The 56,197-nt window shown below is 69.0% G+C and carries 53 protein-coding genes, 1 tRNA gene and 1 pseudogene (1 of these 55 cut by a window edge); 30 read left to right on the top strand and 25 right to left on the bottom strand.

Annotated elements, in window-relative coordinates; genetic code table 11:
• Positions 1-913, bottom strand: partial view of a steroid 3-ketoacyl-CoA thiolase gene (locus ACZ3H8_RS34570; RefSeq protein ID WP_398993575.1) — the 5' portion only. It extends 257 nt beyond the left edge of the window; the window shows 913 of its 1,170 coding nt (coding positions 1-913); it begins with the start codon at positions 911-913; its stop codon lies beyond the left edge, outside the window.
• 264 nt (positions 914-1,177) lie between these two features.
• Between ACZ3H8_RS34570 and ACZ3H8_RS34565 the strand changes: the two genes are divergently transcribed.
• Positions 1,178-2,422 (top strand): cytochrome P450, encoded by a 1,245-nt coding sequence (locus tag ACZ3H8_RS34565; protein ID WP_467408511.1) that lies wholly within the window; start codon positions 1,178-1,180, stop codon positions 2,420-2,422.
• A 649-nt stretch (positions 2,423-3,071) separates the two neighbouring features.
• On the top strand, positions 3,072-3,938 hold the full coding sequence (locus tag ACZ3H8_RS34560; RefSeq protein ID WP_467408611.1) for a helix-turn-helix domain-containing protein: 867 nt from the start codon (positions 3,072-3,074) through the stop codon (positions 3,936-3,938).
• Between the two features lie 64 nt (positions 3,939-4,002).
• Here the strand turns inward: ACZ3H8_RS34560 and ACZ3H8_RS34555 are convergent, their stop codons facing one another.
• The 3 genes from ACZ3H8_RS34555 to ACZ3H8_RS34545 all read right to left on the bottom strand — a co-directional run bounded on the left by ACZ3H8_RS34555 (position 4,003) and on the right by ACZ3H8_RS34545 (position 5,790).
• Positions 4,003-4,212, bottom strand: a complete 210-nt coding sequence (locus tag ACZ3H8_RS34555) for a DUF397 domain-containing protein (RefSeq protein WP_467408509.1) — start codon at positions 4,210-4,212, stop codon at positions 4,003-4,005.
• A gap of 509 nt (positions 4,213-4,721) precedes the next feature.
• Complete coding sequence (locus tag ACZ3H8_RS34550) at positions 4,722-4,982, bottom strand: DUF397 domain-containing protein (protein WP_467408507.1); 261 nt, start codon at positions 4,980-4,982, stop codon at positions 4,722-4,724.
• Positions 4,957-5,790, bottom strand: coding sequence for a helix-turn-helix domain-containing protein (locus tag ACZ3H8_RS34545; protein WP_467408505.1), 834 nt, complete (start codon positions 5,788-5,790; stop codon positions 4,957-4,959). Before ACZ3H8_RS34545 ends, ACZ3H8_RS34550 begins: the two co-directional genes overlap by 26 nt.
• Positions 5,791-5,909: 119 nt before the next feature.
• On the opposite strand from ACZ3H8_RS34545, the gene ACZ3H8_RS34540 reads away from it, so the two are divergent.
• On the top strand, positions 5,910-6,269 hold the full coding sequence (locus tag ACZ3H8_RS34540; protein ID WP_467408610.1) for an ATP-binding protein: 360 nt from the start codon (positions 5,910-5,912) through the stop codon (positions 6,267-6,269).
• A 9-nt stretch (positions 6,270-6,278) separates the two neighbouring features.
• Here ACZ3H8_RS34540 and ACZ3H8_RS34535 read toward each other — a convergent pair whose 3' ends face one another.
• Positions 6,279-7,133 carry a helix-turn-helix domain-containing protein gene (locus tag ACZ3H8_RS34535; protein ID WP_467408502.1) on the bottom strand — a complete coding sequence of 285 codons (855 nt, stop codon included), beginning with the start codon at positions 7,131-7,133 and terminating at the stop codon, positions 6,279-6,281.
• A gap of 154 nt (positions 7,134-7,287) precedes the next feature.
• Between ACZ3H8_RS34535 and ACZ3H8_RS34530 the strand changes: the two genes are divergently transcribed.
• Entirely contained in the window at positions 7,288-7,893 is a 606-nt protein-coding gene (locus ACZ3H8_RS34530; protein WP_467408501.1) for an NADPH-dependent FMN reductase, read from the top strand.
• A 124-nt stretch (positions 7,894-8,017) separates the two neighbouring features.
• On the opposite strand, the gene ACZ3H8_RS34525 is transcribed toward ACZ3H8_RS34530, so the two are convergent.
• Complete coding sequence (locus ACZ3H8_RS34525; RefSeq protein WP_467408607.1) at positions 8,018-9,982, bottom strand: bifunctional glycosyltransferase 87/phosphatase PAP2 family protein; 1,965 nt, start codon at positions 9,980-9,982, stop codon at positions 8,018-8,020.
• Between the two features lie 327 nt (positions 9,983-10,309).
• Between ACZ3H8_RS34525 and ACZ3H8_RS34520 the strand changes: the two genes are divergently transcribed.
• The 3 genes from ACZ3H8_RS34520 to ACZ3H8_RS34510 all read left to right on the top strand — a co-directional run bounded on the left by ACZ3H8_RS34520 (position 10,310) and on the right by ACZ3H8_RS34510 (position 11,924).
• Positions 10,310-10,993, top strand: coding sequence for an O-methyltransferase (locus tag ACZ3H8_RS34520; protein WP_467408499.1), 684 nt, complete (start codon positions 10,310-10,312; stop codon positions 10,991-10,993).
• A gap of 42 nt (positions 10,994-11,035) precedes the next feature.
• Positions 11,036-11,368 carry an antibiotic biosynthesis monooxygenase family protein gene (locus tag ACZ3H8_RS34515; RefSeq protein WP_398993599.1) on the top strand — a complete coding sequence of 111 codons (333 nt, stop codon included), beginning with the start codon at positions 11,036-11,038 and terminating at the stop codon, positions 11,366-11,368.
• Between the two features lie 76 nt (positions 11,369-11,444).
• Positions 11,445-11,924, top strand: a complete 480-nt coding sequence (locus tag ACZ3H8_RS34510) for a GNAT family N-acetyltransferase (protein WP_467408497.1) — start codon at positions 11,445-11,447, stop codon at positions 11,922-11,924.
• Between the two features lie 16 nt (positions 11,925-11,940).
• On the opposite strand, the gene ACZ3H8_RS34505 is transcribed toward ACZ3H8_RS34510, so the two are convergent.
• Positions 11,941-13,989, bottom strand: a complete 2,049-nt coding sequence (locus tag ACZ3H8_RS34505; RefSeq protein ID WP_467408605.1) for an MDR family MFS transporter — start codon at positions 13,987-13,989, stop codon at positions 11,941-11,943.
• Positions 13,990-14,159: 170 nt separating this feature from the next.
• Here ACZ3H8_RS34505 and ACZ3H8_RS34500 point away from each other — a divergent pair, with 170 nt between their 5' ends.
• Together ACZ3H8_RS34500 and ACZ3H8_RS34495 are read left to right on the top strand one after the other, a co-directional pair.
• The gene (locus tag ACZ3H8_RS34500; protein ID WP_467408495.1) at positions 14,160-15,056 is read left to right on the top strand and encodes a peptidoglycan-binding domain-containing protein; all 897 of its coding nucleotides are present in this window, start codon (positions 14,160-14,162) and stop codon (positions 15,054-15,056) included.
• Between the two features lie 129 nt (positions 15,057-15,185).
• Complete coding sequence (locus tag ACZ3H8_RS34495; RefSeq protein WP_467408493.1) at positions 15,186-15,857, top strand: HAD-IA family hydrolase; 672 nt, start codon at positions 15,186-15,188, stop codon at positions 15,855-15,857.
• A gap of 175 nt (positions 15,858-16,032) precedes the next feature.
• Here the strand turns inward: ACZ3H8_RS34495 and ACZ3H8_RS34490 are convergent, their stop codons facing one another.
• Entirely contained in the window at positions 16,033-16,617 is a 585-nt protein-coding gene (locus ACZ3H8_RS34490; RefSeq protein WP_467408491.1) for a TMEM165/GDT1 family protein, read from the bottom strand.
• A 302-nt stretch (positions 16,618-16,919) separates the two neighbouring features.
• Positions 16,920-17,660 carry an ABC transporter permease gene (locus ACZ3H8_RS34485; protein ID WP_307663748.1) on the bottom strand — a complete coding sequence of 247 codons (741 nt, stop codon included), beginning with the start codon at positions 17,658-17,660 and terminating at the stop codon, positions 16,920-16,922.
• Positions 17,661-17,900: 240 nt separating this feature from the next.
• Between ACZ3H8_RS34485 and ACZ3H8_RS34480 the strand changes: the two genes are divergently transcribed.
• The 5 genes from ACZ3H8_RS34480 (at position 17,901) to ACZ3H8_RS34460 (ending at position 24,159) form a co-directional block, all read left to right on the top strand.
• Positions 17,901-18,554 carry an HNH endonuclease family protein gene (locus ACZ3H8_RS34480; RefSeq protein ID WP_467408489.1) on the top strand — a complete coding sequence of 218 codons (654 nt, stop codon included), beginning with the start codon at positions 17,901-17,903 and terminating at the stop codon, positions 18,552-18,554.
• A gap of 97 nt (positions 18,555-18,651) precedes the next feature.
• Entirely contained in the window at positions 18,652-20,340 is a 1,689-nt protein-coding gene (locus tag ACZ3H8_RS34475) for an alkaline phosphatase D family protein (RefSeq protein WP_467408486.1), read from the top strand.
• 97 nt (positions 20,341-20,437) lie between these two features.
• The gene (locus tag ACZ3H8_RS34470) at positions 20,438-22,693 is read left to right on the top strand and encodes an FAD/NAD(P)-binding protein (RefSeq protein WP_467408484.1); all 2,256 of its coding nucleotides are present in this window, start codon (positions 20,438-20,440) and stop codon (positions 22,691-22,693) included.
• 85 nt (positions 22,694-22,778) lie between these two features.
• A complete protein-coding gene (locus ACZ3H8_RS34465) occupies positions 22,779-23,240 on the top strand; it encodes a DoxX family protein (RefSeq protein ID WP_467408603.1) in 462 nt (153 codons plus the stop codon).
• 256 nt (positions 23,241-23,496) lie between these two features.
• Entirely contained in the window at positions 23,497-24,159 is a 663-nt protein-coding gene (locus ACZ3H8_RS34460; RefSeq protein WP_467408483.1) for a DedA family protein, read from the top strand.
• On the opposite strand, the gene ACZ3H8_RS34455 is transcribed toward ACZ3H8_RS34460, so the two are convergent.
• Positions 24,113-24,388 (bottom strand): DUF2277 domain-containing protein, encoded by a 276-nt coding sequence (locus ACZ3H8_RS34455; RefSeq protein ID WP_467408481.1) that lies wholly within the window; start codon positions 24,386-24,388, stop codon positions 24,113-24,115. The two genes, ACZ3H8_RS34460 and ACZ3H8_RS34455, sit on opposite strands and share 47 nt — an antisense overlap.
• A gap of 159 nt (positions 24,389-24,547) precedes the next feature.
• Positions 24,548-25,708, bottom strand: a complete 1,161-nt coding sequence (locus tag ACZ3H8_RS34450) for a serine hydrolase domain-containing protein (protein ID WP_467408601.1) — start codon at positions 25,706-25,708, stop codon at positions 24,548-24,550.
• 312 nt (positions 25,709-26,020) lie between these two features.
• On the opposite strand from ACZ3H8_RS34450, the gene ACZ3H8_RS34445 reads away from it, so the two are divergent.
• From ACZ3H8_RS34445 to ACZ3H8_RS34420, 6 genes are all read left to right on the top strand, one after another.
• Positions 26,021-26,584, top strand: a complete 564-nt coding sequence (locus tag ACZ3H8_RS34445; RefSeq protein ID WP_467408478.1) for a peptidase inhibitor family I36 protein — start codon at positions 26,021-26,023, stop codon at positions 26,582-26,584.
• Between the two features lie 707 nt (positions 26,585-27,291).
• Positions 27,292-27,492 carry a hypothetical protein gene (locus tag ACZ3H8_RS34440; RefSeq protein WP_467408476.1) on the top strand — a complete coding sequence of 67 codons (201 nt, stop codon included), beginning with the start codon at positions 27,292-27,294 and terminating at the stop codon, positions 27,490-27,492.
• Positions 27,489-28,100 carry an RNA polymerase sigma factor gene (locus ACZ3H8_RS34435; RefSeq protein WP_467408475.1) on the top strand — a complete coding sequence of 204 codons (612 nt, stop codon included), beginning with the start codon at positions 27,489-27,491 and terminating at the stop codon, positions 28,098-28,100. Before ACZ3H8_RS34440 ends, ACZ3H8_RS34435 begins: the two co-directional genes overlap by 4 nt.
• A gap of 7 nt (positions 28,101-28,107) precedes the next feature.
• Positions 28,108-28,815: a hypothetical protein gene (locus ACZ3H8_RS34430; protein ID WP_467408472.1), complete on the top strand. Its 708-nt coding sequence runs from the start codon at positions 28,108-28,110 to the stop codon at positions 28,813-28,815.
• Between the two features lie 137 nt (positions 28,816-28,952).
• The gene (locus ACZ3H8_RS34425) at positions 28,953-29,261 is read left to right on the top strand and encodes a hypothetical protein (protein ID WP_467408470.1); all 309 of its coding nucleotides are present in this window, start codon (positions 28,953-28,955) and stop codon (positions 29,259-29,261) included.
• Complete coding sequence (locus tag ACZ3H8_RS34420; protein ID WP_467408468.1) at positions 29,258-31,231, top strand: tetratricopeptide repeat protein; 1,974 nt, start codon at positions 29,258-29,260, stop codon at positions 31,229-31,231. The genes ACZ3H8_RS34425 and ACZ3H8_RS34420 overlap by 4 nt, the downstream gene beginning before the upstream one ends.
• 161 nt (positions 31,232-31,392) lie before the next feature.
• Here the strand turns inward: ACZ3H8_RS34420 and ACZ3H8_RS34415 are convergent, their stop codons facing one another.
• Together ACZ3H8_RS34415 and ACZ3H8_RS34410 are read right to left on the bottom strand one after the other, a co-directional pair.
• Entirely contained in the window at positions 31,393-32,367 is a 975-nt protein-coding gene (locus tag ACZ3H8_RS34415; protein ID WP_467408466.1) for an NAD(P)-dependent alcohol dehydrogenase, read from the bottom strand.
• Positions 32,368-32,785: 418 nt separating this feature from the next.
• Positions 32,786-33,799 carry a serine hydrolase gene (locus ACZ3H8_RS34410; protein WP_467408465.1) on the bottom strand — a complete coding sequence of 338 codons (1,014 nt, stop codon included), beginning with the start codon at positions 33,797-33,799 and terminating at the stop codon, positions 32,786-32,788.
• 515 nt (positions 33,800-34,314) lie between these two features.
• Between ACZ3H8_RS34410 and ACZ3H8_RS34405 the strand changes: the two genes are divergently transcribed.
• On the top strand, positions 34,315-35,244 hold the full coding sequence (locus ACZ3H8_RS34405; RefSeq protein ID WP_467408463.1) for a hypothetical protein: 930 nt from the start codon (positions 34,315-34,317) through the stop codon (positions 35,242-35,244).
• Between the two features lie 155 nt (positions 35,245-35,399).
• On the opposite strand, the gene ACZ3H8_RS34400 is transcribed toward ACZ3H8_RS34405, so the two are convergent.
• Positions 35,400-36,818 carry an ATP-binding protein gene (locus ACZ3H8_RS34400; RefSeq protein WP_467408462.1) on the bottom strand — a complete coding sequence of 473 codons (1,419 nt, stop codon included), beginning with the start codon at positions 36,816-36,818 and terminating at the stop codon, positions 35,400-35,402.
• A gap of 280 nt (positions 36,819-37,098) precedes the next feature.
• Here ACZ3H8_RS34400 and ACZ3H8_RS34395 point away from each other — a divergent pair.
• Positions 37,099-37,212: pseudogene (locus tag ACZ3H8_RS34395) on the top strand (tyrosine-type recombinase/integrase); the annotation flags it as partial.
• A 55-nt stretch (positions 37,213-37,267) separates the two neighbouring features.
• Here ACZ3H8_RS34395 and ACZ3H8_RS34390 read toward each other — a convergent pair.
• A tRNA-Val gene (locus tag ACZ3H8_RS34390) sits at positions 37,268-37,342 on the bottom strand.
• A gap of 203 nt (positions 37,343-37,545) precedes the next feature.
• Here ACZ3H8_RS34390 and ACZ3H8_RS34385 point away from each other — a divergent pair.
• From ACZ3H8_RS34385 to ACZ3H8_RS34365, 5 genes are all read left to right on the top strand, one after another.
• Entirely contained in the window at positions 37,546-38,343 is a 798-nt protein-coding gene (locus ACZ3H8_RS34385; protein WP_467408460.1) for a DUF4097 family beta strand repeat-containing protein, read from the top strand.
• Positions 38,344-38,414: 71 nt separating this feature from the next.
• Positions 38,415-39,791 (top strand): hypothetical protein, encoded by a 1,377-nt coding sequence (locus tag ACZ3H8_RS34380; protein ID WP_467408459.1) that lies wholly within the window; start codon positions 38,415-38,417, stop codon positions 39,789-39,791.
• Between the two features lie 200 nt (positions 39,792-39,991).
• Complete coding sequence (locus tag ACZ3H8_RS34375) at positions 39,992-40,561, top strand: DUF4383 domain-containing protein (protein ID WP_467408456.1); 570 nt, start codon at positions 39,992-39,994, stop codon at positions 40,559-40,561.
• A gap of 62 nt (positions 40,562-40,623) precedes the next feature.
• Positions 40,624-41,268 carry a FadR/GntR family transcriptional regulator gene (locus ACZ3H8_RS34370; RefSeq protein WP_467408455.1) on the top strand — a complete coding sequence of 215 codons (645 nt, stop codon included), beginning with the start codon at positions 40,624-40,626 and terminating at the stop codon, positions 41,266-41,268.
• 71 nt (positions 41,269-41,339) lie between these two features.
• Positions 41,340-41,561 carry an FmdB family zinc ribbon protein gene (locus tag ACZ3H8_RS34365; protein WP_467408452.1) on the top strand — a complete coding sequence of 74 codons (222 nt, stop codon included), beginning with the start codon at positions 41,340-41,342 and terminating at the stop codon, positions 41,559-41,561.
• A 21-nt stretch (positions 41,562-41,582) separates the two neighbouring features.
• Here the strand turns inward: ACZ3H8_RS34365 and ACZ3H8_RS34360 are convergent, their stop codons facing one another.
• Genes ACZ3H8_RS34360 through ACZ3H8_RS34350 form a run of 3 tightly spaced genes read right to left on the bottom strand, consistent with a single transcriptional unit; the run spans position 41,583 to position 46,098 of the window.
• On the bottom strand, positions 41,583-42,407 hold the full coding sequence (locus ACZ3H8_RS34360) for an HAD family hydrolase (RefSeq protein WP_467408450.1): 825 nt from the start codon (positions 42,405-42,407) through the stop codon (positions 41,583-41,585).
• Complete coding sequence (locus ACZ3H8_RS34355; protein ID WP_467408448.1) at positions 42,404-44,935, bottom strand: phosphoribosyltransferase; 2,532 nt, start codon at positions 44,933-44,935, stop codon at positions 42,404-42,406. The genes ACZ3H8_RS34360 and ACZ3H8_RS34355 overlap by 4 nt, the downstream gene beginning before the upstream one ends.
• Positions 44,932-46,098, bottom strand: a complete 1,167-nt coding sequence (locus ACZ3H8_RS34350; protein ID WP_467408446.1) for an HpcH/HpaI aldolase/citrate lyase family protein — start codon at positions 46,096-46,098, stop codon at positions 44,932-44,934. Before ACZ3H8_RS34350 ends, ACZ3H8_RS34355 begins: the two co-directional genes overlap by 4 nt.
• A 177-nt stretch (positions 46,099-46,275) precedes the next feature.
• Here ACZ3H8_RS34350 and ACZ3H8_RS34345 point away from each other — a divergent pair, with 177 nt between their 5' ends.
• On the top strand, positions 46,276-47,082 hold the full coding sequence (locus tag ACZ3H8_RS34345; RefSeq protein WP_467408444.1) for a TerD family protein: 807 nt from the start codon (positions 46,276-46,278) through the stop codon (positions 47,080-47,082).
• A gap of 6 nt (positions 47,083-47,088) precedes the next feature.
• Here the strand turns inward: ACZ3H8_RS34345 and ACZ3H8_RS34340 are convergent, their stop codons facing one another.
• The 6 genes from ACZ3H8_RS34340 to ACZ3H8_RS34315 form a co-directional block, all read right to left on the bottom strand.
• Entirely contained in the window at positions 47,089-47,826 is a 738-nt protein-coding gene (locus ACZ3H8_RS34340; RefSeq protein WP_398988996.1) for a Tellurium resistance, read from the bottom strand.
• A gap of 108 nt (positions 47,827-47,934) precedes the next feature.
• Positions 47,935-49,071 (bottom strand): DUF475 domain-containing protein, encoded by a 1,137-nt coding sequence (locus ACZ3H8_RS34335; protein ID WP_467408441.1) that lies wholly within the window; start codon positions 49,069-49,071, stop codon positions 47,935-47,937.
• A 75-nt stretch (positions 49,072-49,146) separates the two neighbouring features.
• Positions 49,147-49,722, bottom strand: coding sequence for a TerD family protein (locus tag ACZ3H8_RS34330; protein WP_467408439.1), 576 nt, complete (start codon positions 49,720-49,722; stop codon positions 49,147-49,149).
• A 104-nt stretch (positions 49,723-49,826) separates the two neighbouring features.
• A complete protein-coding gene (locus ACZ3H8_RS34325; RefSeq protein ID WP_467408437.1) occupies positions 49,827-50,402 on the bottom strand; it encodes a TerD family protein in 576 nt (191 codons plus the stop codon).
• A 122-nt stretch (positions 50,403-50,524) separates the two neighbouring features.
• Entirely contained in the window at positions 50,525-50,983 is a 459-nt protein-coding gene (locus ACZ3H8_RS34320; protein WP_467408435.1) for a peroxiredoxin, read from the bottom strand.
• A 107-nt stretch (positions 50,984-51,090) separates the two neighbouring features.
• Positions 51,091-51,528 (bottom strand): DUF3052 domain-containing protein, encoded by a 438-nt coding sequence (locus tag ACZ3H8_RS34315; protein WP_266544289.1) that lies wholly within the window; start codon positions 51,526-51,528, stop codon positions 51,091-51,093.
• 459 nt (positions 51,529-51,987) lie between these two features.
• Between ACZ3H8_RS34315 and aceE the strand changes: the two genes are divergently transcribed.
• Positions 51,988-54,720 carry a pyruvate dehydrogenase (acetyl-transferring), homodimeric type gene (gene aceE / locus ACZ3H8_RS34310; protein WP_467408432.1) on the top strand — a complete coding sequence of 911 codons (2,733 nt, stop codon included), beginning with the start codon at positions 51,988-51,990 and terminating at the stop codon, positions 54,718-54,720.
• Between the two features lie 88 nt (positions 54,721-54,808).
• A complete protein-coding gene (locus ACZ3H8_RS34305) occupies positions 54,809-55,594 on the top strand; it encodes a potassium channel family protein (RefSeq protein WP_467408431.1) in 786 nt (261 codons plus the stop codon).
• A 40-nt stretch (positions 55,595-55,634) separates the two neighbouring features.
• Here the strand turns inward: ACZ3H8_RS34305 and ACZ3H8_RS34300 are convergent, their stop codons facing one another.
• Positions 55,635-55,994: a peptidase inhibitor family I36 protein gene (locus ACZ3H8_RS34300; RefSeq protein ID WP_467408428.1), complete on the bottom strand. Its 360-nt coding sequence runs from the start codon at positions 55,992-55,994 to the stop codon at positions 55,635-55,637.
• Positions 55,995-56,197: the final 203 nt, after the last annotated feature.

Raw genomic sequence — 56,197 nt, 5'->3', positions numbered from 1 at the left:
TCAGCGACATCCCCGCCTTGCCCAGCACCGCGCGCGTCGCGTCGATCGGCCCGTCCAGGTGGTAGTGCGGGTCCGCTCCGACCAGCGCCTGCGCGACGATCCGCGCCCGCGGTTTCAGCTTCAGCGCCCGCGCCATCCGCTTCGACGCCCACATGATCGCCGCCGAACCGTCCGAGATCTGCGACGAGTTCCCGGCCGTGTGCACCGCCGTCGGCATGACCGGTTTCAGTTTCGCCAGCGCCTCCATGCTCGTGTCCCGCAGCCCTTCGTCCCGGTCGACGAGCCGCCACATGCCCTGCCCCGCCGCCTGCTCCTCCTCCGTCGTCGGCACCTGCACCGCGAACGTCTCGCGTTTGAAGCGCTCCTCCGCCCACGCCACCGCCGCCCGCTCCTGCGACAGCAGTCCCAGCGAGTCGACCCGTTCCCGCGAAAGACCGCGGTTGCGCGCGATGCGCTCCGCCGCCTCGAACTGGTTCGGCAGGTCCACATTCCACTCGTCGGGGAACGGCTTCCCCGGCCCGTGCTTGGACCCGCTCCCCAGCGGCACCCGCGACATCGCCTCCACCCCGCAGCTGATCCCGATGTCGATGACCCCGGCCGAGATCATGTTCGCGACCATATGGCTCGCCTGCTGCGACGACCCGCACTGGCAGTCCACCGTCGTCGCCGCCGTCTCGTACGGCAGCCCCATCGCCAGCCACGCGTTCCGCGCGGGGTTCATGGACTGTTCGCCGGCGTGGGTGACCGTGCCACCCACCACCTGCTCGACGCAGTCGGCGTGGATGCCGGTGCGGCCGAGGAGTTCACGGTAGGTCTCACCCAGCAGATAGGCGGGATGCAGATTGGCGAGCGCGCCTCCGCGCTTGCCGATGGGGGTGCGTACGGCTTCGACGATGACGGGTTCCGCGGCCATGAGCTCGTCCTCTCCTCACACAGCCGCTGAGCGTCCCGGCGCCCCACGGCCGAACTAGTACGCGTTCTAGTTCTCTGTGCAGTCTGATAAGTGCTACCCCCGGTACGCAAGGGTCTTGCACGCCCCTACTGCAGCCCTTACCCGCAACAGATCCCGCCGTGACCCTTGCCACTTGTAGAACTCGTTACTACCTTTCGGTCAACTTCTGATGGGTCGTCAGACAAGCCGCTGTCACCGACACCACCGCCAGACCTGGAGTTGCCGATGTCCTGCCCCCATCTGCCAAAAGGGTTCGACTTCACCGATCCCGATCTGCTCCAAGCCCGCATCCCCCACCCTGAGTTCGCCCAGATGCGGCAGACCGCCCCGGTCTGGTGGTGCGCGCAGCCCGCCGGCATCTCCGGCTTCCAGGACGAGGGCTACTGGGTCGTTTCCCGTCACGCCGACGTCAAGCACGTCTCCACACACCCCGAACTCTTCTCCTCCAACACCAACACCGCCGTCATTCGCTTCAATGAGTCCATCAGCCGTGACCAGATCGAGGTCCAGAAGCTGATCATGCTCAACATGGACCCGCCCGAGCACACCCGCGTCCGCCAGATCGTGCAGCGCGGCTTCACCCCGCGGGCAGTCCGGTCATTGGAGGACGCACTCCGCTCCCGCGCCCGCACCATCGTCGAGACCGCGCTCGCCGGCGCGAAGGACGACGGCAGCTTCGACTTCGTCACCAACATCGCCGTCGAGCTCCCCCTCCAGGCCATCGCCGAACTCATCGGCGTACCGCAGGAGGACCGCACCAAGATCTTCGACTGGTCCAACAAGATGGCGGCGTACGACGACCCCGAGTACGCCATCACCGAAGAGATCGGCGCCGAGGCGGCGATGGAGATCGTCTCGTACTCGATGAACCTCGCCGCCGCCCGCAAGGAGTGTCCGGCCAAGGACATCGTCAGCCAGCTCGTCGCCGCCGAGAACGAAGGCAACCTCTCCAACGACGAGTTCGGCTTCTTCGTGATCCTGCTGGCGGTCGCGGGCAATGAGACAACGAGAAACGCCATCAGCCACGGCATGCACGCGCTTCTCACGCACCCCGAGCAGTGGGAGATCTACAAGCGGGACCGGCCGGAGACCGCGGCGGAGGAGATCGTGCGCTGGGCGACGCCCGTCGTCTCCTTCCAGCGCACGGCAACCCAGGACCTGGAACTGGGCGGTCAGCAGATCAAGAAGGGCGACCGGGTCGGCCTCTTCTACTCATCCGCCAACAACGACCCCGAAGTCTTCGACGCGCCCGAGCAGTTCAACGTCACCCGCGACCCGAACCCCCACCTCGGCTTCGGCGGCGGAGGCCCGCACTTCTGCCTCGGCAAGTCCCTTGCCGTGATGGAGATCAACCTGATCTTCAACGCGATAGCCGACGTCCTGCCCGACCTGCGCCTCGCGGGCGACCCGCGGCGGCTGCGTTCGGCCTGGCTGAACGGCATCAAGGAACTCCAGGTCACACACGGCTGACCTGCGATGCCGTGGGAGGCAGGGGCCATCCACCCACGCCAGGCCTCTGCCTCCCGCCGGGACCCCGGAGTCCCCACAGCCCTCACATGGCGATTTCGAGCGCCATGGTCAGGGCCCACAAGCATGTCTGCGGTCCGGGATCTCCGTTGCTCCCGCGCTCTCGCCCCCGGCCTCGCCAGCCTCCCGTGCCGATCAGCTGGCGCCTGCTACAGCAGGCTCTCGAGCGCGACGACGGCCTTCGGCGCCGGCTCGTACTCGACCGGCGCGACCAATTCGCCTCGCCGCTCGGCCGGAGGCCCCTTCCTGAAGGCACTCCCTACGTCCGAACGGCCCATTCGGTGAAATTTTTTTCGTCACTTGAGCCTCAGAGGTCGCTCCGCCTGTTACGCCTTCTCTCATGCCCCACGGGCGAGGCGGAGGGGGGTTGCCTACTCGGACATGAGTCTGGATGCTTTCTGCTATGTGGCACTTCCCGTCATGCAGTATTGAGAGAAGTCATACGAGTAGGAACCCATCAGCGGACCACCACGGAGCGCTATGGCCGTCCGTAAGCAAGCCGGGTGCCTAGGCGGCCCGGGACGTAACGCAGAGAGCCCGATGGCCGATGACCCCACCGCCATCTCTGCTACCGAAGGGACCCCTGTTGTCTGTGACCGAAAATCCACTCTTCCAGCGCCAGCGTCTCCGTGACCGGCTGAAGAAGGCCAGGGAATCGGCCGGCCTCACACAGCGGCAGGTGGCAGAGGAGCTTGACTGGTCCCCATCGAAGGTGATCAGGATCGAAAACGGAAAGATCGGCGTCAGTGTCACCGATGCCATGGCTCTCCTGACGACCTATGGCATCACCGAAGATGGGCAGGCTCAAGAACTCATCAGTCTGGCGCGGTCAGCTCGCCAACTTCCGTGGTATTCCCCCTATCGCTCGGTCATGTCAGCCGATTTCCAGGCGTACCTGGCATACGAGGGATCGGCCTCGATCGTCCGGAACTACGAGCGAAATGTGACACCCGGCCTCCTTCAGACTGAGGCCTACACACGGGCACTGATGACAGGCTTCGCGGCGGGCGGGGAGGGCGCAGGCGGCGATGACCTGGAGTTGAGGGTCCAGCTCCGGATGGAACGACAAGACCGCGTCCTGCAAGCCGATACCGGAGAGTTCTACTTCATCCTGGACGAAGCAGCCCTACGTCGCACCATCGGCAGCGAAGCAATCATGCGTCAACAGCACGAGCGGCTGCTGACAGTCAATGAAATGCCCAACGCGAAGGTCATGTACGTGCCCTTCACGGCCGGGATCTATCCATTCTTCAGGACCCCGTACGTCATCTTCGAATTCTTCAGCGACGACGATGACATCGTCGCATACCTTGAAACGCCCGAGGGTGAGGTGCTCTTGAGCGAAAAGACACCGGGTGGCAGCAGGAGGAAACAGCCGGCGGACTACCTGGACGCCTTCTGGAAGGTAGAGAAGGGCGTCGCACAAGAAGTCAGCGAAGAGGTCCTGTTCTCCGGCTAGACAGGATGGGGGGTACGTGAAATGCAAGAAAACGCCGACAAGAAATCGATGGATTGCAGCGCGGTTACGGCGCTGTACGGAACGTTCCTGCAGGATCTTTCACATGTCGGACGAACCTTTGCCATGCCCCACGTCCGAACGTCAGAATGCCAGGCCCTGGGCACTGTGAATGGCGGACGAAGACGCCGTCGACTTCAGCGATCTCCACGCAGTTGCCATTCGGCTCGCTATGGGAGCTTTTCCGCCATGTCAGAACAGGGTGGGCGGCTTCCACTACGCCTCCACGGCTCAATTTGATGCAATCAAATTGATTATGGATGAGCCTCCGCCGCCTGCCAAGGGCGCGCCCTTGGCAGGCGGCGGCAGACCCGAGCAACCAACAATACGGGGGAAATGAGGGCAAACAGGGAGACAACAGTGCAAGAAGTCAGCTGCTAAGAGTCGACTCTCCGGAGCGACTGCGGGCAGCAAAGAGGGAGCCCTCTAGGCCTCGCTGGCAGGCATCCGGCCCGGGAGCTCCCCCTTCCGAGCATCCTCGCCGGTTGATCTTGGGAAAGGACACTCCACCCGTGAAGTCTAGCGACTCAGGCCCGGGAGTCATCCGTGCCGCCGCAAGTAAACAGTGGAAGGGATGGGGGCGTACGGCAGCGGCACACGCTGCGAAAGGCGCCAGTACAGCCTTAGGCACAGCAGCCATTTCGATCATCGTCTGGTGGCTGCAAGGCAAGTGAGGTCGATGCGTCAGCCTGCGAGCAGGCTGACGCATCCAAGGGCCGACCCTGGCTAGAGGTCGCCCCGCGCGGCGGCCGAGACAAAGGCTGTGAAGGCGGCCGGGGCGAGGGTGAGGGCGGGGCCGGTGGGGTTCTTGGAGTCGCGTACGGCGACGGTGTGCGGGGTTTCGGCGACCTCGACACACGAGCCGCCCGTGTCGCCGCTGTAGCTGGACTTGCGCCAGGCGGCACCGTTGAGGGGGGCGCACTCCACGCACTCGCCGCCCGTGTCGCCGCTGTAGCTCGACTTACGCCACTGCGTGCTGCTCCCCATAACGCTCCTCCATCACCTGCCGGATCAGCTCCGCCGAGTCCTGTAAGGACAGGGCCGCGGCCTGGAGGTGATCGTAACGGAGCGAACGTGCCCTGGCCTCAACCGGATTCGCGGTCGGATGTCCGGTCTCATAGTCCTCGCTATAGACGATGGCCGGGTCGCTCTCGAAACGGAAGAGCGTGAACGACCCGAGCAGCCCAGCATGAGCCCCGGCCGTAAAGGGCAGAACCTGCACATTCACCCGCGGGTTGTCCAAGCAGGACAACAAGTGCACCAGTTGCCTCCGCATGACTTCCGGCCCGCCGACCTCCTGGTGCAGCACTCCCTCGCCGAGAACCGCCCACAGCACGGGCGGCTCCTCCTTCTCCAGGATCCGCTGTCGCGCCAGCCGAGCCGCCGCACGGCGGTCGAGATCGGTCGGGTCCATCACGCCGAGCACCGCCCTCGCGTACGCCTCCGTCTGCAAGAGGCCGTGCACGAGCTGCGCCTGGAACGCGTAGATCTCCGTCGCCCGCGCCTCAAGTTCCGCGATCTGCCGGAACCACGCGGGGAGTTGGCTCCGTAACACCAGATCGAGCAGCCGGGACAGCAACCCACCCGTCCCCAGCGCAACATCCACACGCTCGCTGAACTCCACCGTCGGCAGCTTCCGCGCCGTCTCGATCTGGCCGACCAGCGACCCCGTGTAGTTGATGATCGCGCCGAGCTGCTTCTGCGTGAGGCTGGCCGCTTCCCGGTAGCGCCGCAGCTCGTACCCGTAGTAGTCCAGCGGCGACGCGCTCGGGTCGAGGACATTGATGTGGGTCATGGCGGGCATCCCCTCGTTCAACTCCGCCAACGGCAGGGCACGTTGTATCCGGCCCGTAGCCGAGAGTAGTCAACACAGCTCACGCTCGTACCGTGAACGAAGAACTTTCCCAGTACGGCATGCGCTTCACCGTCGGCGAGCACTCCGCACGGCACGTCCGGCGGATCGTGCGCAGCTACCTCGGCGTGTGGGGCATGCCCGAACTGACCGACGCCGCCGAGCTGGCCGTGACCGAGCTGCTCGCCAACGTCGTACGCCATGTGCCCGACCGGCACTGCGGGTTGCTGATCCTGCGGCATCCGGAAGGCCTACGTGTCGAGGTCACCGACCGCGCGCCCGGGCTGCCGCTGGCCCGCGACGCGGGCGCGGACGAGGAGTCGGGCAGAGGGCTTGCTCTGCTGGATGCCGTGGTGGACAAGTGGGGCGTGGAAACAAGACGCGGACCAGGCAAGACGGTGTGGTTCGAGGTGGGCCACTGACCGCCCGCGTCAGCCGGACACCGCGCGCAGCGCGCCCGGCATGCGGCCGGTGAGGCGGTCGAGCGCGGCGGATGTGGCGTCGTCGGCGGGGAGGTGGACGATGAGGCGCTGGTCGTCGTCGGCGGCCAGTTCGAGGGTTTCGTACGCCAGGCGCAGCTCGCCCGCCTCGGGGTGGATCAGCCGTGCTACGCCGCTGGACTTCGGGAGGCCGGGCAGGGTGTCCACGCGCTCGGCGAAAGTCGCCCCGGCGACGACGGTCAACTCGTCCGCGAGCGCCGCGACATGCTGATCCGCCCGGAACGGCCCTTGCTTGAGGGCGGCGACTTGTTCGTCGGCGATGCGGTCCCAGTCGGGGTAGGCGGTCCGCGCCCGGTCGTCGGTGAACACGAAGCGGGCGAGGTTCGGCGGCCTGCCGTCCAGCAGACCGATGGGTCCTGCCAGCCGCTCGTAACCTGCGGTGCAGGCGAGGATCTCGCTCAGCCGGTTGAGTAGCACGGCGGGGGCGGGCTCAAGGCGGTCGAGCAGCGCCCGCACGGTGGGGCGCACCGCGCGGGCCGGTGTCGCGCCGCCCATGCAAGTGAAGCCGCCCTCGGCCCCCTTGGCGAGGCGGTGCAGGTGGATCCGTTCGCTTGCGGTCAGCCGTAGCGCGTCGGCCATCGCGGAGAGCACTTGCGCGGACGGCCGGCGGTCGCGTCCCTGCTCGAGCCGTGTCACGTATTCGACGCTGACTCCGGCGAGCGTGGCCAGCTCGGCCCGGCGCAGGCCCGGCGTGCGGCGGCGGGGGCCGGTGGGCAGCCCCACCTCGGCGGGTGTGACGGCTTCACGGCGGATACGCAGGAACATGCCCAGCTCGTTGTCGCTCACGTTGCGAACGTAACAGGCGCGGCCGCCGGGATCGTGGCCCTGCCACTACCAGTATCGGCCCGGCCTTCCTGGTCTCCGCCCCACCCGGCAGGTTGAGAGTCGTGACCACCGAGGTCACCTGTCACCTACTGACTTGCGGAGAAGGAGCACAGCCATGCCCAGTGAGACCCTCAACCTCGCGGTGATCATCGGGAGCGTCAGGGAGGGCCGGTTCGGCCCAGTAGTCGCGCGGTGGTTCGTCGAGCAGGCCGAGCAGCACGGCCAGTTCACTGTGGACCTCATCGATCTCGCGGATACACCCCTGCCGCTCGAGCTGCCGCCCGTGCCGCCGGCGCTCGAGCCCGACATGGCCCGTCCCGCAGAGATGGCGGGCCTCACCCGGCGGATCGCGGCGGCCGACGCGATCGTCGTGGTGACGCCGGAGTACAACCGCAGCTTCCCGGCCTCGCTGAAGGCGGCCATCGACTGGCACTACACCGAGTGGCAGGCCAAGGCGGTCGGTTTTGTCGGCTACAGCGGGGGGAGCGGCGGCATCCTGGCGGTGGAGCAGCTGCGCCAGGTCTTCGGCGAGTTGCAGGCCCACACGGTCCGCGACTACGTCGCCTTCCCCCGGTACTACGAGCTCTTCGGCCCCGACGGCATCCTCAGGGACCCCGAGGGCCCCAATGGCGCCGCGAAGGTACTGCTCGACCAGCTCCTGTGGTGGGGCTCGGTCCTCCACGACGCCCGGCGCGACCGCCCGTACACCACGGCGCATTGAGGACTGCGACTAGTCCCGGTAGCGCCCAAGTGGCGGAACCGGCGGCGCCGGTGGATGCTGGCTTGAACGCGACGATCCACCCCAGGGGGTGCGGGCACGGCCCGTACTCCCTGGGGCGCGCGCACTACTTCGGCGCGGCCGGGACCGGGGTTTCGACAGGCGTCCGCGCGGGCGGCACCGCGCCCTGGGGCACCAGGAGATCGCGCCGACCGGCCAGTACGTACGTGAGGCCGAAGCCCGCGCCCACCACCGCCGCTCCGCCCGCCGCGTCGAGTACCCAGTGGTTCGCGGTGGCGACTATCGCGCAGACGGTGAAGAGCGGGTGGAGCAGGCCGAGGAGCTTCATCCACAGCTTGGGCGCGAGGATGAAGACGACCAGGCCGCACCAGAGGGACCAGCCGAAGTGCAGCGAGGGCATGGCCGCGTACTGGTTGGTGACGGCGGTCATCGCGCCGTAGTCCGGGTTGGCGAGGTCCTGCGGGCCGTGAACCGTGTCGATGAAGCCCATGCCGGGCATCAGGCGCGGCGGGGCCAGCGGGTAGAGCCAGAAGCCGAGGAGCGCGAGGACCGTCGCGAAGGCGAGCGAGGAGCGTGCCCAGCGGTAGTCGGCGGGGCGGCGGACGTACAGGACGCCGAGGATGGCGAGCGGGACCACGAAGTGGAAGGACGTGTAGTAGAAGTCGAAGAAGGCTTCGGCCCACTTCGCGTTCACCACCGCATGGTTGACCCAGTGCTCGATGTCGAGGCCGAGGGCCTGCTCGACGGAGATGATCTGGCGGCCGTGCTCCTCGGCTGCGGCGACGCCCCCGGTCGCGGCGGCGCGGATGTGCGAGTAGACGGAGTAGCCGACCCGGATCACCAGGAGTTCGAGGAGCAGATTGGGGCGGCTGAGGACGCGCCGCCAGAAGGGCAGCAGCGGCAGCTGGGCCCAGCGGGCCGGGGCGGGCGTTGCGTACTCGGTGGGGACGGGCCGGCGGAAGTACGGCGAGGTGCGCGGCAGGAAGGGCACGGCGCAGGCCGCGGCGAGCGCGGCGATCAGCAGGACGTTGTCGCGTACGGGGTAGAGCACCGCCATGTTGGGCAGCAGCATCTTCCCGGGCAGGGTCATCGCCAGGATGATCAGGACCGGCCAGAGCATGCGGTCGGAGGCGCGCCTTCCGACGCGGCCGACGACGGCGAGGAGCACCCACAGGAGCTGGTGCTGCCAGGCGGTGGGCGAGACGGCGACGGCGGCGCAGCCGGTGAGGGCGACGGCGAGGAGGAGCTGGCCGTCCTGGGCGTACCGGACGGCGCGGCGCAGGCCGAACCAGCAGACGACGGCGGCGAGGGCGACGTACAGGGCTATCTCGAGCGGGCCCTCGAGGCCGAAGCGGAGCAGTGCGCCGTGCACGGACTGGTTGGCGAGGCTGTCCGGGCGTGCGCCGAGGCCCGCGCCCGCGACATGGTGCACCCAGTAGGTCCAGGAGTCGCTGGGCAGCGCGGCCCAGGCGAGCGCGGAGAGGGCGGCGAAGGTGCCTGCCGAGCTGACGGCGGCGCTTCTGCGGCCGGTGAACCAGAGCAGTGGCGCGAAGAGGAGGACGGTGGGCTGAAGGGCCGCGCCGAGGCCGATCAGTACGCCCGAGGATCTCTCCCCGCGCGCGGCGAAGCAGCCGAGGAGGACGAGCAGGACCGGGATGATGCTGGTCTGGCCGAGGTAGAAGCTGTTGCGTACGGGCAGCGACAGCATCAGCAGGCTGATGGCGATGGGCGCGGCGAGCAGGCCGCTGCGGCGCGAGACCGGGCCGGGCAGGGCGCGGGCGACGACCAGGCCTATGCCTACGACGAGCAGGAGAGTACCGAAGGTCCAGGCGACGCCGAGGCTTTGCTCGGCGGAGCGGGCCAGTGGTTTGAGCACGAGTCCGGCGAAGGGCGTGCCGGTGAACTTGTCGGCGTCGTACAGCGAGCCCTTCACATGCAGGACGCCGTTCTGGCCGATCCAGGTCTCCAGGTCGGTCAGCCGCTCACCGGGCGGCTGCCGGAGCACCGCCGCCGTCTGGCGTATCGCAAGTACGGCGGCTACGAGCCAGAGGGCGGCCCTGGCCGCGCCCATCCTCGTGTTCGTCGTCGCACTCCCGCGTACGCTGTGCTCCGCGTTCGCCACGTCGCGCCGCGCCTCCCCTACGTTCCGCTACGTTTCGCGTTGACGTTCCGCTACGTTCCGCGTTTCTGGTTCACAGAGCCTCGCATTGCTCCATGAAGGAGACTCAGGCAACCCCCTCTTCGCCTGACTGTCACCCCGTTTTGGCTGAATATCTCTCGGGACATCTCGCGGACGGCACCGGAACTGCGAGATCCGCAGCGCCGGCGGCGCAGGCCGGTCCTGCCGCCGTCGCTGATTCCCGTGCCGCCGCCGGTCGACTGAAATAGGTTGGGGCGCATGACCAAGGAGCAGCCCCAGGACCAGTGGAACGCCGTCGACAGCTATGTCACCGACCACCTCGCGCCCGCCGACGAAGCCCTGACCGCGGCCCTCGCGGCGAGCGAAGCGGCCGGTCTCCCGCCCATCCAGGTCGCGTCGAACCAGGGCAAGTTGCTGTATCTGCTGGCACAGATGCAGGGCGCTCGCACGGTTCTCGAAATCGGCACGCTGGGCGGCTACAGCACGATCTGGCTGGCCAGAGCGCTGCCGAAGAACGGCCGGCTGATCTCCCTCGAATACAACCCGGCCCACGCGGAGGTGGCCCGCGCGAACATCGCCCACGCGGGACTCGACAAGATCGCCGAGGTCAGGACGGGCGCGGCGCTGGAGACGCTGCCGAAGCTGGCGACGGAGCCGGGCGCGGGCCCGTTCGACCTGGTCTTCATCGACGCGGACAAGCAGAACAATCCGCAGTACGTGGAGTGGGCGCTGAAGCTCAGCCGCCCCGGCAGCGTGATCATCGTCGACAACGCGATCCGGGGCGGCGCGGTGCTGGACGCGGACAGCACGGACCCGGCGATCGTCGGTACACGGCGGATGTACGAGCTGCTGGCACAGGAGCCGCGGCTGGACGCGACGGCGGTCCAGACGGTGGGCGCGAAGGGGTACGACGGGTTCCTGCTGGGGCGTGTGGTGGCCTGAGGGGCCGCCGGCGGGCGTATGCCGTACGGCAGGATGGGACTCATGAGCATCGTGAAGATCAACGTCCTGACCGTCCCCGAGGAGCAGCGCGAGGTGCTGGAGAAGCGCTTCGCGTCCCGTGCGGGCTCGGTGGAGAACTCCGACGGCTTCGAGTGGTTCGAGCTGCTGCGCCCGCTCGAAGGGACCGACCAGTACCTCGTCTACACGCGCTGGGCCGACGAGGCGTCCTTCCAGGCCTGGATGGAGGGCTCGATGCGCGCCTCGCACGGGGGTGGGGGCGGAGGCGGCGAGGGTGGCGAGCGGCCGAAGCCCGCCGCCACCGGGTCGACGCTGTGGTCCTTCGAGGTCGTCCAGCAGGCCGCCCCGAAGGCCTAGCACGTCGGCACGTTCCACGGGCTGAGCGGCGGAAATCGTTGGCCGCGGGGGCTGCCCGTCCGGTACAGAGACCGGTATGACCACCTGGACCCTGGCCCCCGAGGCCTTCGACTCCCCCGACGCGAGTGCCCTGCGGCGTGACTACTACGACGAGGTCGCGAGCCGCTACTGGAAGCGGCCCGCGACCCGCCGCGAGATCGACGAGGGGCTCGCCGGGGACGGCGTCGAGCAACTCGCGCCGCCCACCGGCCAGTTCGTCGTCGGACGGTACGGCCACAAGGCCGCGGCCTGCGGCGGCATCCTGCTGCTGGACGCCGAGCGCGCCGAGCTCACGCGGGTGTATCTGCGGCCGGCCTTCCGCGGCAAGAAGGGCGCCGGGCTGCTGCTGCGGACCCTGGAGGACGAGGCGCGCGGGCTCGGCGCGCGGCGCATGGTTCTCAATACGCGGCTCGATCTGATCGAGGCACGCGCCCTGTACGTCCGGCACGGCTACGCCGAGATCCCCGCGTACTGCTCGGGTCCGTACATGGAAATCTGGTACGGCAAGGAGCTGTGAGGCGGCAGGGCGGAGTTCAGGCGGAGTGGTCGCGCCTGGGCTGCGGGCCGTTCGGCCGCTCCTGGTCCGAGCCGCACAGCTCCGCGGTCAACTCCCGGACCAGTTGCACCAGATTGGTCGGCCGCTCCGGGCCCCACCAGTCGCCGAGCAGCTCCGCGAGCGAGTCTTCGCGGGCCTTCGCCAGCCGTACGGCCGTCTCCACGCCCCGGTCGGTGAGCATCAGATCCAGGCCCTCGCGGCGGGCGAGGCCGCGTTCCTCCAGCTGGCGGGCGGCCTCGGTGATGACGCGCAGCGGCACGAGCGTGGAGTCGGCGAGCAGGGCGGGCTCGACGATGCCGTGGCGGCGGATGCGCAGCAGCAGCCAACTGGCCGCGGGCAGCAGGTCGTACCCCGCCCTGTCGGTGATCTTCTCGTAGATCTTGCGCCGGCCCTCGCGCGAGCCGAGCACCGACAGAGCCCGCGCCACCTCCTCGTGGGAGGAGCGGTGGACCGGGTTGGAGGCCAGGGTCTCGGTGGGATCGGGCGCGGTGACCGAGCCGCGCAGCTTGTCCTCCTTGAGGAAACAGGAGACGAGGAAGGCCACGACGACCACGGGCACGGCGTACAGGAAGACGTCGGTGATGGACGACGAGTACGCGTGGAGCACCGACGGGCGCAGCGCGGGCGGCAGTTCGGCGATCAAGCGCGAGTCGGCGGCCAGCTGCCCGGGACCGACGCCGGAGGGCACGGACCGTCCGGCGAGCGCTTGGGTCAGCATGTGATCCAGCCGGTTGGTGAAGATCGAGCCGAAGATGGCGACGCCGAACGCGGCCCCGATGGAACGGAAGAAGGTCGCGCCGGAGGTGGCGACGCCCAGGTCCTCGTAGCTGACGGCGTTCTGGACGACGAGTACGAGCACCTGCATGACCAGGCCGAGACCGGCGCCGAAGACGAAGAAGTACGCGCTCATCTCTCCGGTGGAGCTGGTCTCGTCGAGCCGGTGGAGCAGCAGCAGGCCCACGGCGGTGATGCCGGTGCCCGCGATGGGGAAGACCTTCCAGCGTCCGGTGCGGCTGACGAGCTGGCCGGACAAGGTCGAGGTCAGCAGCAGGCCGAGCACCATCGGCAGCATGTGCACACCGGAGATGGTCGGAGAGATGCCGTGCACGATCTGCAGGAACGTCGGCAGATAGGTCAACGCGCCGAACATCGCGAAGCCGACGATGAAGCTGATGACGGCGACGAGCGTGAAGGTGCGGATCCGGAACAGCTTGAGCGGCAGCACCGGTTCGGCGGCGCGCTGCTCGACGTACACGAAAACCACGAGGAGTACGGCGGCGAGTACGGCGAGGCCGATGATCTGCGCCGAGCCCCAGGCCCAGGTGATGCCGCCGAGGGAGGCGACGAGGACCAGGCAGGTGGTGACGGAGGCGATGAGGAAGGTGCCGAGGTAGTCGATGGTGTGACGGGTCCGGCCGGCCGGGATGTGCAGCACGGCGGCGATGACGAGCAGCGCGACGATGCCGATGGGGAGGTTGATGTAGAACACCCAGCGCCAGCTGAGGTGTTGGGTGAAGAGGCCGCCGAGCAGCGGGCCGAGGACGCTGGTCGCGCCGAAGACCGCGCCGAACAGGCCCTGATACCTTCCGCGTTCGCGTGGCGAGACGATGTCGCCGACGATCGCCATGGACAGCACCATGAGGCCGCCGCCGCCCAGGCCTTGGAGCGCGCGGAAGCCGATGAGCTGCGGCATGTTCTGGGCGACGCCGCACAGCGCGGAGGCGATCAGGAAGATGACGATGGCGGCCTGGAAGAGCTTTTTGCGGCCGTACTGGTCGCCGAGCTTGCCCCACAGGGGGGTGGCCGCGGTCGAGGCGAGCAGATACGCGGTGACGACCCAGGACAGATGGTCCATGCCGCCGAGATCGCTGACGATGGTCGGCAGGGCGGTGGAGACGATGGTCTGGTCGAGGGCGGCGAGCAGCATGCCGAGGAGCAGTGCGCCGATGGCTGCCAGGACGGCCTGCCGGTTCTGGCCCTCGCCCGGGGCCGGATTCACGGCCGGAGTGCTCACTTCCTGAGCCATGCCGATCTCCTCGGTTACGCGGCCCTCCATCACTCTCCTCCCCATCCTGGGCGTTGTGACCGGTTACGGCCTGCCGTGCGGGCGGGGCGGGCGGCGCCGGGCGACCGGGCGCCGTTGGGCGTCGCGAGGGGCTGCATAATCGCTCGCAGCGCAAGGGGAGGGAATCAGCAATGACCGGACACCTGTGTCCTGAATGCGGTACGCCGCGAGATAACGAGGGCAGAGCCGGGCCCGGCTGTGCCTGCGCGGAGCGGGCCGCGGACGCGGTACAGGCGGAGCGGGAGGCGGAGGCCGCGGCGGTCGAGGATTTCGATCCGCTGCGCGTACGGCCATATGTAACGCTGCGGAACGTGGCCGAGAGCGGTCCCGCGCCGGACGGCGGGACGGTGCCGCTGCCACTGTCACTGCCGCCGCGCCACGCGGTGGATCTGGCGCCGCATGACGAGCCGGAGACTCTCGACCCCGTGGACCTCACCCCAGTGCGGCACCGCGGGCGCCGACGGTCGCACAAGGGGCTCATGGTGGCCGCGGCGGCGGTGACGGTGGCCGGGACCGCGGCGTTCGCCGGAGGGCTCTTCTCCGGGGACGACGAGCGCGAGAAGGCCCTGCCAGACAGGGGGACGAGCGCGCCGACCGTGAGCGCACTGCCGGACACACCCACGTCATCGCCATCCGGGTCCGCGTCGGCCGACACCTCGGCCTCGCCGTCCGGTACGGCGGCGACGGGGCAGTCCTCGGCGAGTACGTCCGCCGACTCCTCCGCACCCGCAAACCCGTCGGCCCCACCGCCCTCGACGGCGCAGGCCACGGGTTCGGCGTCCGAGGCGCCACAGGCGCCGGGGTCGGGCACGCTGCGAAGCGGGGACAGCGGACCAGAGGTCGTGGAGCTCCAGCAGCGGCTGGCCAAGGTGCTGCTGTACGTGGGCCCGATGGACGGACAGTACGGACAGTCGGTCGAGGACGCGGTGCGGTCGTACCAGGACAGCCGGAACGTCAAGGGTGATCCCAAGGGGGTCTACGGACCGAAGACGCGCCGGGCACTGGAGGCGGAGACGAGCGAGCCGTGAGTCCCGGCTCGGGGTAGCGCCGACCGGTCTGTTTTTGTATCGTGGTGGAACAAAGTGGTTCCGCCCGCACTCCCTGACCGGCGGGCGGAACCGCCTTGTCTCTCTTCTCCCGCGCCTTGGAGTACGCCGATGCCGGCAACCGTCCCGCCGCCCGTCCTGACCGCCCGTGCCCTCCTGCTCGACATGGACGGCACCATCGTCAACTCGGACGCGGTGGTCGAGCGCTGCTGGCGCGTCTGGGCGGCCGAGCACGGCCTGGACCCGGACGAGGCGCTGAAGGTCGTTCACGGCCGGCAGGGGTACGCGACCATGGCGGCGCTGCTCCCGGACCGGCCGATGGAGCAGAACCACGCCGACAACCGCGTGATGCTCGCCCAGGAGACCGCGGACACCGAAGGCGTCGTCCCCGTCGCGGGCGCCCAGGCCTTCATGGCGGCGATCGCCGCGCTCCCGCACGCCCTGGTGACCTCGGCGGACGAGGCGCTCGCCCAGGCCCGGATGACCGCGGCGGGCCTGCCGATGCCGCGAACCCGGGTCACCGCCGAACGCGTCGGCGCGAGCAAGCCGGACCCGGAGGGCTTCCTCAAGGGCGCGGCGGAGCTGGGCTTCGCCCCGGCGGACTGCGTGGCCTTCGAGGACTCGGAGGCGGGCATCGAGGCGGCGAGATCGGCGGGGATGCGGGTGGTGGGGGTGGGCCCGCGCGCGTCGGCACTGGCCCCGGACGTCCACGTCCAGGACCTGACGCACCTCCAGGTGACGGAGGGCCCGGACGGCACGATCCGCCTCCACATCACGGCGTAACCGGGGCTCAATCGCCGGAGGGGCTCCATTGGAGCCCGTCCGGCGATTGAGGACAACGCCCGAAGGGCGTACCGGGGTCTGGGGCGGAGCCCCAGTTCGGGAAGGGGCGGGGAGGGGAACAGGCCCGCCGCAGGCGCACCGCACCCGCACCGCACCGCGCCCGCACCGCGCAGCCCTACCCCGCCAGCGCCTCATAAAGGCTGAACCCCGCCAGCGCCAGCATCACCCCCGCCGCCACCCTCGTAATCAGCCGCAGCGGCACGTACTTCATCAGCGTCCGCCCGCCCAGGATCCCGATCCCCGCCACCGTCCACAGCGCCAGCACCGCACCGATCCCCACCGAGAGCGGGTTGTCGTAGCGGGCCGCGAGGTTCGCCGTCATGATCTGGGTCAGATCGCCGAACTCCGCGACCAGGATCAGCATGAAGCCCGCCCCGGAGACCTTCCAGAAGGACTGGTCGGCCGGGGCCTTGACCTTCTCCTCCTCGCCGTCGTCCTTCTTCATCAGCAGCATCAGCGCGCCCGCGAGGAAGAGCAGGCCGACCACCGCCTGCACCAGCCGGTGCGGCAGCAGGGTCAGCACGCTGCCCGCCGCGACGGCGAGCGTGACATGGACGGCGAAGGCGGCGGCGACACCCGCGAAGACGTATGAGGCCCGGTAGCGGGTGCCGAGCATCAGACCGGCGAGGGCGGTCTTGTCGGGGAGTTCGGCGAGGAAGACGACACCGAAGGTGACCGCCATGACGGTGAAGCTGATCACGGTTGGGATTCCTCAATCGGTCGGGCGCGGCCCTGCCGAGAGTCCTGAGCGTTTCAGGGGTCGCTTCGGCACGGCAGCACCATGAATGGATACATGGGTACTGCGGCCGAAGGTCTCGCTGGCGGGCCTCACCGAGTTCTCGAAACCGAGGTCTCGAAACCGAGGTCTCGAAACCGAGGTCTCGAAACTCGAAAAAGGTCCGCCTCCGGGCGCCGGCCGGGCAACGAGGCCCAGCAGTATGTCGACGTTCCGGCGAAGAGCTACTCCCCTTCTGCTCCGTCAAGGCTACGGCACCCCCGCCGTCAGGCCGGATCGCGGTAGAGCCGCCCCCGCGCCACCAGCTCCAGCACCAGCGACACCGCCACCGCCTGCACCGCCATCAGCGCGACCAGTACAAACAGCTGCACGGCGCCCGCCAGCAGCGGTGACGCCCCGCCGAGCAGCATGCCGACGAACGCGCCCGGCAGTGTGACCAGACCCACGGTTCTGGTCTGATCGAGCCCCGGCAGCAGCGCGTCGGACGCGGCCTCGCGCGCCACCTCCATCCGGGCGTCCCGGTCGAGCAGCCCGAGCGCCATCCCCGCCTCCACCTCGCCGTGCCGCAGCTTCAGCTCGTCCAGGGCCCGCCGCCCGCCGAGCACGGTCGCGGTGAGCGCGCCACCGATGAGGATGCCGGTCACCGGGATCAGCGCGATGCCCTTCAGCGGGACCATGCCCGTGAGCAGCAGGGCACAGACGACGGGCACGACGCCCGCGGCGATCGGCAGCCAGGCCCACAACCAGGTCTTGTTCGCGGTGATGCGTCGGCCGGCCGTGCGCACCGCGACCGCGTACATCAGCAGCAGAAACGCGAGCAGCAGCGGTACGGAGCGGACCACCCAGCCGATCACCAGGGAGACGGCCCCGAGTTGGACCGCGGCCCGCACGCCGGCCACCGCGATCTCGCGCCCCCGTCCCAGCTGAGCGACGGCTGCCACCGTCGCCGCGACGGCCAGCAGCACGGCCAGCACGACTCCGAACGTGACATTGACCGACAGCAGCACCCGGCAACCCTACGCCGCCGCACGCCATGTGCCGGGGCGTCAGCCTCCTTGAAGTCCGGGGATTTCTGATGATTTCTGTGGATGTCCAGAGCCGCCCTGGTAGTTCCGGGGGGTCAGAACCCTTGATGTGACGTGCCCATGTCGCCACCCTGTTACCTGGCGCCCACCCGCAAGAAACCTGGCGCCGCCACCATGGCCACGCCCGAACGGCCAAGTACCCCCCACGTCAAAGGAGTTCGCATGCCTGGTGTCTACGCGCGTCGCTTCCGCCGTATAGCCGTACTCGCCGCAACCTCCGCCCTCGCCGCCACCGGTCTGCTCGCCACCGCCCCCACCGCGCAGGCCTCCCCGCCCACCCCGATCAGCGCCGCCACCGCCCGTACCTACCTCGGCCAGCTGACGGTGAAGGCGGAAGGCTCCTCCACCGGCTACAGCCGCGACAAGTTCCCGCACTGGATCACCCAGTCGGGCGCGTGCAACACCCGTGAGGTCGTCCTCAAGCGCGACGGCCAGAACGTCCAGCAGGACTCCAGCTGTGCGGCGGTCAGCGGCACTTGGTACTCCGAGTACGACGGCGCCACCTGGTCCCTCGCCTCCGACCTGGACATCGATCACGTCGTGGCGCTCGCCGAAGCCTGGCGCTCCGGCGCGAGCAGCTGGACCACGGCCCAGCGGCAGTCCTTCGCCAACGACCTCACCCGCCCGCAGCTGATCGCCGTCACCGACAACGTCAACCAGGCCAAGAGCGACCTCGACCCGGCGGAGTGGCTGCCGCCGCGGACCGCCTACCGCTGCACGTACGCCCGGATGTGGGTGCACGTGAAGCACCACTGGAACCTGTCCGTGGACTCGGCCGAGAAGAGCGCCCTGCAGTCGGTACTGAACGGCTGCTGACCAGCCGCTTACACTCCGGCCACGATCCGGCCGGAACCTGTTCCCCCTCCTCTGTCGTTCCGTACCGTACGGTGCGGTGCGACAGAGGAGGGCACACATGACCGGGCTGCGCCTGGGACCACTGCTGCGGTATGTCGACTGGGAATCCGGCGGGAGCGCGACCGTCTGGGTCGAGGCCGACCGGCCGTGCACGGCCGAGGTCCGGTGCGCGGACGGCGCAAAGGGTACTTCGCACACATTCCGGATCGAAGGCCACCACTACGCGCTGGTCCCCGTCACCGGTCTGACGCCCGGCACGGCGACGGAGTACGAAGTGCTGCTCGACGGCCACCGGGTCTGGCCGCTCGAAGACTCCCCATTCCCGGCGAGCACCATCCGTATGCCCGACGTCCCCTCCCCCGGCGTCACCGTGTCCTTCGGCTCGTGCCGCTGGTCGTCCGCGCCCGCCGACGAGCACGACCCGATCGGCCCGGACGCGCTCGACACCCTCGCCGCGAAGCTCGCCGCCGAGCCCGATGCCGTACGGCCCGATGTGCTGCTCCTGCTGGGCGACCAGGTGTACGCGGACGCGACGTCCAAGGCGACCAAGGAATGGATCGCCACCCGCAGGGATCTGAGCGAGCCTCCCGGCGCGGAGGTCGCGGACTACGAGGAGTACACCCGCCTCTACGACGAGTCCTGGCTGGACCCCGAGGTGCGCTGGCTGCTCTCCACCGTCCCCAGCTGCATGATCTTCGACGACCACGACGTGATCGACGACTGGAACACCAGCGCGTCCTGGCTGGCGGAGATGCGGACCACCCCGTGGTGGCAGAAGCGGGTACTCAGCGCCCTGATGTCGTACTGGGTCTACCAGCACCTGGGCAATCTCTCCCCGGCGGCGCTGGAGTCGGACGAGCTGTACGCGGCGGTACGGGCGTCTGACGACGGGACCGACCGGCTCAGACGCTTCGCCGAGGAGGCCGACGCCGACCCGGCCTGTGTGCGCTGGAGTTACCGCCGCGACTTCGGCCGGACCCGGCTGCTGATGGTGGACACGCGCGCGGGCCGCGTCCTGGAAGAGCAGCGGCGGTCGATGCTGGACCAGGACGAGGCCCGCTGGCTGCGCGACCAGGCGCTGGCCGGGCGGGGGTCGTACGACCATCTGCTCATCGGCACCTCGCTGCCGTGGCTGCTGCCGCCGCTGATCCACGACGCGGAGATCTGGAACGCCGCGCTGTGCCGCGGTGAGCGGGGCGAGAGATGGGCGCGGTTCGGCGAGGACCTGCGCAGACGAGCCGACTTGGAGCACTGGGCGGCCTTCCCCGCCTCCTTCGAGAAGCTGGCGGCCCTGATCGCGGAGGTCGGCAGCGGGGAGGACGCGCCGGCGACGGTATGCGTACTGTCGGGCGATGTGCACCATGCGTACGTCGCCGAGCCCGAGTGGCCGGACGCCGCGCAGCCCGACTCCCGGGTGCTGCAGCTGACCTGCTCGCCCGTGCACAACTCCATCCCGCGCTCAATACAGCTCGGCTTCACCTTCGGCTGGAGCCGGGTGGGCCGGCGGCTCGGCCATGCGCTGGCCCGCCATGGCCGCGTGCGCAGGTCGGCGGTGAACTGGGGACGCACGGGCGGTCCGTGGTTCGGCAATCAGCTGATGACGTTGGTGCTGCGTGGCCGTTCGGCGAACCTGCGGCTGGACCAGGCGCAGGTGGTCGGGGCGGGTTCCGACGCTCGCGCGCGGCTGGTGACGGCGGACGAGCGGGAGCTGACTGCGAGCCGTGATCCTTCCCACAGCGGAGGGTGATCCTCGACCCCAGGGGTTCGACTCCCGGCGCACCCCCGGCATGATGAGCCGGACGCTCAGCTTCCATGCAGCCCCACGTGCCCCGGGAGTCACCGCTTTGTCCGACGTACGCGACGTATGGTCCGCAGTTCCGCGCACCGGTGCCCCCGCCCGCGCCATCGCGGTCGTCGGCGCGGGCCCGCGCGGCACGTCCGTGCTCGAACGGCTCTGTGCGTCGGCCCCCGAACTGACCCCGGACACGCCGCTGACGATCCACCTCGTCGACCCGGCACCCCCGGGCCCGGGCCGCGTCTGGCGCACGGACCAGTCCGCGGAGCTGCTGATGAACACAGTGGCGTCGCAGGTCACGCTGTTCACGGACGACAGCGTTTCCTGCGAGGGCCCGATCCTCCCGGGCCCGACCCTGTACGAGTGGGCGACGGGGATCGCCGGGGAGAAGCTCGGCCCGGACGAGTATCCGACGCGGGCGTGCTACGGGCGCTACCTGGCATGGGCATTCAGCAGGTCTGTGGCGTCGGCCCCGGAGTCGGTGACGGTGGAGGTACACAGGGCACGGGCGGTACGGCTTGAGGACGACCGGGAGGAGGCTGCGGCGGACGGGGCGCCGACGGCAGCCGCGCGAAGCCGGCCGGAGGCGCAGGCCACGGCAGCCGGGACGCGGGCGGGCGCCCGCACGGTGCCCCAACCCCGTACCGCGGGCGACGCCACCGCCCCCGGGGGCGCCGGAACGGACGCGCCCGCGGCTACCGCACTCGACGAGCTCACGGCCACCGGACCGGACGCGTACGCGGCCACCGCCCCGCTCCAGACGCTCACCCTCGATGACGGCACCACCATCACCGGGCTCTCCGCCGTGATCCTCGCTCAGGGGCATCTGCCCGTCGTCTCCCGGCAGACCCAGGCGCACCTCGCCGAGTACACCGCCCGCCACCCCCGCCTGCGCTACTTCGGGCCCGCCAACCCCGCGGACCTCGACCTCTCCCCCATAGCCCCGGGAGAATCGGTCCTGCTGCGCGGCCTCGGTCTCAACTTCTTCGACCACATGGCGCTGTTGACGACCGGCCGCGGCGGTGCGTTCGTACGCGGTGACGACGGTGCGCTCACCTACGCCCCCTCCGGCCGCGAACCGCGGCTGTACGCGGGATCGCGGCGCGGCGTCCCGTACCAGGCGCGCGGCGACAACGCGAAGGGCTCGTCCGGGCGGCACGAGCCGCTGGTGCTCACGCCCGACGTGATCGCCGTCTTCCGCAAGCGCGCGGACGAGGGCGACCCGCCGGACTTCCTCACCGAGATATGGCCGCTCGTGGCGAAGGAAGTGGAGACGGTGCACTACGAGGCGCTCCTCGCGGCACGCGAACCCGAGCCCGAACGCGGCCCCGAACCCGAACGCGGCCCCGGACCCGGATCCGAAACCGGCCCCGACGGCCTCGCCCTCCGCGGCTTCCGGGCCCGTTACCTCGACGCCCCCCACGGCAGCCCCCAAGAGACCGCCGTACTCGACGAGTTCAACATCGCGCACCCGGACCGCTGGTCCTGGGACCTGATTTCGCGTCCGTACGCCGACGAGCGCTTCGCCTCCCCCGCCGAGCACCGCGCCTGGCTCCTCGCCCATCTGCGCCAGGACGCCGCCGCGGCCGCGCTCGGCAATGTCGAGGGCCCTCTGAAGGCCGCCCTCGACGTACTGCGCGATCTCCGCAACGAGCTGCGCCTGATCGTGGACCACGCCGGCCTCTCCGGCAGCTCCCGCCGCGACCACCTGGACCGCTGGTACACCCCGCTGAACGCGTTCCTCTCCATCGGCCCGCCGCGTCGCCGCATCGAGGAGATGACGGCCCTGATCGAGGCGGGCGTACTGGACGTGATCGGCCCGCGCACCACCATCGGGATGTCCGACGAGGTCCTGGACGGAGCCTTCACCGCCGAGTCGCCGGATGTGCCCGGATCTTTCGTCACGGCGACGACGCTGATCGAGGCGCGGCTGCCGGAACCGGACCTCAGGCGGACCTGCGACGAGCTGCTGGGGCGGCTGTTGAAGACGGGCCAGTGCCGGCCGCACACGATCGACGGTTACGAAACCGGAGGGCTGGACGTAACACAGCGCCCGTACCGTCTGATCAACCGTCAGGGCCGCCCGCACCCACGGCGCTTCGCGATCGGGGTGCCCACCGAGGGCGTGCACTGGGTGACCGCGGCCGGGGCCAGGCCTGGCGTGGACTCGGTGACGCTCTCGGACGCGGACGCCGTGGCGCGCGCCGCCCTGCGCACCCTCGGAGCGTCACGCAGGAACACAGAAGCGGAATCCGTGGCGAAAATCGACCGCCGGGCAACTGTTGAACTTGCAAGTATTGATTAGGCCCGCCTAACCTGGGGCCTCCCTCGTCGGTTCACGTCCCCAGACCGAAGGAGTCCCCATGCCCAACCTCTCCCCCACCCCCTCACTGTCCGGCCGTCTGAACAAGGCCCAGCCGTACGCCCTCAGCCTGTTCCGGATCGTCGTCGGCCTGCTCTTCGCCTGCCACGGCGCCGCCGCACTGTTCGGCGTGCTCGGCGGCGCGGGGGGCGGCGGCGGCACCATCCCGGCCGGCACCTGGCCCGGCTGGTACGCCGCGGTGATCGAACTGGTCGGCGGCACCCTGGTGCTGCTCGGCCTGGGCACCCGTACCGCCGCGCTCATCGCGTCGGGCTCTATGGCGTACGCGTACTTCACGGTCCACCAGCCCAAGGGACTCTTCCCGCTGCAGAACAGCGGCGAGGGCTCCGCGCTCTACTGCTGGGCTTTCCTGCTGCTGGTCTTCACCGGACCGGGCGCACTCGCGCTGGACCGGGTGTTCGCCCCGCGCGGCGAGAGCCGGCCGGCGGACGAAGAGCGCAAGGAGCAGACCACGGCGGTCGCGACCTGACGGTCCCCGCCCAACGGTCCCGGCCTGACCGCGCCGGCCTGACCGCGCCGACCTGACGGCCCATCAGCACGTAGGGCGCCCGGCCCCGTACGACGAGGAACGGGCGCTTCGTGCATCCCGCGTCCGCCGGGTGGAAGTGAGGCGTGCAACATCTCCGACCCCTGACGATCTCGAGGTGAACCCCAGGCGTACGCTGTACAGCTGTACTGCCGCCCCTGCGACGTCGCGGCGTATTTTTCGAAACCGGGGAGTTCGGGTGCTCGAGAGTGTGGGGTCGCTGACCGGCAGCCCATGGATCTACGCGGTGGTGGCCCTTTCCGTACTTCTCGACGTCTTCCTGCCCGTGCTGCCCAGCGGAGTCCTGGTGATCACGGCGGCGACCGCGGCCGCGGCGGGCTCGACCACCGCCACGGCCACCGCGTCCGTCGAGGCCGCGGCCGGCCGGGTCCCGCAAGAAGTGCCCTCGCTCCTCGTCCTGATCCTGTGCGCGGCCACCGCGTCCGTGCTCGGCGACCTCGTCGCGTACCGCCTGGCCTGGCGCGGCGGTGACCGCCTGGACCGGGCGATCGCCCGCTCGCGCAAGCTGACGAGCGCGCAGGAACGTCTTGGCACGGCCCTCAGCCGCGGCGGCGGCGCGCTTGTCGTGATCGCACGCTTCGCCCCGGCCGGCCGCTCGGTCGTCTCCCTGGGCGCGGGCGCGGCACACCGCAGAGTGAAGGAGTTCCTGCCCTGGTCGGCCCTGGCGGGCGTGGCCTGGGCGGGCTACAGCGTGGGCCTCGGCTACTTCGGCGGCGCATGGCTGGGCGCAAGCTGGATCGGCGCGGCCATCTCGGTCCTCGCGCTGTTCGCGGCGGGCGCGCTGGCGGCCTACGTCATGCGGCGCCCGACACAGACGCCGACTCACGAACCGACCTCTTAGCGGCCCCGCCGGACCCACCGGACCCGCGCACTTCGAGCCCGTCGAGCAGCTTGCGGGTCGCCTCGGCTATCTCGTCGACGGCCTGCTCGAAGACTTCGCGATTGTGCGCGGCGGGCGCACGGAAACCGGACACCTTGCGTACGTACTGCAGGGCGGCGGCGTGGATGTCGTCCTCGGTGGCCTCTTCGGGGAGGACGGGCGGGCGGAGAGTCTTAATGCTGCGGCACATGTATTCAGTGTGCCTCGCGGGTCTGACATTGCCGCCGGAAACGGGCAGGACCGCGCGCTGACCTGCGGAGACGGCGGGACCGCATGCTGACCTGCGGCAGCGGGCGGGACCGCGCTCTGCGAGTGCGGCCCCGCCCGCTGCCGCGGGACGCCCCGCTGCCTACACCCCCGCCGCGGCCCGCACGACCGCCGCCGCCAGCCGCTCGTTCTCCGGGGCCGCGCCGCCCGGGAAGGCGAACCGGCGCCGGATGTAGCCGTACGCGACCCCACTGCCCGGATCGGCGAACGCCTGGGCCCCCGCCGCGCCGCTGTGGCCGAACGCGTCCGCGCCCAGGAACGGGTACCGCATCCCCAACGCCTGGAAGCCGAGGCCGAAGTGTTCCGCTTCCCCCGTGACCACATCGGCGCCCACCGTGTGCAGCCGGGCGAACTCCGCGATCGTCTCCGGCGTGAGCAGCGGCGCCCGGCCGTCGACCTCGTTGATCGCCGCCGCGTACATCGCCGCCACCCCGCGCGCGTTCCCGACGCCGCCGGCCGAGGCCTGGCCAAGCTCGCGCACGGCACGCGTGTTGATGAAGTCCAGCAGGTCCGTGGGCGGCTCGGCGTGGGAGTTGAAGGCGATCGCAACAAGGCTCTTGGGATCCGGCGCATTGGTTTCCAGTTCGGCGCGCTGCTCCGGCGTGGGCCGCATCGGCAGCACGTCCAGGTAGCGCGATTCGAGCGCCTCGGGCAGACCGAGGTGGAAGTCCAGCCCGTACGGAGCCCTGATCCGCTCCTCGAACAGCTCCTGGATCGACCGCCCGGTGACCCGGCGCACCACCTCGCCGGTGAGGGCCCCGATCACAAGGGCGTGGTAGCCGTACGCCGTGCCCGGCTCCCAGAACGGACGCTGCCCCGCGAGCCGTTCGGCAAGAACCCGGTCGTCGGCCAGCTCCGCCGTGCTGAAGCCGCCCTCGACGCCGATCACCCCGGCGCTGTGCGAGAGCAGCTGCCGCAGGGTGATTCGGCCCTTCTCTTCGGCCGCGAACTCCGGCCAGTAGTGGGCGACTTCGCGGTCGAGTTCAAGCACACCGTCCTGCACGAGCAGCGCGACGACCAGGTGAGCCGCGCCCTTGCTGACGGAGAAGACGCCGGTGAGCGAATCGCCCGCCATACCGTCCCCGGCCCACAGATCGACGACCTGCCGCCCGTTCAGGTACGCGGTGAGGTGCGCGCCGGAGGTGGTGATCCCTTCGGTGAGTACAGCGACGAACTCCTCCCGTACGCCCTCGAATCCGTCCGCGACGGTCCCCTGCACTCCTACCTCGGGCACCTCGGACATCTCGGACACGTCGGGTACGTCGGGTACCTCGAACGCCTCGGTCATTGACCCTCCCCAATGATCACCAACACTCATCGGACGCCAACCCGCGAGGAGCCCGCAGAAATTCCCCCCAGCCCCCTCCACGACCGCCGGACGGCACCAACACAAGGGGCATTCCAGCCTGTTGAGCCACTAATGCCACCCATGGCGTCTTCTGGACATCTAAGGAGGAAGCGGTTGCCCGGTTCTCCCGCCAGCCTGAAAACTCATTGGCATGCCCGCCGCAAGAGCGCGCGGGCATCAGCTCGAGAATCCGCTGGGGGAAGTCACATGGCATTGCGCAAGCTGACCGCTTCGCTGTTCACGGTCCTGGCTCTCATCGCAGCAACGGTGATCGGCCTCACCGGCCCGGCCACCGCCGCAACCGGCAACGGCGCGGAATTCGCCGCCCAGGCGAAGCACGCGGGGCTGACCGGCGCCGAGGCGAAGCAACTGCAGACGACAGTCGACGGCTACCTCGCCACCCAGGGCGGGACACAGGTCGCCGCCAACAAGATCGCACTGCCGGGCAAGGGCGAGATCGTGGTCGCTCTGCCCGGAGAACGCCAGGCCCGCGACCTGACCGGCGCGAAGAGTGCCAGGGCCTGTCCGTACGAGAACTTCTGCATGTACACCGGCACCAACTACACCGGTACGCAGTTCAACCTGTGGAAGTGCCAGACGTACGACCTGTCGAACTGGAACTACCCCGGCTCCTGGATCAACAACCAGACCCCGGGCACCAGGGCCAGGTTCCTGGACCGCAACTACAACACCATCTACACGACCCCCGGCGCCTACTCCTACAGCAGCTACTACGACTGGGCTCCGGTCTGGCACGTCATCCCGTGCTAGGCATGGCTCGATGAGTCCGGCCCGGTCCTGGCGTGCGGACGCCGCCAGGACCGGGCCACAGCTGTCACGAAGTCAGACGCGGACGGCGTCACCCGGCTGGACCCGGCCGCGCCGCAGCACCTGTGCGTAGGCCCCCGGCACAGGGTTCCGGGTCCCGCCCTGGCATGGCAGGTATGCGGTTGTGCTCGGCAGGCACCCGCAGTGCGGCAGCTTCCCGCGGCAAGTCGCCGTGCGCGAGTGTCGGCACCGCGCAGCGGCGCATGCAGATCATCCTGACTCACGGGCCAGTTCACGCCCGCCTTCGCCGCATCGGCCTCATACGGAAGGTGGGCATGCCGGGTTCATATGCAGCAGTGTGCTGTCCATCACATGCCAAGCGGTCGGATCGCTGCCCACGGTTTGCGCAAAGAGTGATCGCCCCGCTGCCCTTCCGGCGCCCCCTCACACGCCCCTGCAGGTAGCCGAGCATGGCGCACGGTCAGCGCAGGGTGGCGCGCCCTGGCGAGTGACAACCGCGAACACCCGTGCAGGTTTGCAGTAACCGGACGGTCACTTTCCGCTGAAAATTCGTCGTCAGACGCCTACACGTTTCGGCACTCCGACGCGCTTTGCTGACCGCACGAGCAACGACGCTCCAGGCACCGAGAGGGGGGTCGCGGGGAGACCTCAGTGCCGACTGGACAGCAACGATAAGGACGACCACAACAGTGAAGCTCGACGATCTCGGCCTCCTCCTGGCCTTGGCCGCCGCCGCGCGTGCGTACGCGCCGGACGTGCGGACCCTCATGCGGCGCCTGCTGGGCGCCGGTGTCCGGGTCGGAGCAGCAACCCTGATGGAACGGCACCACCCCACCCCTCCCGTGGCACGCCCCCACGTCCCCGGGCTGGACGAGGGAGACCACCAATGAACGACGAGCATCTGGAGGACGCCAACAAGCGGGCGATGCAGGGACTGATCAACGCAATGCCGCTGCCATTCCGGGCGTTCCACGCCCAATATCACCAGCCGTACTTCGAGTACGCCCGCATCCAGCTCGGAGACCCGGCCGCAGCCGACGAATTGGTGCACGGCACCTTCCTGTACCTGGCGTTCAACTGGCTGCACTTCACCCAACAGGGCCGACTCGAAGCCCACGCCTGGGCGCTGCACAAGGCCCGCGTGGCAACTGAGCTGATGGTGACCGGCCGGCCACCGGCCGGTCCCGAGACCATGGCTTTCGCCCGCGCCGTACGCGCCGCCAATGACGCCGTACTGAGCACGTTCCGCGAACAGTTCCGTGCACAGGTCGACGAACTTGAGAACAGCATCGGCCTTTACAAGGCCATGACCCACCTGCCTGAGCGACAGTTTGATGTGATGCTCCTGCGCTACGCGCTGGACTACACGACCAAACACACCGCCGCGATGATGGGCATTGCCCCGGCCACCGTTCGGACCCTGCGTTGCAGCGCCAAGCGCCGGCTGGCAGCTGAATTGGGCCTCGACATCGAAGTGGACATCGACGATGAGGAGTGATGGACAGATGCCACGCGCGCCGCGCAGCATCGAAGAGGCCCTCTCCCGAGCCAGGGTCTTCGAGGGCGAGTACTCGGCGTCCCAATTGGAAGCGTCCCGGCAGCGGCTGGCCCAGGACCTCACCGAGGCCCGCTGGATGCAGCTGTTCTCCGAAGCTGGGCCCACCCGGAACCGTGCCCCCACAACACTCCACGAGCAGGCGCAGCACAAGCTGTGGTCCCTGTCCCAGAACGTCATCACCAATGACGAGGCGGCCGGCTACATCGCCCGCTTCGAGGACGATCGAGACCCGGGCGGCGCACTCGCATTCGCCTGTCTGCTGGACCTGGCTGACGCCGAGCAAGGAGCCCAGTTCTGGTGGCAGTTCGCCGCCGGCGCCGGCAACTCGACTGGTGCGCTGTGCCTTTATCTGCTGCACCTGCGTCGCGGTGAACTACGTGACGCCCAGCACTGGGCCAGCCAGATCCCCGGCCTGGAGAACACGGACCAGTACGAACCGGTGCCGCACGAAGCCATCGACCCAGAGGCGCCTGCCGCCGGCATCACCATGCGCTTCGAGGCGACGGCGGACGACGACTCGTTCGTCCCCGATCACGCGGTCAAGGACACGGTCGACCACCTGGATGTGGATGAGCTCGACGACTTCGGCTCGATCCCACAGCCGAGTGCCGGCCTTGCCGATCAGCTGAAGGAACTCGTGACGGCGGCCCGCTAGTGCGCACACGAAACCGGCCGGGTCGCCATTGTGGCGTCCCGGCTGGTCAGGTGTGTGGGCGCGGACGGTTCAAGTTCCCGTAACGGCTTGGGCCAACTTCACCACGTATGCGATGGTCCACGCCCGATGATGGCCACATGGCAGCAGCACACTCAAAGCCCTTGATGTGGGCAGGCATTGTCCTCTCCGTCGCGGGCGCGGCCGCACTCGCCACGGTGGCGGCGGCGGACCTCGGTACGGCGGATCCGCTGGCCAGCGTGGCCGGGGGGATTGGAACGCTGATCGGCCTGGCGCTCACCGTCTACGCCCTGTACAGGCACCCGCAGGTGGCACCGCCGGCACCGCAGCCGACGCCCCCGGTGCCAGGTGGCGGGGCCGTCGCGTCGGGTGACAGGTCCGTCGCCGCGGGCGGTGACATCAGCAACGTAACGACAGGTGACTCGTGAGTACGTCGGCGGAGGCGTCCGGCGACCGTTCGATCGCGGCGGGCGGCGGCATCCGCCAGGTGGCAACCGGTGACCACGTCACCCAGGCCGAGCGTGTGACCGTACTGCCGCCGGAGGCGTTCGCCCCGGTGGAGTGCCCGTCCGGGCTGGTGAATCTGCCGGGGCGTTCGGAGCTGTTCGTCGGACGCGAGCGTGAACTCGCCCTGCTGGACGGGGCATTCACCGGCGAGCGCGGCGTCGTCGTGCACGCTCTGCACGGTCTTGGCGGCATCGGCAAGTCCACGCTCGCAGCGCAATGGGCGGCGAACCGGGTCGGTGACCACAACCCGGTGTGGTGGATCACTGCCGAGAGCCAGGCCGATGTGGACGCCGGGCTCGCCGCCTTCGCAGCGGCCTTCCAGCCGGTTCTGGCCAACGTCCTGCCGCAGGAGGCACTGCGGGAGCGGGCGTTGCAGTGGCTCACGGCCAACGACGGATGGCTGCTGATCCTGGACAACGTGTCCGAGCCGGTCGACATCAAGCCCCTGCTGGCCCGTGCCACCACAGGTCGATCACTCATCACCAGCCGGCGTGCCACGGGCTGGCACGGTATCGCCCGTACGTTGGCTCTGGACGTGCTCAAGCATGCCGAAGCCGTTGCATTGTTCACCCGGATTCTCTGCCACGACCGGCCGCGCGACACCGATGGTGTGGACGCGCTCTGCGCCGAACTCGGGCATCTGCCCCTGGCCGTCGAGCAGGCGGCGGCGTACTGCGCGGAGACCGGTACGTCTCCCCGTGCGTATCTCGACCTGCTCGCCCAGCACCCGGCCGACCTCTATGCGGTCACGGCGGAAGGCGGCGACAACAGGCGCACCATCGCCAGGACTTGGCGGGTGACCCTGGATCGTCTCGCGGACGACCCGCTCACCGGGCAGATCCTCCGGGTGGTGGCCTGGCTGGCCCCGAACGGCATTCCGCGCGGACTGCTCGCCGGCCTCGGCCCCGCGCCCGCCGTCAGGCGCGCGCTCGGTCGCCTCGCGGCCCACAGCATGATCACTCTGGATGGCGACGCCCTGACCCTGCACCGACTTGTGCAGGCGGTCGCCCGTACCCCTGCCCCGGACGACCCGTACCGCCATGCCGACGATATCGCCGAGGCCCGTGCCGTGGCTGCCGCGGCCCTCTGTGCGGCACTTCCGGACGACCCCGAGGAGCCCGCTTCCTGGTCCACGTGGCGGTCGCTGCTGCCCCATGCCGACGCGCTCGCCGAACATGCTCCTGCCGACACCGACATTGCCGAGACGGCACGCATTCTTCACGACATGGGGTGGTTCCAGCTCGATCAAGGCGCGGTGAAGCGGGCCATCGAGTCCCTCCGGCGGGCTCAGTCCGGTTGTGTCCGGGTACTTGGGGAGGACCATCCGGACACGCTCATGACGCAGGGGCATCTTGCCGAGGCGTACCGGACGGCGGGTGACGCGGGACGGGCGATCAAGCAGGGCGAGCGGGCACTGGCCGGTTGTATCCGCGCGCTCGGCGAGGACCATCTGCAGACACTCACCGTGCGTGGCTATCTCGCCGACGCGTATCGAGCGGCAGGCGATGCGGGGCGGGCGGTCGCGTTGTTCGAGCGGGTCCTTGCCGACTGCCTCGGGCTGCTGGGTGAGGACCATCAGGGAACGCTCGACGCGCGGCTCGGCCTCGCCTTCGCATGCCGGGCAGCGGGTGATGCGCGGCGGGCCATTCCACTGGGCGAGCAAGTCCTCGCCGACTGCATACGGGTGCTGGGCGAGGATCATGTGGACGCGCTGATCGCGCGCAGCTATCTCGCTGATGCGTATCGCGCGGCGGGTGAGGTGAAGCGGGCCATCCCGTTGTACGACGAGGCGTACGCCGATTGTCTTCGGGTCCTGGGCGAGCACCACCCGGTGACGCGGATCGTGCGGGGCAACCGCGACGCGGCAAGGCGGCGCAGACCTTCCGTGTGAGCAGGCCACTTTCCGGACTGCCCCGCTCCGAGCGGGCGGCGATCTGGACGGTCTACCCGGATGTCGAAGGCCCCCAGGCCTCGGCACCGACCATGTGCTGGTCGGGCGCTGTGGCTGGTCACAGTGGTAGAGGCTGTCAGGAGCTGGGCCTCGGCGGACCGTCACACAGTGATGACGACTTTCGCGCGCGCGTGCTCCACTTCGAGGTACCGGATGGCCTCGGGTACCTCGCTCAACGGGTAGGTCCGGTCAATGACCGGGGTAACCTTTCCGGACTCGGCGAGTTCCCTCAGCGCCGCCAGGTTCTCCTTGCTCGGCGTCGCCGTAAGTACGAGCAGCCGTTGGCGGACGAAACGTGACAGCGCCTGCCCCCTGAGGATGAGACCCATCGGCCCGACAAGACTGCCGCCGTCGGACACGCCCCCACCGGACAGAACGAGCGTCCCCGCGGGTGTCAGCGCGCGCCGGCACTCGGTCAACGAACGGTTCCCCACCAGGTCCAGAACGATGTCGTACCGCCGTCCGTTCCGGGTGAAGTCTTCCCCGGTGTAGTCGATGACGTGGTCCGCGCCGAGCGACCGGACCAGGTCCACGTTTCTCGTACTGCACACGCCGGTCACCTCCGCGCCGAACGACTTGGCGATCTGCACGGCGAAGGTCCCCACACCACCTGACGCGCCATTGACCAGGACCTTCTGTCCCGGCTGTACGCCCCCCAGATCACGAAGGCCCATGAGGGCGGTGTTCCCCGCCAGCGGCACCACGGCCGCCTGCTCGAACGTCAGGTTGGCCGGTTTCGGCTCCACCACGTCGTCCGAGGCACACACGTACTCGGCAAATGCTCCGTCGGCTTCGCCGAATACCTCGTCACCGGGACGGAACCGTTTCACGTCCTTGCCCACCGCTTCCACCTGACCCGCGAAGTCCGTACCCCGGATCTTCGCCTTCGGCCTGCCCAACCCGAGCACCAGGCGCGCCATGTACGGGTCGCCCCGCATGACGTGCCAGTCGCGCGCGTTGACCGCCGCCGCATGGACCCGTACCAGCACCTCGTGGTCGGCGACCACCGGCTTGTCGACCTCCCTGAGCTCCAGAACGTCAGGTGAGCCGTACCGGTCCTGGACGATCGCCTTCATCAAGCCTCCGTAACGCACGAGTTCGGTGCGATGGATCGGCTGACCGGAAAATCAGCACTACTCACGACGGTAGGCGAGCGACCTCGATGCGGGCATCAGGGACAAACCCTAGGTGACACACGTATCTCCCGCAGGTAGGGCACGGATCTGGCACGTCAGCGGCACGCCGCCACTCCCCCACCGGAAGGGCGGAGAAACGATCAAGGCCCAAGCTGCCGGTCTGCTGCCGGTGGCCTGGGCCTTTGTCGTACTTCCCGCTGGTGGACGCGGACGGTTTCGAGCCGCCGACATCTGCTTTGTAAGTTCGATCGGCCTGCTGTCACGCGTGTCAGGGCCTTGGACGCCCGGACCTTCCACCTCGCACCCAGCCCTCGTCACTGGAACTGCTGCCCGGGTGGAACCGACTACTGCGCACCCTTCACAGGAGCCCGGGACGGCCGGTAGCCGGGTGAGTCTGGAGGTCGTGGTGGATGGCCTTTGCCACGCCCTCAACCGTATCCGTGCCGTAGTCCCACCCCACCTCCGGCGACTCGTCTTCAGGGACCCTGTTGTTTTCGGTGAGGACCACGAGGCCGTAGTCGTAATCATGGCCGGTGACCGCACTCATGCTGTTGACCTTCCAATCTCCGCGGTCCCAGGGGTCCTTGAGCCTGTTCCGGGAACGCTGAAGCCACCCGTTCTTGACCTGTACGGCAGCGTCCGAGGGAGCCCCGGCGGGCGTTCCCCACCGCTGATCCTTCTGCACGTCACGCATGAGGCCCAGGAGGTAGGTGCGCTCTTCGGCGTTCAGGACCGAGTTGTCTTTACCGGTGAGCAGCTCAAGCAGTTTGGCCTGGTCCCTTGCAGTGACCTGAGTCAGGCCCATGAAGCCTGCTTCGTCGAGGATGGTGTTCTTCATTCCGGCCTCGTCCAGGAAATTCTGGATATTTTCGGGGCCCACGCTGTCCCACAGGGCGTACGTCGCGTCGTTGTCCGAGCTCACGATCATCTGCCTGGCCAGGTCCTGCTCATCCTCGGACAGGTGGACGCCTCTGTCCAGGAGCAGAGCCCCCAATATTATCGGCTTGACTGTGCTCGCAGAGTCATAGTGCTTGTCCGCGCGATACGTGCAGGAGGTATGGGTGGTTCGGTCATACAGCACCACCGAGGCTCGACTGGCGCGATTTTCCAACGACTTCGCTATGTCTCGAGTGAGAGAAATTGCCAGTCCGGGGTTTTCGGACGCGCATTCAATTGGCCCGCCCTTGAGTCGCTGGGATGTGAATTTTATGTTCCGTGTCCCATCGGAGACGGTCGCCGAGGAAGCAGGGGCGACGACCGACCGTGTCTCATGGGAGACGGTTGCCGTGGGAGCAGGAGCGACGGCCGAAATGGAGGCCGCGACGACAACTACCCCTAAAGTCACCCTTGAAGCTATCTCACTGAGTTCCAATTCTCTCCCTCTCTGTGCTTTCCGGCCCACCAGTGTGGACACGGAAGTAGCCCCGGCCCGATTTGATCCGCAGCACGGTTCGGCAAGTATCGGTTTGGCAATTCGGTGTAGCTCGGCGCCTGCGGACTGACATTACAAGCTTGGGATGGGCCTGGCCTGCCGAGTAAGCCGATAGGCCTACCGGTGCCTCTCCACGGCAGCCGATGAGGTGAAAGCAGGTCCTCCAATTGGGCCCTCTTCGCTGGATTATGCAACCGGCGAGGCTGAGGCTTTCTACTCACTGACCCACTACGCGACTGACCGGCCTGGTGCCTGCCCGTGCTCGAGGTAAATGGGCGCTACGTCTTCGCTTGCCCGTGCCGCTGCGAGGATGCTTAACGCCAAACGGGGGATTGTGCGCTCGTGGACTGCAGCCCGTCGACGTCGGCTCGCTGTACGCCAGGCCGCCGGCCCGACGTGAGGCCGTAGGATCCTGCCGCCATCAATGATCATTCGATAGTGCTGGGAGATCAGTCATGTCCAACCACCGTCTCAGCCGCCGGGGGCTCCTGGCCGGTACGGCCGGAGCGGCGCTCGTCACCGCCACAGCCGGCACGAGCCGGGCCGCCGCAGCAGAGGTTCCGCCGCCGGACCCGCAATGGGCCAGACCGCCGCACCAGGTTGAGGCAGAAATGTTGGTGGATTACCTGCGGACGCTCCCCTGGAGCGAGCAGGCGACGGTGAACCGCTACAAGACGGCAGGCGAGTTCCCGGACGAGAACTCCTCGGCCAAGTGGGGCGCGGCCGGGCACCCCGAGCAGTTCTCCGTATTCGCGCAATGCTCGTCGTTCCTCACGATGGTCCTCGAGCGCACCTACGGCGCGGACTCGGCGTACGGATGGGCGACGAAGGAGTACTTCAGCCAGTACTTCCACACCGAGCCCGGCAAGCTCTTCCCCACTGCGGAGAAGTTCCGGACGGGCTTCGCGAACTCGGTGGACATACCGCACTTCACCGGGGTCACCAAGCCGGTCAACCTGCGCCCGGGCGATCTGGTGGCCTTCGACTACGCCCCCGAGAACACCACGGAGCCGTACACCGGTCACATCGTGATGGTGAAGGAGCGCAAGGGAACCTGGGCGTCCTCCGTGGACAGCCAGGTGGGCAGCAATGTCGTCCCGTACGTCTTCGAGATCGTCGACTGCACCAGCAATCCGCACGGCAACCCGGCCGCCTCCGATTCCGCCGAGGCGATCTACCGCGCCTTCCCGGACACCCGGATCGAAGAGCACGTGGGCGCGACGCCGGAGTGGACCGAGCACAATGGTGCCGGCTACGGCCACATCGTGTTCTACGCGGACGCGACCACCAAGCTCTTCGCCGGCTACCGATGGGGCGTCAACTCGTCCACGGCCCACACCGTGGCCGAACGCCCCATTGCCGCTGCGCGCGTCTACCCTCGCTGACCAGCTGAATGGCCGCGCGGCCGCCCCGACGGCCTGACGCCCGCCAGTGCCATGAGCCCGATCGTCATGCGGACTGCGAAGGCCCCCGGCCGTGATCGGCTGAGGGCCTTCGCACCTGCGGTATTCCATGGGCCACCGCTTCGCTGAGTGGCATGTCAGGCCCAGGCCTCGAGGAGGTCCTCCGGCGTGAGGCTGAGGACACCTTCGGCAGTGCAGCCGCTACGGGCGACGGCAAGAAGAGGGGTGTCGTCGTCGGCGCCGGGGAGTTGGGAGCGGTGGGTGATCAGGCGGGAGAGGTCGCGATGGTCGAAGGGTTTGTTCTCCAGCCACTTGATCGATCCGGCGAAGCTGATCCTCTTGGCGATGGGGGCGCGGTCGGCGCCGATGAGGTCGATTTCCGGGTCGTTGGTGCGGGTCCAGTAACCGCCCACAGCGTTGGTGCCTTCGGGGAGCCGGTCGTCGGCCAGGCGCAAGAGGGCTTCGCGGATGACGGGTTCGATGGCCCGGCCCCGCCAGGATGTCCAGCTGGCGCGGATGGTGTCGAGGACGCGGTCGCCGCGGCCCCGTTCGACTGCGGGAATGCCGGGGCCGATGAAAGAGAGCCAGAAGCGCATGTAGGGGTCATCGACGCGGTAGCGGGTCTCGCGGCTGGGCTTGGTGGACAGAGGCAGGTCGGCGGCGACCATGCGGCGGGTGGTGAGCAGTTCCAGCGAGCGTTTCACGGAGCCGGGGTTGAGGTCGCCGGCGGCCCGGCCGATCAGCGTGAAGGTGCGTTCGCCGTGGCCGATGGCCCCGAGGACGGTGCGGGCCTGCGCTTCGGTGGGGAACTCGGCGGCGAGGGTGCGCTCGCCACTGACGAGCAGGGCTGAGGTGGGCCTGCGCAGGGCCTGCCGAAGGTATTCCCAAAGATCCGCACCATGCGGCCATTCCTCCAGGATCAGCGGCAGTCCGCCGGAGATGAGGTACGCGTCGAAGGCGTCGGCCGGCGGCAGGTCGAGCATGGCGGAGACATCGCGCGGGGTGAGCGGGGGGACGACCATTTCGGTGCCGCGCTGATAGAAGGGTCGCCCGTAGGTGTTGAGCTTTTCCATCATGGCGATGTCGGAGCCGATGAGGATGAGCAGTACGGGCAGCTTGGACAGCGTCCGGTCGAAGGCCTTTTGCAGAGCGCCCTCGAAGCTGGGGTCCTCTCGTACGAGGTAGGGCATCTCGTCGAGAACGACGACGCTGGGTACATCGGTGGGCAGAACTGAGGCGAGCAGGCTCAGGGCCGCATCCCAGGACTGCGGGGCGGCGAAGTCCGCGAAGCGGTCGGCGTCCGGGAGGCTGGAGGCGGCCGCCTCGGCGGCGAAGCCCGCCAGGTCCTCCTCCCTGGAGCCGACGGCGGCGAAGAAGACGTGCGGAAGTCCGGCACGCTCCAGGAACTCCTCCACCAGCCGGGATTTGCCGACTCGGCGGCGCCCGCGGATCAGCACCGCACGCCCCGGCCGTCCGCCGCGCCCGCCGGTCTTCACGGGATGCAGGAGGTCGTCCAAGTGGCCGAGCTCGGTTCGGCGTCCGATAAATCCGTTCATGGCGTACCGCCTCGCACAGGGCACTCAAGAAAGTTTCTTCAATGATACTTTCATTTGCGCAAGCATCCTAGGTTTCCGCTGTGCGTCGAGGGCCGGTGACCTCGATGAGGGCGGTCGTTGCTGCGGCGGTGGCGGGGCTGGGAGGCATGTCAGCCGGGCTGATGAGGCTGACCCGTCGGGGGGTGTGCCGGCGGAGCCCGATGGTGGTGACCTGAGGGTCGCGGGCGGCCAACTTGAACTCGTCGCGGATTCGGACGTCATTGCCCAGCCCTGCCTTTACGCCGTGACGATGAACATTTACGCGCACGTCGTGCAGGAGACGCAGCGCGAGGCGGTGAGTCACCTGGATCGGATGCTCAAGCGGCGGCCGGTCGTCAATGACTGCCCCGGTTGATGTCAGAAGTGGATGTCAAAGGCCCCCAGCCATGATCGGCTGGGGGCCTTTGTGCTGGTGGGCGCGGACGGTTTCGAACCGCCGACATCTGCTTTGTAAGAGCAGCGCTCTACCCCTGAGCTACGCACCCGTGGATGAGGGAACAGCGTACATGGCGCAGGGGGTCGCCCTGCAAACCTGTTCCCCTCGTCGCCCCCTCCTCCTGGGTACCCGGGGGGGCTACCCCCACCCCCGAGACGGTGGTCGCCCGGATCGTTCCCCCACCTGCGAACTCCTACCTTGGGGGCACATCGGCAGAACTTCTCTGCCGAACTACCTGGGGGAACGATCACCGTGGCCGCACTCCGCACCCGCACCCATCGCACCAGCCGTACTCGCACTCGCGCGCTCGTCGCCGCCGCCAGCGTCGCCCTTGCCGCGGGCGCCCTCACCGGGTGTGGCAGTGCCGATGCCGGAGACGCCCCCGTCCAGAGCAAGTCGTTCCCCCTCGCCGGGAAGGCCCTCACCATCGACTCCGACGACTCCGCCATCGAGCTCGTGACCGCCGACGTCAAAGAGGTGCAGGTGACCCGGCAGGTCGACGGTTGGGTGTTCATGGGGAACGGGCCCGAGGCCACCTGGAAGATGAAGGACGGGACGCTGACCCTGCGGGTGAAGTGTGATGCCGTGGCCAGCGACTGCGAGGCGCGGCACACCGTCAAGGTGCCGCGCGGGGTTGCCGTGACCGTGGAGGACGACAACGGGAGCGTCACCGCCAGTGGGTTCGACACCGCGCTGAAGATCCGGTCCGACAATGGCGGGGTGACCGTGCGGGACTCCAGCGGGCCGCTCCGGGTCGACAGTGACAACGGGGCCGTCGTCACCGAGCGCGTCAGCTCCAAGACCGTGAGCGTCCGGTCGGACAACGGGTCCGTGCGGCTCGGGCTCGTCGCCGTGCCCGATCGGGTGGAGACCGTCAGTGACAACGGCGGGATCACCATCGAGCTGCCGGGCGCGGGGGCTCCGTACGCCGTGACGGCCAAGAGCGACAACGGCGGAGTGGACGTCGGCGTGCCGACCGACGACAGCAGCTCTCACGTCGTCAAGGCCCGCAGTGACAACGGCAAAGTCACTGTGCGAAGCGCGAACTAACAGGCCCGTGTGTTCGTCATTACCTGGTGGGAGAATGAACCGGGCAGGGCGACACGGCACGGGAGAGGGATGTGACGGCGACACACGCGCGGCCTCATGCAAGAGGGCAGGCGAGTGCCGTCCGGGATGTCCTCGCGCTGATGCTGCTCCCTGTGCCGTTGATCGTGGCTGCGCTGCCGGGCGCGTTCGCCGGCGGGGGGACTCGGCGCTGGTTCGGCGGGCGCGGGGAGAGTCAGCGGGCCGATGCGCAGGCCGCGAAGGACGCCGCCGCCGCTGCCTTCTACGAGCTGGACACCGCCCAGCGCGATCTGCGGATCTCGATCGAGACGATCTCGGCGGTGGACAGTTCGCCGGGGGCGCGCCGGGCCGTGGACGAATTTGCCGCGCTGGGGCGGCGGATCGACGAGGTGAGCCATCGGTACATCACCGCCGTCGACGCGCACGACCTCGACCGGGACGGCCTCGAAGCCTCCGTCGCCGCGCATGCGCGGGGTGAGCTCACCAGCGCCAAGGACGAGCTCGTACGGGTCAAGGGGGACCTCGACCGGTTTGCGCAGGGGCTCGGGCCGCTGCTCGACAAAGCGGAGACGCAGCTCGCCCGGCTCGCTCCCGCCGTGGAGCGGGCGAGAGGGGCGCTCCTTTCCGCGAGCAATGCTCTCGATTCGGCGCGGGGCTCCGGTTTGCGAGCGGACGATCTCGCGGCTCGCCTCGCCGCCCTCGCCCCCGAGCTGACCCTGCTCAATCAGGGCGCCGGGCGGCACGGCGTGGCCGAGACCCTCCAGCGCGCCGACCGCGTGCTGCGCGACGCCGAAGCCGTACGGGCCGAGGCCGAGCGGCTGCCCGAGCGCGCCGCCGAGACCGACAAGCGCCTGGTGTCCCTCCGTACACGCGCGGAGGCCCTCACCAACCGCGCCGGATCCGTCGAGCCCGTCCTGAGCGAGCTGCGGCGGCGCTTCTCCGCCGCCTGCTGGCAGGATCTGCAGCCCGTCCCCGAGCAGGCGGCGATCAGCGTCCGCCAGGCCGAGGAGAAGCTCCGGGAGGCGGCCAAGGCGCGCGACGAGCAGCGGTGGGCGGATGCGACGGCCCTGCTCAGTACGGTACGGGCGCTGCTGAACGCCACCGATGAGGCGGTCTCCGCGGCCGGTGACCGGCTGCGGCGGCTCAATGCCGTGGCCAAGGATCCGCAGCAGGAGATCGACCGGACCCGGTTCGCCATCCGCGACGCGCAGCGCCTCGCCATGGCCGGGCGCAACACCCCGGATCCGCGTCATGCGCGGCCGCTGGACGACTCGGTGGCCCGGCTGGAGCGGGCCGTCGCCGGGCTCGAGGGCCGGCACCCCGACTACTGGCACTTCCTGATGGAGACCGAGGCGGTACGGCGCGCGGTCGCGCGCGTGGTCGAGCAGATCCGCGAGGAGCGCGGCGCGGGCGGCACCGCCGGCGCCTGAGACCCCGCGCCGCCTGGCACCCTGCTCCCGGGACACTCGGCCCTCCGCGCGGGCCTGAGGCTTCCCGCCGCCGGGCACCCCGGCACGCGGCCCCCGCGCGGCGCGCCCTGCCCGGCCATTCCGGACGCCCTCCCTGGTTGTCCGGCCGCGCCCTCGGGCGGATCCTTGGGGGTACGAGTACGTACAAAGGGAGCCCAGACATGGCAACACACGTACCGCACCCCGAAACCACCCGCCGCATCCGGCTCGACGAACATCTCCCCGTCGATCATCGCCTCAGCCAGGTCTACCGCGTGGGCGCAGGTCTGATGGGTCTTGTGCTGCTCGCCTTCGGCATTCTGGGACTGATCAACAAGATCGGCTTCTTCGACATCAGCGGTGACACCGTCGCGGGGCTCAACACCAACGGCGCACTGAGCGTCCTCTCCATCTGCGTAGGGGCGCTGCTCTTCGTCGGGATGATCATCGGCGGCAACTTCGCCTCGACCGTGAACATGATCCTCGGCGTCGCCTTCATCCTCAGCGGCTTCCTCAATCTCGCCCTGCTGGAGACCGACTACAACTTCCTCGCCTTCCACATCCAGAACGTGCTGTTCAGCTTTGTGGTGGGCGTGATGCTGATGTTCTTCGGGATGTACGGGAGGGTCAGCGCGACGCTGCCGCACGACAACCCGTACTGGAAGGCCCGCCACCCCGACCAGGCGGACCAGGAGCAGCGCGCCCAGCAGCGCGAACGGGGTGAGGTGCTACGAAAGGGAGCAGGCGAGTAGAGGCCGGCACGAGCAACACCGGCTACGCCGCCTACGCGGGCCGCGGGGTGCACGGGGCCGCCGTGGAGGCTCTCGCCCGCCGGATTTTCGACGGCACCTACGCCGAGGGCGACCCGCTCGATCTGCCGCAGCTGATGGCCGAGCTGGACGTCAGCCAGGCCGTGCTGCGCGAAGCGATCAAGGTGCTGACGACGAAGGGCCTCATCGACGCCCGCCGGCGGCGCGGCACGTTCGTACGGCCACGGGACGACTGGAACCTCCTGGACACCGACGTACTGCGCTGGACGCTCGCCGCCGGTGCATCGGCCGAGTTCTTCGCGGACATGCTGGAGCTGCGCCGCTCCATCGAACCGGCCGCCGCCTCACTCGCCGCCGAGCACCGCGGCGAACAGGACCTCGCGGCGCTCGACGCGGCGCTCGACGCGATGCGGGCGGCAGGGGACGATCCGGTGCTCGGCGTGCGCTCGGACGCGTCGTTCCACACCGCCCTGCTGGCCGCCTCACGCAACCGGTTCTTCGCGCAGATGCGCCGGGTGATCATCCCGGTGCTCATCGAGCGCGACCGGCGCGTGCACCTGGCGGGGACGCCGGAGGATCCGGTCGGCGTGCACGCGGCGGTCGTGGAGCGGGTACGGGAAGGGGACGTGGACGGCGCGTACATGGCCACGCTCGAACTGCTCGACCTCGCGATGCGTGAGCACCCGTAGCGCGACCACCTGCAAAGCGCCGCCGGTAGAGCGCCACCCGCCAACCGCCGCGCTGCCGATAACCTGAGGCCATGCCTCGTTACGAATACCGCTGCCGCAGCTGCGCCGACACCTTCGAAGTGAACCGGCCGATGGCCCAGTCCTCCGACCCGGCGAGCTGCCCGGCCGGCCACGAGGACACCGTCAAGCTGCTCTCGGCCGTCGCCGTCGGCGGTACGAAGTCCGCGCCCGCGCCCGGTGCAGGAAGCGGCGGCGGTGGCGGGGGTTGCTGCGGCGGCGGCTGCTGCGGCTGAGGCGGCTTCGCCCCGCCGCCCCTACCGCCCGGCGGCAAGGCTCAACCGGCGCAGGATCTCCTCGCCCGCAACGACACCCGTCTCACCGAGCACCTCGACGTTCGGGGCGATCCAGCCGCTGTCGGCGAGCTCTCCGTGGCCCGGCCGCCAGGCGCGGTCCGCGGCGAGCAGCAGATCGGCGTCGAGGAGGGAGTCCCCGGCGGCGAGGATCTGTGTGGCATCCGTACGGCGGGCGATTTCGCGGACCGCCGCGCTCTTGGTGAGCGGCTGGGGCACGGCGTAGATCTTGCGGCCCTGGAGCGAGACGGTCCAGCCGCGGCCCTCCGCCCACTCGGCGAGCTCCTTGACCCAGCCCTCTGGCAGCAGGCTGCGCTCGACGACGAGATACGCGAAGAGGCCTTCGGCGATCCGCTCCTTGAGCAACCAGGCGGGGTCGGCGGCTGCGAGGAGGTGGTCGCGTACTTCGGCGAGCGAGGCGCACTCGTCGGCGAGGCGGGCGGCGACCTGCCGCTGCCATTCGGGGTCGGACACGCCGTCGACGAGGAGGTGCCCGCCGTTGGCGCAGATCGCGAACTCGGGGACGGGGCCCGGGAGATGGATGCGGTGGTACTGCTCGCGGGTGCGGGTGGTGGTCGGCACGAAGACGGTGTCGGCGGCGAGCTGGGTCAGCAGCCCGGCCGCGGTCTCCGTGAGATACGACAGTGGCTTGTGTTCGTACACCTCGACGCAGAGCAGGCGGGGTGCTTCCGCGTCCGGCATGGGGAGCTGGAGGGCGGGGGCGGAGTAGATGAGGGTGCGGTCGAGGTCGCTGGCGACGAGCGTCTTCCTCTGCGCTGCGGTGCTCACAGGGCCGACACCGCCTTGCCGTCCGCGCCGGTCGCGCCGCGGGTGTACTGGGGGTGGATCAACCCGACGCAGGTGTACGGAAGTCCGTCGACCTCCTCGACCGGTACGCCGCGCTGCTCGGCCAGCAGCCGTACATGGTCCAGGTCGGCGCCCGCGCCGCGCTTGGCGAGGATCTTCCAGGGGACGCGGCGCAGCAGTACGCGCGTCGTCTCGCCCACGCCCGGCTTGACCAGGTTCACATCGTGGATGCCGTACTCCTCGCTGATCCGCTCCACGGCGGCCCAGCCTTCCCAGGTGGGCGCGCGGTCCGCCGACAGAAGCTCCTTGACATCGGCGTCGACGGCGGCCGCGACCTCGTCGAAGCGGGCGGCGACCGTGTCCAGGAAGTGTTCCGAGACATCGCTGCCGGCGAGCTCGCGGTAGAACTTCGCGCCGTGGAAGTCGTTCGGGCCGACCAGGTCGGCGCGGAGCACCGTACGCGATATCAGGCCGGAGACCGTGGAGTTGAGGCAGGCGGAGGGGATGAGGAAGTCCTCGCGGGTGCCGTAGGTGCGGACACAGCCGCCGGGGTCGGCCAGGACGGCGATCTCGGGGTTGAAGCCCTCGAACTCGGCAAGCGCGTCGGCCAGTTCGCGGGTGATCGCACCCTTGCCGGTCCAGCCGTCGACGAACACGACGTCGGCCGGGTCGTGGTGCTGCTGGAGCCAGCGCAGGGCGTTGGTGTCGATGCCGCGGCCGCGGACGATGGACACGGCGTAGTGCGGCAGGTCCAGGCCGTGCCGGTGCTGGGCCCAGCGGCGCATCAGCACGCCGATGGGGGTGCCGGCGCGGGCCAGCGATACGAGTACGGGACGCGGCTCGTGGAGGTCCCTCCCAGGCCGACGGCGCTGGGGGAGCTCGGCGATGACGGTCTCGGTGACGGTTCCGACGGCGCGGGCGATACGGGCAGCGGAGGTCTCCAGCGCGGCCTTGAACAGCGCCTGGTACTGGGCGCTGGGCTGGTACTCGACGGGCAGCGACTCGGCGTAGTGCGCGCCGCTCTGTATGGCCTCCTCGCGCTCCTCCGTCGGGGCCTCCAGCTCGGTCTCGGACAGATCCTGGAGCAGCCAGCCCACCTCGTCCGCCGCGTAGGAGGAGAACTCGGGGCCGCGGAGGGGCTCGGGCAGCATGGCAGCTCTTTCGGATACGTATTCGGGTACGTAGCTGGGGACATAGCTGGGGACATAGCTCGGCACGACGGCCAGCACGACGTGCGGGGTGTGCGCGGCAAGCTGGGCCAGCAGGCCGTCGGGGGCGTGCAGTTGGGGGGTGTCGGCGGCCGAGTCGACGACGGCTACGACGGCGTCGAAGCCGGCGCCGGCGACGTTGTAGGCGTACCGCTCGCCGGGGCCGTCGGCGGGGTTGTCGTGGGCCGGGAAGACGAGGCGGCTGCGTATGGCATAGCCGGGGTCGTCGACGGCGAGGACGGGCGAGCGGGTGGTGGTGGAGTACCGCACGTCGGCGTCGATGACCTGCTCAAGGGCGGTCCCGAGCCGGAGAGGCGCGTACATCAGCTCCTCGAACCCGAGCACGAGGACGCGACGCGAGCGGCCTGTGGCCGCATCGCCGAGCGCGTCGGCGATGCGCGCGGCCATGCCCGGCAGGGCGGGCTCCAGCTGCTCCCGGTGCCGGGGCGTAAACCCATGCCGTCCCCCGTCGGGCACCCCACGGGGCCACCCGAGCTCGACGCGCTCGGCGCGGCGGGGGGTGGCTTGCGCGGCGGCCTGTCCCGCGGCGCCCGGCGGCGAACCCGCCGCCCCGCCGACCGCCTCATGCTCCGCCACCAGCGCCTGGCCCTTCTCCAGCACGCCCTCCGGGAGCCGTAGCGTGCCCGACGCGAGTGCCACCAGGTCCACCCGCGCGCCCAGTTCCCGCGCGAGGACCGACAGACGGTCGCGGTCGTCGTCCGAGCGCATGTCGACCAGCGCCACGATCACGTACCGGTCGCGCGGGTACCGCTCGTGCAGGTCGCGGATCGTGTTGAGCACGGTGTTGCCCGTCGAGAACTCGTCGTCCACCAGCACCAGCGGGCCGTCCCCGGCCAGCAGCCGCGGGTCCTCCGGCAGCAGCAGGTGTGACGTCGCGTGCGAGTGGGACTCCTCGAAGCCGCCGGCCCGTTCCACGCCCTCGACCGGACGGCGTGTGGAGTGCAGATACGGCGCGAGGCCCAATCCGTCCGCCACCGAGTGGCCAAGGCCCGTCGCCGTCTCGGCGTAGCCCAGGACCACCGCGCGTGACGCCGCCTCGTGGCCGAGCAGCTCCCGCACGCGCTCACCGAGCCCGTACCCCGCGCCGTACACCACCGCCGGTGACTGCGGCACATGCTTGCCCAGCACGTTCGATACGAGCAGATGCGCGCGCTTGGGATTCCGGCGCAGAGCAAGCCCCAGCAGGCCGCTCAGCGTCTCGTCTCCCACGAGCTCGACGCCGAGCCGCTCAGCGACCCACGTTCCCGACCACACCACGGTGTCTGTCTCTCTCCTCGTCATTCAGCCGAGATTCCGGCCGTGAGCAGCTCCACGAAGCCGACCTCCTCCTTGGCCACCCCGAAGACCTCCGCACGCATCAGCGTGCGCTCGGCCCAGGCCCGGTGCGGCTTCACTTCGTTCATTTTGTTCGTGTACGCGGAACGCATCACGCCTCCGCCACCCCGCTCCGGCCGCAGGATGTCCTGCGCGTCGCTGAACTCTTCGTGACTGACGACTGACAGCGCGTGCACGGGCAGTACATGCGAGGGGTGGATGCAGGTCTTGCCCTGCAGCCCGTTCGCCCGGTCCAGCCCGATCTCGCGGAGCAGGCCGTCCAGGTCGTGCTCGATGAGCGCGGTGCGCAGTTCCTCCGCCCGGCCCTCCATGAAGGGGCTTCGGCGCAGCTGGGGCTTGAACATGCGCTCCTGGAGCCGGAAGTACTCCCAGACAGGGCCGGTCACCGTGTAGCCGGTGCCGTCGGCCCGTCCCAGGACGTTCACCACGTCGGCGATGACCGCGGCGACGATCTGGACGTCGTACGCGGTCATGTCGGGCGACCGGCGCAGCCCGTACGCAGAGCAGAAGTCCGTGACGCCGAGTCGCAGCGCCAGCACCCGCTCGCGGTACTTGTTCAGCGTGCGGGCGATCCCCGCGAGGGTCTCCGTCCTCGTTTCCAGGTGGAGCAGCTCCGGAGATTCCAGCACAGGCATCGCGAAGAGCCGCTGACCGCTCGCCGATTCCGCGAAAGTGAGGGCCTCCAGAAACGGCACACCCCGCTCCTCCGTGAACTTCGGTAGTACGAATCCGGACAGTCTCCGGACCGAGGGGCCGAGCCGGTCCACCAGGCTCTGGATCTGCCCGGGCTCACGGACCCGGATGAAGAGCAGCGGCAGCTCCACGCCGCGCGAATCGAGGTCGGCAAACTGCCGGACCAGGTTGTCCTCTGCGGCGGCGACATCCGCGTCGTCGATGGAATCCTCCAGGCAGAGGACCATGGAGACGACTCCGCGGCCCACCTGCTTGAGCGCGTCGTCAGCGAGCTTCGGCCGGGTGGCCGGGCTGTAGAGGGTGGCGCCGAGCGCGGTGGCGAGCGTGCGGGCAGGAGACGCAGCAGTGAATTCGCACGGCTCCTGATGGAACAAGCTGTCGCGGACGGCAGACGAAAGATGCCCGAAGTGACGCATTTGTTTCCCCCGTACTGCCTTGGCGGCCCGACTGACGTGGCCGGTAATAGTACGTACGACTCTGTGTCAAGAGTTCCCCAAGCCCATGAATTCCAGGTAACCCGCTTGCACCATGCCCATGTCCCGGCCGGAGAACAAGGGCCCCCGCGTTGTCCGCACGGCCACTGGGAAGGCAGGATGACGCTCATGACGCACGCGATGCTGAAGGGCTCGAACGTCCCTCTCGATGCCACGGCCGTACGGGCCGTGCTGCGCTGGACCCCGGGCGCCGGGGTCCCCGATGTGGACGCCTCCGCCCTGTTGCTCGGCCCCGACGGCCGCGTGCGCTCGGACGAGGACTTCGTCTTCTACAACCAGCCGCGCCACCCGTCGGGCCTGGTGCGGCGGCTGCCCAAGAAGCGTGTCGCCGAGCATCTGACGGACACGGTCGAGGCGGATCTCTCCTCACTCGACGCGTCGGTCGATCAGGTGGTGCTCGCCGCGTCCTCGGACGGCGACACCTTCCAGCATGTACGGGATCTGCGGATATTGCTCTACGACGCGGCCCTGGCCGACAGCGAGCCGCTGACCGTCTTCGATGTGAAGCCGGAAACGGGCGAGGAGACGGCGATCATCTGCGGTGAGCTGTACCGGCGCGGGGAGGGCTGGAAGTTCCGCGCGGTGGGGCAGGGCTACCCGACCGGTCTGGTGGGTCTGGCCACGGAGTTCGGCATCTCGGTGGACGAGGCGGAGGCGGCCGCGGAACCGTCGCCCCAGCCCCAGCCCGAGCCGACCGCGCCCACGGCGCAGCCGGCGTACGGATACCCCCAGCCCGCGACCCAGCCGGCCGCGTCCCCGGCTGCCTACGGATACCCGCAGCCCGCGGCGACCCAACCCGCCGCGGCATCGGCCTACGGCTACCCCCAGCCCGCCGCGGCGGCGGCGTATGCCCCCGACCCGAACTTCCAGCTGCCCCCGATGGGCCCCCAGTTCGTACGGCCGTAGGCGCAGCTAGACACGGTTCTTGTACCCGCGTCCCCACTGCAGGCCCCACCCGTACAACCGGTCCAGCTCCGCCTGGAAGCCGTATACGAACTTCACCTCACGGCGCACGACCAGCTCGCCCTTCACGTTCTCCATGGAGAACACGGCACAGGAGCGGGCCTGCGGCGCGCGTTCGTCGAGCTCTATCTCGACCCGCGGGCCGTTGCTCGGGTAGAGCGTCACATGCGCGTGCGTACGGTCGAAGGCCGGCGTCTGGTCGTAGATGTAGGCGAAGAACAGCAGCCGCCTGATCGACTCGCGGTGGTCGAGATTGACGTAGATCGTCTCGCCGGAGGGGGAGCCGAACCGGTCGTCGCCGCTGAGCTTCACATACGGCGGCTCGTTGATGCTGCCGAAGAAGCTGCCCAGCGGCTGCACCACGCCCTTGCTGCCGTCCATCAGCTCATACAGGCAGCCGAGGTCGAGGTCCACATTGACCACACCTTGGGTGTGCGCCTGGACCACATCGGGCTGGAAGAGCTTGAAGGGGTGCCGCAGCAGCCTGCCGCTCTGTTTGGACCTGCCCTCGATGTCGGACGTACGCATCCGCCAGGAGAGGTTGACGCGCAGATTGCCGGTGGCCGCGCCCTGTTTGGTGAGCGAGACCGTCGGGTGCCGTTTGGTCAGCTCGATGGAGTTCGTCGCGGCGCTGCCCGAGTCGAACTGCGGTGCCCTGCCCCGCCACAGGCTGTCCCAGAAAGCCATGCCCCACCCCTACATACATCGGTGAACCCCGCAGTGAACCCCGCGGGGCGGCACCGAGGCCGTGCCTCGGAACCGCCCCGCTCAGAGCGTTCCTCAATCCCCGCAGGGTCACACCTTCGCGGAGTCACCCTGTGGTTCGATCGATTTCGCCTGGGCCGCCGCGATGGCCCTGTTGCGCCGCACCGACGACCAGAACGACCAGGCGATCAGCACGACGCCGACCAGACCGGTGATGATCTCGCTGATCTGGTACTGGATGGTGACGAGGAGGATCACCGCGAGCGCGCCGATCGCGTAGTGCGCGCCGTGCTCCAGGTAGACGTAGTCGTCCAGGGTGCCCTGGCGGACCAGGTAGACCGTGAGCGACCGCACGTACATGGCGCCGATGCCGAGGCCGAGCGCCATCAGCACGATGTCGTTGGTGATGGCGAAGGCGCCGATGACACCGTCGAACGAGAACGAGGCGTCCAGGACCTCGAGGTACAGGAACATGAAGAACGCGGCCTTGCCGACCAGCTGGGTCGCGGAAACCTTCTTGCCGCTCTTCTTGGCCTCTTCCTCGGCCTCGTGCTCGCGCTCCTCCTCTTCCTCGATCCTGTTCTCGAAGAAGCCGGAGAGACCACCGACGACCAGATACGTGATCAGGCCCGCGACGCCGGAGAGCAGCACCGTCGCCGCCTTGTCGGCGTGCCCGGCGTGCTGGTGCGCCTGGGTCGCGAAGGTCATCGCGCTGACAAGCAGCACGATGAGCGCGATGCAGACCGACAGCATGTCGATCTTGCCGAGCTTGGCCAGCGGCCGCTCCAGCCAGCCGAGCCACTTGATGTCACGGTCCTCGAAGATGAAGTCGAGGAAGATCATCAGCAGGAACATGCCACCGAACGCGGCGATCGACGGGTGAGCGTCGGTGACCAGTTGCTCGTAGCGCTCAGCGTCGTTGAACGCGAGGTCGACCGCCTCGATGGGGCCGATCTTGGCGCTGATGGCAACGATCACGACGGGGAAGACCAGTCGCATGCCGAACACGGCGATGAGCACACCGATCGTGAGGAAGATCTTCTGCCAGAAGGCACTCATCTTCTTCAGGATTCCGGCGTTGACCACCGCGTTGTCGAAGGACAGCGAGATCTCGAGGACGGACAGGATCGCAACGATGCCGAACGCGGTCCACCCGCCGAACAAGACTGCTGCGACCAAGCCGAGCGCGGTGACCGCGAACGACCAGCCGAAGGTTTTCAGAACCACTGGTACCCAATCGTGTAATGGGGGTGCCCCCGGACGGAGTCTGGGAGAGGGCCTCCCCTCGCGCCGTACGCGGCTTTACGAAACATTGACCCCGAAGTCTAGAGCGATGCCTCGCAGCCCCGACGCGTACCCCTGCCCCACCGCTCGGAATTTCCATTCGCCGCCATAGCGGTAGAGCTCGCCGAAGATCATTGCGGTCTCGGTCGAGGCGTCCTCGCTCAGGTCGTAGCGCGCGAGCTCCTGGCCGTCCGCCTGGTTCACCACCCGGATGAAGGCATTGCTGACCTGGCCGAACGTCTGGCCGCGGTTGTCCGCCTCATGAATGGAGACCGGGAAGGTGATCTTGTCGACATTGGCCGGCACCTTGGAGAGGTCCACCAGCAGCGACTCGTCGTCCCCCTCCCCCTCGCCCGTGAGGTTGTCACCGGTGTGCTCGACGGAGCCTTCGGGGCTCTTGAGGTTGTTGTAGAAGACGAAGTACTCGTCGCCGAGCACCCGGCCCGACTCGCACAGCAGCGCGCTGGCGTCGAGGTCGAAGGGCGCTCCGGTGGTGGAGCGCGCGTCCCAGCCGAGTCCGACCAGCACCTGTATGAGGTTCGGTGCGGCCTTGGAGAGGGAGACATTGCCTCCCTTGGCGAGCGTGACGCCCATGTTCTTGGTCCTCCCCGGATGGCGGTGATGGTGAGACAGGCACATCCGGCGCCGCACGGAGAATGTGCGGCGCCGGAAGCGGAAATGCTGCTGGTGCTGCTGGCTCAGACGTTCACGCCGAAGTCCTGCGCGATGCCGCGCAGGCCCGAGGCATAACCCTGGCCGATGGCTCGGAACTTCCACTCCGGGCCATTGCGGTAGAGCTCGCCGAAGACCATCGCGGTCTCGGTCGAGGCGTCCTCGCTCAGGTCGTAGCGCGCGAGCTCGGCGCCGCCGGCCTGGTTGACGACGCGAATGAACGCGTTGCGTACCTGGCCGAACGACTGCTGGCGGCTCTCGGCCTCGTAGATCGAGACCGGGAAGACGATCTTGTCGACGTCGGCCGGGACCGAGGCGAGGTTGACCTTGATCTGCTCGTCGTCGCCCTCGCCCTCACCCGTGAGGTTGTCACCGGTGTGCTCGACGGAGCCGTCGGCGCTCTTGAGGTTGTTGAAGAAGACGAAGTTGCCGTCGGTGGCGACCTTGCCCTCGGCATTGGTCAGCAGGGCGCTGGCGTCGAGGTCGAAGTCGGTGCCGGTGGTGGTCCTGACGTCCCAGCCCAGGCCCACGATGACCGCGGTCAGGTTGGGCGCGGCCTTGGTCAGCGAGACGTTGCCGCCCTTGCTGAGGCTGACTCCCACGAGTCCCTCCAGGTGTTGTCAGGGGCAGCGCCCCCGTCGTGCGTTCGATGTCGGATCAACGAATGGATCCTAGTGACCGGTTCCCACTCAAACAGCCTTTAGTGCAGGGATCGCCCGAAGAATCAGAGGGTGTCCAGCGCCTTGACGTAGTCGTTCAGGTCGCGGGCGTCCGGCAGGCCGTTGACGACCGTCCAGCGGACGACGCCCTCCTTGTCGATGATGAAGGTTCCGCGCACCGCGCATCCCTTCTCCTCGTCGAAGACGCCGTACGCGCGCGAGGTCTCGCCGTGCGGCCAGAAGTCCGAGAGCAGCGGATACTCCAGGCCCTCCTGCTCGGCGAAGACGCGCAGCGTGTGGATCGAGTCGGTGGAGACGGCGAGCAGCTGGGTGGCGTCGTTGACGAACGCCGGCAGCTCGTCACGTAGTGCGCACAGCTCGCCCGTGCACACGCCGGTGAAGGCGAAGGGGTAGAAGAGGAGCACCACGTTCTTCTCGCCGCGGAACTCGGCGAGGCTCACGGTGCGGCCGTGGTTGTCCCTCAGCTCGAAATCCGGGGCCTTGGTGCCGACCTCGATCGCCATAGCGTGCATCCCTTCGATTCGGACAGTCCGATCCAGTGGTCTCTCACCCTACGCAGAAGGCCCCCGCCGACCTACGTCGGTGGGGGCCACGGGCCTGCTGCTGCGGCTCAGCGCTTCGACTTCGCCGCCTTGGGAGTCACCAGCCTGCTGCCGGTCCAGTCCTTGCCGGCGTTGATGCTCTTGGTCTGGGAGAGTCCCGCGGTCTGTGCGGCCTCGTTGATGTCGCTGGGTTCGACGTACCCGTCACGGCCGGTCTTGGGCGTCAACAGCCAGACGGCTCCGCCCTCGTCGATCAGACCGATGGCGTCAACCAGTGCGTCCGTAAGGTCGCCGTCCTCGTCCCGGAACCACAGCAACACGACGTCTGCGACGTCGTCGTAGTCCTCGTCGACGATTTCCTGGCCCGTCACGGCCTCGATGCCCTCACGGAGCTCCTGCTCGACGTCGTCGTCGTAGCCGATCTCCTGGACCACCTGTCCGGGCTCGAACCCCAGCCTTGCGGCTGGGTTGGTCCGCTCCTCCGCGTGGTCCGCGGTCGCGCTCACGGCTTGCCTCCTGATCGTTTTCGGAAAATGCTGCGGCCTCGCGCGTACGCGTGGCATTGGCCGTAGTCCACACGGGCGGGACGGATCGCGCAAGTACCCGGCCGTCCAGACCGCCGAAACGGTGACGTTTGCGGCCGTCTCGACGCAACTCCAGGCACGCTCGACGCCCTTTCCTGATTCATGGGACACCATTCGGCCGCCTTTGCGGCATTCTGCCCCTTCGGTGTACCAATCGGAACCGAACATTGAAACGAAACGCATTGCCGAGTTGGGCGTAAGGTTGCGATTTGACCCGACCCGGAACAGCGGTGCGGGCCGTATGTCTCGGAGAACGAGGGTTACCCCTCGGTAGAGATGACGTTTGCCTTCCCGCGGTACACGATGGGAGGCGGCGCGACACCGAGTAGACATCCCGTACGTCCCGTAGACGCACAACCCATCGAACAGCGAAGGAATAGCGTGGCTTCCGGATCCGATCGCAACCCGATCATCATTGGCGGCCTTCCCAGCCAGGTCCCGGACTTCGATCCTGAAGAGACCCAGGAGTGGCTGGACTCCCTCGACGCCGCCGTCGACGAGCGGGGCCGGGAGCGCGCCCGCTACCTGATGCTCCGACTGATCGAGCGGGCCCGCGAGAAGCGCGTGGCCGTGCCCGAGATGCGCAGCACGGACTACATCAACACTATCGCCACCAAGGACGAGCCGTTCTTCCCCGGCAACGAGGAGATCGAGCGCAAGATCCTCAACGCGACCCGCTGGAACGCCGCGGTGATGGTCTCCCGCGCGCAGCGCCCGGGCATCGGCGTCGGCGGGCACATCGCCACGTTCGCCTCCTCCGCCTCCCTCTACGACGTGGGCTTCAACCACTTCTTCCGCGGCAAGGACCAGGGCGACGGCGGCGACCAGATCTTCTTCCAGGGGCACGCCTCCCCCGGCATCTACGCCCGTGCCTTCCTGCTCGACCGCCTCAGCGAGGCCCGGCTCGACGCCTTCCGCCAGGAGAAGTCGAAGGCCCCCGACGGTCTGTCCAGCTACCCGCACCCGCGGCTGATGCCGGACTTCTGGGAGTTCCCGACCGTCTCCATGGGCCTTGGCCCCCTCGGCGCGATCTACCAGGCCCGGATGAACCGCTACATGGAGGCGCGCGGCATCGCCGACACCTCCCAGTCGCACGTCTGGGCCTACCTCGGCGACGGCGAGATGGACGAGCCCGAGTCGCTCGGACAGCTCTCCATCGCCGCCCGCGAGAGCCTGGACAACCTGACCTTCGTCGTCAACTGCAACCTGCAGCGCCTCGACGGCCCGGTCCGCGGCAACGGCAAGATCATCCAGGAGCTGGAGTCGCAGTTCCGCGGCGCCGGCTGGAATGTCATCAAGCTGGTCTGGGACCGCTCCTGGGACCCGCTGCTCGCGCAGGACCGCGACGGCGTGCTGGTCAACAAGCTGAACACGACGCCCGACGGCCAGTTCCAGACGTACGCCACCGAGACCGGCGCGTACATCCGCGGGCACTTCTTCGGCGACGACCACCGGCTGCGCGCCATGGTCGAGAACATGACCGACGACCAGATCCTGCACCTGGGCCGCGGCGGCCACGACCACAAGAAGGTCTACGCGGCGTACGCGGCGGCCAAGGCCCACAAGGGCCAGCCGACCGTGATCCTCGCCCAGACCGTCAAGGGCTGGACGCTCGGCCCGAACTTCGAGGGCCGCAACGCGACCCACCAGATGAAGAAGCTGACGGTCGACGACCTCAAGCGCTTCCGGGACAGGCTGCACATCCCCATCACCGACAAGCAGCTCGAGGACGGCGCGCCGCCGTACTACCACCCGGGCCGCGACTCGGAGGAGATCCAGTACATGCACGACCGCCGCAAGGCGCTGGGCGGGTATGTCCCGACCCGGGTCGTGCGGTCCAAGCCGCTGGTCCTGCCCGAGGACAAGACGTACGCGGCGGTCAAGAAGGGCTCCGGCCAGCAGTCGATCGCCACCACCATGGCGTTCGTACGGCTGCTCAAGGACCTCATGCGGGACAAGGAGATCGGCAAGCGCTTCGTACTGATCGCGCCGGACGAGTACCGCACCTTCGGAATGGACTCGTTCTTCCCGAGCGCCAAGATCTACAACCCGCTGGGCCAGCAGTACGAAGCGGTGGACCGCGACCTGCTGCTCGCCTACAAGGAGTCGCCGACCGGGCAGATGCTGCACGACGGCATCTCCGAGGCGGGCTGCACGGCATCGCTGATCGCGGCCGGTTCTGCGTACGCCACGCACGGCGAGCCGCTGATCCCGGTGTACGTCTTCTACTCGATGTTCGGTTTCCAGCGCACCGGCGATCAGTTCTGGCAGATGGCCGACCAGCTCGCACGCGGTTTTGTGCTGGGTGCGACCGCGGGACGCACGACCCTGACCGGTGAGGGTCTGCAGCACGCGGACGGCCACTCGCAGCTGCTCGCCTCGACGAACCCGGGCTGTGTCGCGTACGACCCGGCCTTCGGCTTCGAGATCGCGCACATCGTCCAGGACGGTCTGCGCAGGATGTACGGCCCGGACGCCGAGGACGTCTTCTACTACCTCACCGTCTACAACGAGCCGATCCAGCACCCGGCCGAGCCGGCCGACGTGGACGCCGAGGGCATCCTCAAGGGCATCTACCGCTACCAGGCGGGCGAGGCAGGCACGATCCCCGCGCAGATCATGGCGTCCGGTGTGGCCGTGCCGTGGGCGGTCGAGGCGCAGCGGATCCTCGCCGAGGAGTGGAATGTGCGCGCCGATGTGTGGTCGGCGACGTCCTGGAACGAGCTGCGGCGCGAGGCCGTCGACGTGGAGCGGTACAACCTGCTCCACCCGGAGGAGGAGCAGCGCGTCCCGTATGTGACGCGGAAGCTGTCCGGCTCCGAGGGCCCGTTTGTCGCGGTCTCGGACTGGATGCGCTCGGTCCCGGACCAGATCTCGCGCTGGGTGCCCGGCACGTACCAGTCGCTGGGCGCGGACGGCTTCGGCTTCGCCGACACGCGTGGCGCCGCCCGTCGCTACTTCCACATCGACGCGCAGTCGATCGTGCTCGCGGTGCTCACGGAGCTGGCGCGGGAGGGCAAGGTCGACCGCTCGGTGCTGAAGCAGGCGGTGGACCGCTACCAGCTGCTGGACGTGGCTGCGGCGGACCCCGGCGCGGCCGGCGGCGACGCGTAGTTTCATGACGCTGTGAAGGGCGGCGGGACCCAGGTGGGTCCCGCCGCCCTTCGGCTTCCTTACGATGCGTGGCATGACGATGCGTGGCATGAAGCAGCGAACGGCGCAGGTCCGGTGGGAACAGCGCATGCAGAAGCCCCTGCTGGCGCTCGCCGTGGCGTTCGGCGTCGCGTACGCCGTGCCGATCGTCGCGCCCGACGCGGGCCGCTGGGTGCACACCGTCTGCACGGTCACCGAATGGGTGGTGTGGGGCGCGTTCGCCTTCGACTACCTCGTACGGCTGACGCTGGCGCCGGGCAAGCGGCTGTTCGTACGCAGCCATCCGCTGGACCTGATCGCGGTGGTGCTGCCGCTGGTGCAGCCGCTGCGGCTGCTGCGGGTCGTCTCCACACTGCTGCTGGTGGGCCGGCGGGCCAGGATGGCGCCGCAGATCACGCTGACGACGTATGTCGGGGGCGCGGTGGTGGGGCTGATGATGTTCGGCTCGCTGGCCGTGCTGCATGTGGAGCGGGACGCGCCGGGCGGGAACATCAAGACGCTGGGTGACGCGGTGTGGTGGTCGTTCACGACGATGACGACGGTCGGATACGGCGATCACGCGCCGACGACCGGACTCGGGCGGGTGCTCGCGGTCGGGCTGATGCTCTCGGGGATCGCGCTGCTCGGTGTCGTCACCGCCAATATCGCGGCGTGGTTCATCTCCCGCTTCGAGCGCGACGACGCGGAGGAGCGCCGGCAGACGGCGCTCCTCGAAGCGCTCATGCAGGAGGTCAAGGACCTGCGGGCGGAGGTCGGGCGGCTGTCGGGAGCGGTCGCCGGGGCCGCCGCTCCCGTACCGGCGCCGGGCCCTGTGCCCGAGCAGCCCGTCGGCTAGCTCTCCCCTGCTTCTCCCCCAGCTTCTCCCGTGGCTCTCCCTAGCTCTCCCAGATCTTGAACGCCCTTACCCCGTACGGCGATTGGGGCACCCAGGTGCCGCCGCCCGGGTAGGTGTCGAACTCACCCGTTTCCTCGCACTCCGCCGACTGGTACGTGGTGACGGGCCGCCCGGTCCGGTTGGCGAGCGCCTGTGCGGTGGTGCCCGGCGGCAGCGGCACACAGCTCTCGATGTCCGTGCCGGACAGTTCATGGGCCTGGCGGGCGCCCTTGAAGTTCCCCTTCTCCCAGAGACAGAGCTCGCCCGCCGCGCACTCCCCGAGGAGGGGCTGCGCGGCGGCCGCCGTCTGCGGCGCCAGTACTGCCGCGGCCAGGACTCCGGCCATGACGATCTTGCGCATATCGGTCAACCCCCGTGTCGTACTGATCACCCGCTGATCACTTGACCGCACCCTGACCTGCGGCGGACGGGGCGGGGAAGGGGGTACGGCGCACATCACCCGGATAGGTGGCCCTGTCTCACATTCGGTGGTAACGCAGTGTGGGGCTATCCGAGGAGGATGCGGTGGCGGAGGAGGGTGAAGCCCGCTCTGCCGTACATCTG

Source organism: Streptomyces sp. NPDC002868, from assembly GCF_055563295.1.
This window is presented reverse-complemented; position numbering and strand designations above follow the sequence as displayed.

What these genes read in the sequence shown, in the direction of transcription:
- ACZ3H8_RS34565 (WP_467408511.1), top strand. Translation starts at nt 1,178, where the DNA reads ATGTCCTGCCCCCATCTGCCAAAAGGGTTCGACTTCACCGATCCCGAT.
- ACZ3H8_RS34550 (WP_467408507.1), bottom strand. Translation starts at nt 4,982, where the DNA reads ATGGGGAGCAGCACGCAGTGGCGTAAGTCGAGCTACAGCGGCGACACG.
- ACZ3H8_RS34545 (WP_467408505.1), bottom strand. Translation starts at nt 5,790, where the DNA reads ATGACCCACATCAATGTCCTCGACCCGAGCGCGTCGCCGCTGGACTAC.
- ACZ3H8_RS34540 (WP_467408610.1), top strand. Translation starts at nt 5,910, where the DNA reads ATGCGCTTCACCGTCGGCGAGCACTCCGCACGGCACGTCCGGCGGATC.
- ACZ3H8_RS34530 (WP_467408501.1), top strand. Translation starts at nt 7,288, where the DNA reads ATGCCCAGTGAGACCCTCAACCTCGCGGTGATCATCGGGAGCGTCAGG.
- ACZ3H8_RS34525 (WP_467408607.1), bottom strand. Translation starts at nt 9,982, where the DNA reads ATGGGCGCGGCCAGGGCCGCCCTCTGGCTCGTAGCCGCCGTACTTGCG.
- ACZ3H8_RS34520 (WP_467408499.1), top strand. Translation starts at nt 10,310, where the DNA reads ATGACCAAGGAGCAGCCCCAGGACCAGTGGAACGCCGTCGACAGCTAT.
- ACZ3H8_RS34515 (WP_398993599.1), top strand. Translation starts at nt 11,036, where the DNA reads ATGAGCATCGTGAAGATCAACGTCCTGACCGTCCCCGAGGAGCAGCGC.
- ACZ3H8_RS34510 (WP_467408497.1), top strand. Translation starts at nt 11,445, where the DNA reads ATGACCACCTGGACCCTGGCCCCCGAGGCCTTCGACTCCCCCGACGCG.
- ACZ3H8_RS34505 (WP_467408605.1), bottom strand. Translation starts at nt 13,989, where the DNA reads ATGGCTCAGGAAGTGAGCACTCCGGCCGTGAATCCGGCCCCGGGCGAG.
- ACZ3H8_RS34500 (WP_467408495.1), top strand. Translation starts at nt 14,160, where the DNA reads ATGACCGGACACCTGTGTCCTGAATGCGGTACGCCGCGAGATAACGAG.
- ACZ3H8_RS34495 (WP_467408493.1), top strand. Translation starts at nt 15,186, where the DNA reads ATGCCGGCAACCGTCCCGCCGCCCGTCCTGACCGCCCGTGCCCTCCTG.
- ACZ3H8_RS34480 (WP_467408489.1), top strand. Translation starts at nt 17,901, where the DNA reads ATGCCTGGTGTCTACGCGCGTCGCTTCCGCCGTATAGCCGTACTCGCC.
- ACZ3H8_RS34475 (WP_467408486.1), top strand. Translation starts at nt 18,652, where the DNA reads ATGACCGGGCTGCGCCTGGGACCACTGCTGCGGTATGTCGACTGGGAA.
- ACZ3H8_RS34455 (WP_467408481.1), bottom strand. Translation starts at nt 24,388, where the DNA reads ATGTGCCGCAGCATTAAGACTCTCCGCCCGCCCGTCCTCCCCGAAGAG.
- ACZ3H8_RS34450 (WP_467408601.1), bottom strand. Translation starts at nt 25,708, where the DNA reads ATGTCCGAGGTGCCCGAGGTAGGAGTGCAGGGGACCGTCGCGGACGGA.
- ACZ3H8_RS34445 (WP_467408478.1), top strand. Translation starts at nt 26,021, where the DNA reads ATGGCATTGCGCAAGCTGACCGCTTCGCTGTTCACGGTCCTGGCTCTC.
- ACZ3H8_RS34435 (WP_467408475.1), top strand. Translation starts at nt 27,489, where the DNA reads ATGAACGACGAGCATCTGGAGGACGCCAACAAGCGGGCGATGCAGGGA.
- ACZ3H8_RS34430 (WP_467408472.1), top strand. Translation starts at nt 28,108, where the DNA reads ATGCCACGCGCGCCGCGCAGCATCGAAGAGGCCCTCTCCCGAGCCAGG.
- ACZ3H8_RS34425 (WP_467408470.1), top strand. Translation starts at nt 28,953, where the DNA reads ATGGCAGCAGCACACTCAAAGCCCTTGATGTGGGCAGGCATTGTCCTC.
- ACZ3H8_RS34415 (WP_467408466.1), bottom strand. Translation starts at nt 32,367, where the DNA reads ATGAAGGCGATCGTCCAGGACCGGTACGGCTCACCTGACGTTCTGGAG.
- ACZ3H8_RS34405 (WP_467408463.1), top strand. Translation starts at nt 34,315, where the DNA reads ATGTCCAACCACCGTCTCAGCCGCCGGGGGCTCCTGGCCGGTACGGCC.
- ACZ3H8_RS34400 (WP_467408462.1), bottom strand. Translation starts at nt 36,818, where the DNA reads ATGAACGGATTTATCGGACGCCGAACCGAGCTCGGCCACTTGGACGAC.
- ACZ3H8_RS34375 (WP_467408456.1), top strand. Translation starts at nt 39,992, where the DNA reads ATGGCAACACACGTACCGCACCCCGAAACCACCCGCCGCATCCGGCTC.
- ACZ3H8_RS34365 (WP_467408452.1), top strand. Translation starts at nt 41,340, where the DNA reads ATGCCTCGTTACGAATACCGCTGCCGCAGCTGCGCCGACACCTTCGAA.
- ACZ3H8_RS34355 (WP_467408448.1), bottom strand. Translation starts at nt 44,935, where the DNA reads ATGACGAGGAGAGAGACAGACACCGTGGTGTGGTCGGGAACGTGGGTC.
- ACZ3H8_RS34350 (WP_467408446.1), bottom strand. Translation starts at nt 46,098, where the DNA reads ATGCGTCACTTCGGGCATCTTTCGTCTGCCGTCCGCGACAGCTTGTTC.
- ACZ3H8_RS34345 (WP_467408444.1), top strand. Translation starts at nt 46,276, where the DNA reads ATGACGCTCATGACGCACGCGATGCTGAAGGGCTCGAACGTCCCTCTC.
- ACZ3H8_RS34340 (WP_398988996.1), bottom strand. Translation starts at nt 47,826, where the DNA reads ATGGCTTTCTGGGACAGCCTGTGGCGGGGCAGGGCACCGCAGTTCGAC.
- ACZ3H8_RS34330 (WP_467408439.1), bottom strand. Translation starts at nt 49,722, where the DNA reads ATGGGCGTCACGCTCGCCAAGGGAGGCAATGTCTCCCTCTCCAAGGCC.
- ACZ3H8_RS34320 (WP_467408435.1), bottom strand. Translation starts at nt 50,983, where the DNA reads ATGGCGATCGAGGTCGGCACCAAGGCCCCGGATTTCGAGCTGAGGGAC.
- ACZ3H8_RS34305 (WP_467408431.1), top strand. Translation starts at nt 54,809, where the DNA reads ATGAAGCAGCGAACGGCGCAGGTCCGGTGGGAACAGCGCATGCAGAAG.
- ACZ3H8_RS34300 (WP_467408428.1), bottom strand. Translation starts at nt 55,994, where the DNA reads ATGCGCAAGATCGTCATGGCCGGAGTCCTGGCCGCGGCAGTACTGGCG.